This window comes from Neisseria sp. P0008.S010 (genome assembly GCF_051962715.1).
Taxonomy (GTDB): Bacteria; Pseudomonadota; Gammaproteobacteria; order Burkholderiales; family Neisseriaceae; genus Neisseria; species Neisseria elongata.
In genome coordinates this window covers 1-54,273 of record NZ_JBQCVA010000010.1, presented here as the reverse complement: position 1 = coordinate 54,273, position 54,273 = coordinate 1, and the positions used below count along the sequence as shown (strand labels likewise).

Here is a 54,273-nt window from a genome sequence, read left to right as displayed (position 1 = left end):
CGAAATCCTGCTCACCAGTATGGACAGGGACGGTACGAAGCAGGGTTTTAACCTGCCGCTGACCCGTGCCGTCAGCGAAGCGGTGGACATACCTGTTATTGCATCGGGCGGGGTGGGCTCTATACAGCATCTGATTGACGGCATTAAAGAAGGAAAAGCCGATGCCGTTTTGGCCGCCAGTATTTTCCATTTCGGCGAAATATCGATTGCAGAAGCAAAAGAAGCGATGAGTCGGGCCGGGATTGGAGTCAGGCCGTCTGAAAAATATATTTCAGACGGCCTGTAGCGGTTGCATTTGTTTTCGTGATGGTCATTGCGATAGAAACGTAGGCTGCTTTCAAAACCGGATGTCTCCGAGCGATACGGAGGCCGTCTGAAACATTTGCCGCTTCTTTTCAGCATTGCCGCACCTGGCGGAATTGAAAACCGGGTGCGGACGATGTGGAACTGAAGCGGCTTCCCACATTCGGCGCAGCTGGCGGCATGAGCAGCGCACACAGCATACGAAACCAAATACACGGTGATTGCGGATACGGGCACTTACAGCTGCGGAACGGGGCGGGGCTGTCCGTCCTTGTCGATGGCGACGTAAGTGAACAAGGCTTCGGTAACGAGGCGTTGTTCGTTCAGGCTGTCGAAGGAGGCAGAGTGAACCCAAACCTCAATGTGAATCTGCATCGAAGTGTTGCCGATTTTAATCAGTTCGCCGTAGCAGGCGACGACATCGCCGACGGAAACGGGGCGGTGGAAGACGATTTTATCGGCCGCTACGGTGGCTGCACGGCCGCAGGCGGTTTCGTAGGCAAGGATGCCGCCGGCAATATCCATTTGCGACATCAGCCAGCCGCCGAAAATATCGCCGTTGGGATTGGTATCGGCAGGCATGGCCATCGTGCGCAGCAGCAGGCGGCCTTGCGGTTCGGTGCGTTGTTCGGTGTTCATCGGTTTTCCTTTTTGTTTGGAATAGCAGCCGTTTGGTGCGGCAGGGTTCGGTTTGTTTTTTCGGGCAGCGAGGCGGCGCAGTTGCAGGCCGTGCGGAAGAGAATTGCCCGACAGCTCGAAACGCCGTGATTTTTGAGCCGGATTAGGGCAGCGGTCGCTTGGATTCAACCATCATCCTCATGCCCGATATTTGGGCCGTCTGAAATAACGGCTGCAACAAATAAAAACTTTTCAGACGGCCTGACGCCATATTTTACTCCGCAAGTGGGCAGCGGCAAAACAGGGATTCTTGATTTTCTGCTGCCAAACTCGTTTTCAGACGGCCTGTTCCGTTACAATACCGCTTTCTCATCTTCGGATTGCAGTCATGCCATCTTCCCATTTACCCCGAATCCTGATTGCCGGCGGCAGCGGCCAAGTCGGCTGCTGCCTGAAAGCGCAACTTCAAGGCTGTGCCGAATTTTCCGCGCCCGATTCCGCCGTGCTTGATATTTCCAACCGCGACAGCGTATGGCGGGCGGTGGAAGCTTTCCGCCCCGACTACATCATCAATGCCGCCGCCTATACGGCGGTCGATAAAGCCGAGGGCGATGCCGGACGGGCGTTTGCCGTTAATCGGGACGGTGCGCGCCATTTGGCCGAAGCCGCCGAAGCAGCCGGCGCGGCCATGCTGCATATTTCCACCGATTATGTGTTTGACGGTGCGGGCGGCGAGCCTTATGACGAAGCTGCCCCAACCGCGCCGCAAAACATATACGGTGCAAGCAAGTTGGCGGGAGAGCAGGCGGTGTTGGCCGCCTGTCGGCGCGCCGTGGTGATGCGGACTTCGTGGGTATTCGGCGCGCACGGGCAGAACTTCGTCAAAACCATGCTGCGGTTGGGGCGCGAACGCGACAGCTTGGGCATCGTGGCCGACCAATACGGTGCGCCGACCGCGGCCGCCGACATCGCCGCCGCACTGATTACCATCGTCCGCTGCCACACGCCCGAGCAGTTGGCGGAACGTGCGGGGATTTATCATTATTGCGGCAGCCCGTATGCAAGTTGGTTTGAGTTTGCCGAAACCATTTTTGCCGAAGCGGCGGCGCAGGGCGTGTTGGCGAAAATCCCTGCCGTGAAGCCGATTGCCACGGCGGATTATCCGACTCCGGCCAAGCGTCCGGCCGATTCGCGTTTGGACTGCGGCAAAATCCGCGCCGTGTTCGGCATCGGGCCGTGCGACTGGCATTCCGCCTTAAGCGATTTGCAGCCTTATCTTTAAAACAACGGCAGGCCGTCTGAAAGTGGTTTTTCAGACGGCCTTGTGATATAAGTCCGCTTTCTCCAACCGACAGGAAACAAAATGAGTTCACAAGATTTGAGCGGCAAAATCGCATTGGTAACCGGCGCATCGCGCGGCATAGGCGCGGCGATTGCCGACACATTGGCACAAGCGGGCGCAACCGTCATCGGCACGGCCACCAGCGACAGCGGTGCAGCCGCCATTGGCGAACGCCTGGCACAGTGGAACGGGCAGGGCAGGGCATTAAATGCCGCCGAAGCCGACGGCATCGAAAACCTGATTGCCGATATTGAAAAAGAATTCGGCAAACTCGACATTTTGGTGAACAACGCCGGCATCACCCGCGACAACCTGCTGATGCGGATGAAAGAAGAAGAGTGGGACGAAATCATGCAGGTAAACCTGAAATCCGTCTTCCGTGCCAGCAAGGCTGTATTGCGCGGTATGATGAAACAGCGTTCCGGCCGCATTATCAGCATCACGTCCGTGGTGGGCGCGATGGGCAACGCGGGGCAAGCCAACTACGCCGCCGCGAAAGCCGGCCTGATGGGTTTTGCCAAATCCATGGCGCGCGAAGTGGGCAGCCGCGGGATTACAGTGAACTGCATCGCCCCGGGCTTTATCGACACCGACATGACCCGCGCCCTGCCGGAAGAAGTCCGCAAAACCTTTGAAGCGCAAACCGCACTCGGCCGTTTTGGCGACGCACAAGACATTGCCGACGCAGTATTGTTCCTGGCTTCCGATCAAGCCAAATACATCACCGGCCAAACGCTGCACGTCAACGGCGGTATGCTGATGCCTTAACTTTTTTAAAATCAAAACGAACAGGCCGTCTGAAAAACACTTTCAGACGGCCTTTATTGCCATATATTTCCTGAGAAAGGCTGCTTTCAATACAAAACTTTACGCTAACTTATTAAATTTGAAATAAATCATCATGGATATCATGAAGCGGTCTGTTATACTGCCCTCACTTTCCACCCATCGAGAAAAAGGAGATGTTATGAGCAAATCTGATTACGAAGCCCGCAAAGCCGCCATGTTGGAAGACATCCGTGCCGTAATGGACGATGTTGAAGCCTTGTACAATAAAGGCGTCGAAGAAGGCAGCGAAGAGATTGAAGATTTGAAAACCCGCCTAAGTGACAAACTGGAAGCGGCGAAAGAAAAATTGAGCGCGTTTGAAAGCGACACTGCCGCAAGCCTGCGCCGGCATTCCGCCCGTGCGAAAAAGAAATTCCGTGAATTCGAGGATGAGGCAAGCGAGCAAATCAAACGCCGTGCCAAACAGGCCGATGAAGCAGTGCATGAAAAACCTTATTACGCCATGGGTTTCGCCGCACTGGCCGGATTGGTGGTCGGCGTATTGCTGAACCGCCGTTGATAACGGTTTGAATCAGGCCGTCTGAAAACGCCCGCATTATTCGGCGGCGGCTTTTTCAGACGGCCTCTCTGCATCAAGGAGGAAAAATGGGCATCAAACAAGAAATCGAACATACGAAAACACTGTTGAACCAAGGGGTTGACTTGCTTCTGTTGCGGCTTCAGGTCATCAATCTCGATTTGGCCGAGCAGGCGGAAAACGCCTTCCGTACCCTGTTGGCACTGCTTTTTTCCGCCGTTTTACTCTTCGTCGCCCTGTTTGCCGCCCTGTTCGGCCTCAACCGGCTGCTCGACGATGCCACCGCCGTGAAAGTATTTTTCATCGCCGCTGCCGTCTGCATCGTTGCCGTCATGCTGCTGCTTTGGCGGATATGGGCGGCCTGGCGCAGGCACAACGGCTTGTTTGCCGACAGCCTAAACGGCCTGCGGGACGACATTGCCTGCCTGCGCGGCCAACTGTCCGAAAGCGAGGCCGGTCATGAATAAGGAAAGAAAACAGGCGCGGGAACTGCTGGAATTAGAAATCAAGCTGGCACGGCTGAAAGTCACTGCCGCACAAATCCGGCAGAAAAAAACGCGGCAACAACGGAAAAAACAGCGGGTGGATTTCGTGCAACTGGCGGAAATCGCCGCTGCGGCCGCTTCTGAAGGTTGGGCGCAGAAAGCCGCCTTTTCCGCCGCGCGCGGCAAATCCCGTTGGGCTTTGATTGCCGCCTGGCTGGCTTGGCATTTTATGCGGCGTAAAGGATGAAAACGGCAGTAAAAAGCCATTTTGGGAACAGCTTAAAATTGTAGACAATTAGAATAATCTGCCTGATTGTAGACAATCAAAATTAATGTAGTGAAATGTAGCGAAAACTATTGGAATAATATTTTAAATCAGGCAAAATGCCGCCGTTGCCGCACGGCGGCATTTTCAATGTAAACGAACTCTGGAGAAAAAAGAATGACCACCCGTATCGAGCACGACTTATTGGGCGAACGCGAAATTCCAAATGATGCCTATTGGGGCATACACACCCTGCGCGCGGCAGAAAACTTCAAAATTTCCAAGCAAAAGATTTCCGATATTCCCGAATTCGTGCGCGGCATGGTAATGGTGAAAAAAGCCACCGCCCGCGCCAATGTCGAATTGGGCGTGCTTTCCGCCGAAGTTGCCGCCGCGATTGATGCCGCCTGCGACGAAGTGCTGGTGAAAGGCCGCTGCCTCGACCAATTCCCGTCGGACGTATTCCAAGGCGGAGCGGGTACATCGGTGAACATGAATACCAACGAAGTCGTGGCCAATCTGGCTTTGGAACACTTGGGCAAAGCCAAAGGCAGCTACGACATCATCGACCCTATGGATCATGTAAACGCCAGCCAGTCTACCAACGACGCTTACCCGACCGGCTTCCGTTTGGCCGTTTACAACAGCACGGTGGCCATGATGGCGCAAATGAACCGCCTGAAACAGGCCTTTGAAGCCAAAGCCGAAGAATTTAAAGACGTGTTGAAAATGGGGCGTACCCAGCTTCAAGATGCCGTGCCCATGTCGCTGGGACAAGAATTCAAAGCCTTTGCCGTCCTGCTGGAAGAAGAAAACTCCAATCTGCAACGCAATATCGATTTGCTGTTGGAAATCAACTTGGGCGCAACCGCCATCGGCACGGGCGTGAACACTCCCGAAGGCTATGCCCCGCTGGCAGTGAAAAAACTGTCTGAAATCAGCGGCCTGCCCTGCACGCTGTCGCCCAATCTGATTGAAGCCACCTCCGACTGCGGCGATTATGTCAGTGTCCATGCCGCGTTGAAACGCCTGGCCGTAAAACTTTCCAAAATCTGTAACGACTTGCGCCTGATGTCATCCGGCCCGCGTGCAGGCATCAAGGAAATCAACCTGCCCGAAATGCAGGCCGGCTCGTCCATCATGCCCGCCAAAGTCAATCCCGTGATTCCGGAAGTCGTGAATCAGGTGTGCTTCAAAGTGATCGGCAACGACACTGCCGTAACCTTTGCCGCCGAAGCCGGACAGTTGCAGCTCAATGTGATGGAACCTGTGATTGCGCAAGCAATTTTTGAAAGTATCTCGCTGCTGGGCAATGCCTGCGTGAATCTGGCCGACAAATGCGTGGACGGCATTACCGCCAACCGCGAAACCTGTGCCGCCTATGTGCTGAACTCCATCGGCATCGTCACCTACCTGAATCCGTTTATCGGCCACCACAATGGCGACAAGGTCGGCAAAATTTGTGCCCAAACCGGTAAAAACGTGCGCGAAGTGGTGTTGGAACTCGGTTTGCTGAGTGCGGAACAGCTTGACGATATTTTGTCGCCCGCCAATCTGATTAACCCGCAATATAAAGCGAAAAAAGTCGGTTAAGCTTCCAGGCATAGATAAAGGCCGTCTGAAAACCTGTTTCCGGGTTTCAGACGGCCTCTGTTTGTTGCAAAGCCGGTTGTTTTATACCGAGAACGAAGAGCCGCAGCCGCAGGTGGTTTCCGCGTTGGGGTTGCGGATGACGAATTGCGAGCCGTGCAGGCTTTCGGTGTAGTCGATTTCCGCGCCGACAAGGTATTGGTAACTCATGGGGTCGACCAGGAAGGTCAGGCCGTTTTTCAGGATTTCGAAATCGTCGTCGTTTTTGATTTCGTCGAAAGTGAAGCCGTATTGGAAGCCCGAACAGCCGCCGCCGTTCACGAAAACGCGCAGTTTCAGGTCGGGGTTGTTTTCTTCGGCAATCAGGTCGGCCACTTTGGTGCAGCAGCTGTCGGTGAAGATGATGGGTGATTCGTCTGACATGGTTCTTTCCTTGTGTGTCATGGTTTGCGCGGTATTTTCGCGCAATGCTCGAGGATAAGCAAGGTGGGGTGCAAGGTGTTGATTTCAAGCCGTGCGGCGTATGGTGTTAGTCGTGTTGCGAAATAGGTACAAGCTGTTCGCCCCAATGCAATTTCTGCCGCAGCGTTTTATAGTAGCGGTAGATGCCCGGGTGCAGTATCCGCAGGCTGTGGCGGTAGCGGCGGATACGCAGCATGTCGCCGCTTTGAATGTCGATGTAGGACTGCCCGTCGAAGTGGGCGCGCGCGTCGCCGGCTTTGGTAATCAGGATGTCGATTTCGCAGGTGTCGGGGACGGCAATGGGGCGGTTGGTCATGGATTGCGGGCAGATGGGGACGAGCGTGAAGGCGCGCAGGCTGGCTTGCAGTATCGGGCCGCCTGCCGCCAGCGCGTAAGCCGTCGAACCGGTGGGCGTGGAGACAATCAGGCCGTCCGAACGCTGGGTGTAAACGAATTCTTGGTTGATAAAGGTTTCGAATTCAATCATTTGGCCCGCGCCACCGCGCGAGATGACCACGTCGTTCAGTGCCAGCGAGTTTTTTACATGGGTGCCGTTGCGGATGAGGTCGGTTTCGAGCAGTATCCTTTCTTCCGCCTGGTGTTTGCCGGTCAGGATGCCGGCGATTTCTTTCAGCATTTCTTCGCGGGGGACTTGGGTCAGAAAGCCGAGGTGGCCTTGATTGATGCCTACGAGGGGGATGCGGTAGGGTGCGACTTTGCGGGCGGCGGAAAGGAAGGTGCCGTCGCCGCCCAAAACGATGACCAAGCCGCATTCGCGGCCGATGTTGTCTTTGTCGGTTAAGCGGCAGCGGGGGAGGTCGTCGGGATGGACTACGCCGCCTTCCACGCTTTCGCGGTCGATGAATACGTCGATTTTTTCCGCCAGCAGGAAGTCTATCAGTTCGTGCAGGCTGACTTCTATCCGGGGCGTTTGCGGGCGGGTAACGATGCCGATGCGTTTGAATTCGGTAATCATGGCGGATGGGCGTACGGTAAGGGTAACGGAACGGATTATGGCATGATTGCAGGCCGTCTGAAAGCGGCTGGCGCGGTGTTTTCAGACGGCCTTTTTTGTGTTTTTAAGGCCACAGCCATGCCCAGACGCGGCGGCCTTCGCTTTGCAGCATCAGCAATGTCCGGCAGGCGGCGGCGGTGTTCATGTATTCGATGCCTATGCCTTGCGCGGCCAGCGCGGCGTTGATTTTCGGATGGAGGAACTGTTGTGTTTTCCCCGTGCCGATTAAGATGATTTCGGGCGGGGCGTATTTTGAGAGGCCGTCTGAAAACGAATCGGCAGTCAAATCCTGCGGGCGTGCGGCGTTCGCGGGCAGACAGCGGCCTTCGATCAGGCAGACGGCTTCGGTGTGGGTTTCGCCGTTGATTTTCAGACGGCCGTCCGAACAGCCTTCGATATTCCATCCGTCTTGCGGCAGGTGTTCCTGAAACTGCATATTTTTCTTTCTGAATAAGGGTTTTTCGGGTAGGATTGCGCGTTTTTGACGGCAAGTTTAGCCATTCAGGGAACGCTTAACAAGGAGTGATGATGAAACCGGTCAATATCGGCATTTTGGGTTTGGGTACCGTGGGCAGGGGCACGGCGGAAGTGTTGCGCGCAAACGCGGCGGAAATCAGCCGCCGGCTGGGACGCGCGGTGAACGTGTTTATGGTGTCCACGCGCGACGAAGCCAAAGCCCGCGCCGCCTGCCCGCCCGAAACCCTGATTACCGCCGATCCGTTCGAAGTCGTGCGCCACCCGGAAGTGGACATCGTGGCCGAAGTGTTCGGCGGCACGGAAGCGGCCAAAGAGCTGGTGTTGGAAGCCATACGCCACGGCAAACACGTCGTTACCGCCAATAAAAAACTGCTGGCCGAGTACGGCAGCGAAGTTTTCGCGCTGGCGGAAGAAAAAAACGTGATGGTGCAGTTTGAAGCGGCGGTGGCGGGCGGCATCCCGATTATCAAAGCCCTGCGCGAAGGCTTGTCGGCCAACCGCATCCGTAGCATCGCCGGCATCATCAACGGCACCAGCAATTTCATCTTGAGCGAAATGCGCGAAAAAGGCAGCGCGTTTGCCGACGTATTGAAAGAAGCGCAGGCTTTGGGCTATGCCGAAGCCGACCCGACCTTCGATATCGAAGGCCACGACGCGGGGCATAAAATCACCATCATGAGCGCGCTGGCGTTCGGTACGCCGGTCAATTTCCAAGCCTGCTACCTCGAAGGCATCAGCGGGCTCGACAGCCGCGATATCAAATATGCCGAAGAACTCGGCTACCGCATCAAACTTCTGGGCATCACGCGCAAAACCGACAAAGGCATCGAATTGCGCGTCCATCCCACCCTGTTGCCCGAAAGCCGCCTGTTGGCCAATGTGAACGGCGTGATGAACGCCGTGCGCGTGAATGCCGACATGGTGGGCGAAACCCTGTATTACGGCGCGGGCGCGGGCGCGCTGCCGACCGCTTCCGCCGTGGTGGCCGACATCATCGACATCGCCCGCCTGCTCGGTGCGGATACGGGCAACCGCGTGCCGCATCTGGCCTTCCAGCCTTCGCAGGTTCAGGCGCAAACCATCCTGCCAATGGACGAAATTATCAGCAGCTACTACCTGCGCGTGCAGGCGCAGGACAAGCCGGGCGTACTCGGCCGCATCGCCAACCTGCTGGCGGATCAAAACGTTTCGATAGAGGCATTGATTCAAAAAGGCGTGGTGAACGGCGACACCGCCGAAATCGTCATCCTGACACATAGCACGGTCGAGAAACACGTCAAGGCTGCTATCGCCGGCATCGAAGGCATGGATACGGTAAACGGCAAAGTAACCATGATACGCATGGAGAGTTTAAATGACTGAACAGGCGCAAAGGCCGTCTGAAAACCCTTCAGACGAAGAGCAACGCCGTGAACAAACGCTCAAGTCCAAACGCAAAATCCGCACCATACGCATTTGGCTGTGGGTGATCGCCTCTCTATTCGCCGCCACCTTCTTTCTGTCGCAATGCGCCATGAGCAAACCGCGCGCCAAGGCCGCATTTGTCGAATCGTGCATCCAAAACGTGCCGTTCTCGCCCAAATGGCAGGGCGATTTGCAAACGCTGGGTTTGAAGGACGACAGCGGCAAGCTGGTGCAAAACTACTGCGTCTGCATGTGGGCGGAGCCGTTGGACAAACTCAGCCAAGAGCAGCTCGACGGCTTTGCCAAACTCGACAGTCAAAAACAGCTTGAGCTCTTGGGCGGTGCCGAAGCCTTCAATGCCCGCGACAAGCAGTGCATCGCCGGTTTGAAGGCCGCGCAGTAAGGCTTCCGGCCCGGTTGCCCGCATCTAAAAGGCCGTCTGAAAAATACCGCCGCGTATTTTCAGACGGCCTTTTAACATCCCCAAGCGCATGTTATAGTGGATTGGCTTTAAATCGGAATGAGGCGGCCAACGCCGCATCGGTTTGAAGTTTCCCGCCGTACGCGGCGCACATAAAAATCCCAACGACACCAAAGGAAGAAATCATGCAAACAATATCCCCGCTCCCCCGTCCCGAAATCGATGCCGACGGTCTGCTCGAATATTCCGTGGTTTATACCGACCGCTCGCTGAACCACATGTCGCAAAAATTTCAGACGGCCTTGCGTTACATCTCCGCCACCTTGAAAAAAGTTTACCGCGCACAGCATACCGCCGTCGTTCCCGGTACCGGGACGGCCGGCATGGAGGCGGTGGCGCGCCAGTTCGCACGCGGCAAAAAATGCCTGATTGTGCGCAACGGCTTTTTCAGCTACCGCTGGTCGCAAATCCTCGAACAGGGCGGCATCGCATCCGAAACCAAAGTGTTGGTCGCATGGCAGGAAGACCGCTTCCAAGCCCCGTTTTCGCCGGCACCGATAGAAGAAGTATGTGCCGAAATCGCCGCCTTCCGTCCCGACATCGTATTCGCCCCGCATGTCGAAACCGCCTCCGGCATCATGCTGCCCGACGGCTACATCGCCAAGCTGGCCGAAGCCGTCCACACCGTCGGCGGCCTGTTGGTGGTGGACTGCATCGCATCAGGCTGCATCTGGCTCGATATGGAAAAACTCGGCATCGACATCCTGCTTTCCGCACCGCAGAAAGGCTGGAGCGGAACGCCCTGCGGCGGCTTGGTCATGCTGAACGGAACGGCTTATCAAAAAGCGCAGGAAACCCAGTCCGACAGCTTCGCCCTCGACCTGAAAAAATGGCTGCAAATCATGGAGGCATTTGAAAACGGCGGCCATGCCTACCACGCCACGATGCCGACCGACGGCCTGCTGCGCCTGCACGACATGATGCGCGAAGCCGAAGGCATCGGTTTCGACAAATTGGCCGAAGCGCAGCGCGAATTGGGCGGCAAAATACGCGGCCTGTTGGCCGAACGGGGTTTCCCGAGTGTGGCGGCGGCAGGATTTGAAGCCCCCGGCGTCGTGGTTGCCTATACCGATAATCCCGAAATCCAAAGCGGCCGCGCCTTTATCCAGCACGGGATGCAGATTGCTTCCGGCGTGCCATTACAATGCGGCGAGCGTGCCGATTTCCAAACCTTCCGTTTGGGCCTGTTCGGTTTGGACAAGCTGCAAAACATCGAACGGACGGTGCAAAGTTTTGCCGAAGCATTGTCAAAAATAGAACGGTGATGGAAAGATCATCGCGATGCAGGGCGGCGCGGTATTCCGCCCTGTGCGGGAAACTGCCCAACGGGATATAACAGCGTTACAGTTTCCGGCCGGTTCCGCTAATAGGGAGGCCGTCTGAAAAAGCAAGTTGCAAACAGCGGGTTGCTTTTTCAGACGGCCTTTTCGTGTGATAAACGGTCGGGAAAACGGTTTCAGACGGCCTCAATCACATTTGCCGTTCGCGCCACATCAGGTAATCGCGCAGCGGGGGAACCGGCGGGTTCAGGCAGTGCGGGCAGATGCCTGTTACGTCTTCGTCTTCAAATTCTTCGATGTGCAGGGCGTTGGGGTCGAAACGCGCCTGCTGCATCACGGCCTGTGCCAGTGCCTGCTGCTGCACCACGTCGAATTCGAAGCGTTGCAGGATTTCTTCCAGCAGCTCGTTTTCCGGCCCGCTGAACGGTTGGCGGTGTGTTTCTATCATGCGGACGTAGTCGCCGTTGCTGATTTTTTGTTCGATAAGTGTAAGCATAACCGGACTTTTGAAAAAAGCCCGCATCATATCGCGAAACGGCATGGCGGGCTACGGGGCTTTACAGTTGCGGCAGTTTGGCGGCCAGGCGGCGGCTGTTTTCAATCAGACCGCAGTCTTCCTGTTGCAGGGGCAGCGCGCAATCCATCATCAAGAGGTTGTTCGGGCGGCGGGTGTGCAGGCTCATGCGGATTTTTGCCGGAGTAAAGGGCAGGTTGCGGGCGGCGGCAAAGGCGGCTGCGCGGCGGTTGGCGGTTTCCAGCATGAAGCGCAGGCTGATGTCGAGGTGGAAGACGCGCGCCTGCAAAACCAAAATCCGGGCGGCAAACCAGTCGGCCTCATCGGTAAACACGCTCGGGCTGGGACGGCTGAAATCGTGGCGCGAGGCGGCAATCATCAGGGCGGTGGTGCGGATTTGCGGCAGCATCGCCTCGGCGGCCAACGCGCCGAAATTTTCCGGCAGGCTGTCGTCGATTAAGTCGGGACGGTGGCCGTTGCCGTCTACAACCAGACAGCATCGGTTGAGTGTTTCGATATCGGCGTTGTGTTGCAAAGATTGTGCGTTTTGCATGGCAGGCTCCTGAATCTGTTTGGTTCCGCTGTTGCCGGTAAGCGGTGGTTTCGGCGGCCTGTATCGGGTAAGGGAAAAACAATAAAGCCGCCTGTTCGGTTTGGACGGGCGGCTTTTTCGCTGTTGCTCTATTTTACGCAGACGCAAAAAGATACCGCACCTTGGTGCGATACCAATAAAAATAAGCAACAGAGCGAATTTGCATGATGTTTCTCGTTAAAACGTTTAAAGAATGGGGCGGACTTTAAAACAGTTTGTTAGCCGTTGTCAATATCCTTTGTGTTAAAAAGCACCGAAATAATAGAAGATGTAGACGACAAGCAATATTAGCGGCAGAAAGAGGAGGGCGGTTTGCCGCCTGTATGCGAATTCGCCTTTCAAATGGTGGATAACCAGGGCGAACAGGACGTATTTGAACGGGAAGGCGCATTCGCAGGCCAAAGTGCGCGGCTGCGGCGAACGTGCGGATTGGCATTTGCGGCCGCGGCATTCGGTGTAACCCGGCGGCCATGTGTGGCTGGCATGGCACGAATGGATGGCGGGTGGTGTGTCTCCATCGGCGGGATACGGCAGCGTGTGGCTGCTGGCAGACGACGAAGTGCAAGTGCAGGCTGCTTTTGCAGCAATCTTGTCTGATATATTTGACATGAAAACGGCACAATGCCATACTTATGTCAGATATATCAGACATTTTTATTGAGGCTATGAACAGAGTTCGGCAGTTCCGCAAGCAGAAGCAGCTTTCGCAGCAGGCTTTGGCAGATTTGGTGGAAGTTTCGCGGCAGACGGTGAATATGATTGAAAATCAGGATTATAACCCGACCCTGTCTTTGTGTATCCGCTTGGCAAAAGCATTGGATACGGATTTGAATGCGCTGTTTTGGGAAGAGGAAGATGAACAAATTCAACCGTAAATTGTTGGACGGCATGATTGGCAAGCAGGACGAACGCGAGCGGCTGGAAACGTATGAGCGGATGGCGGTGTGCTATGCGTATTTGTATTGGGGTTCGCTGCTGGTGTGTTGGGTCAGTTGGCTGATTGGCTGGGAGACCGGCCAATATGCGCTTTTGCTTGCTCTTTTATTAGGCATTCCGATGCACGGTTGGGCGAAATTCAACGATATATCGGACGAGGTGATTCCGTATCCCCAAAAGATAACGCCTGAAACGGCCAAAGAGGTGTTGAGAAAAGCACGGAAGGCTGCATTGCTATTAGGCCTGATGGCTGCTGTGATGGCGTTTGTTGCCGGCAAACTCTATGCAAAGGATGTGCCGTTCCTTTTGATTCTGCCGTTTGCGGTATTGCTGTTTTTGGCCATTGCCGGCGGCACATACAGCAGCGCGTGCATACGGGTGAAAAAGACGTTGCGCGAACTGCGTGAAGACGAAGGGGAAGATTGATGTGCAGGCTGCTTTTTCATTGGCAGATTGAAGTATTCGGATAATGTATTGGGAGAAAAATGATGAATAAATTCAACCGTAAAATGGTGGATTCCATGCTTGGGCGGCAGGACGAGCGCGAACGGCTGGAAACGTATGAGCGGATGGCGGTGTGTTATGCGTATCTGTATTGGGGTTCGATACTGGTGGGGCTGGGCAGTTGGGTGATGGGCTGGAAAGGCGGAGAGGCGGCTTTTGGGTTGTGGTTTCTGTTGGGTTTGCCGTTATACGGTTGGGCGAAAGTCAGTTGGTCGGAATGCAACGATTTGTCGTCTACGGTCATTTCTCCATCCGAAAAAATCACGCCGGAAACGGCCAAAGGCATCTTGCGGAGAGCTTTGAAAAATTCTTTAATTTTTTCAGGCGGCTTCTGTGCCATGATTTTTGTAATAATAAAACGGAGAAGTCCCGAAGTCCCCAATCTGTTAATTTTGTTTTTTGTGGGATTGATATTTTTGTTTATGGTGGTCGGCTTTTATTGCAGCGCGGACATGAAGGTGAAAAAAACCTTGCGCGAGCCGCCGCGTGAAGATAAGGGCACAGAGGAGGATGAAGATTGATGAAACAGGTGCAGGCTGCTTTTCCAACCTAAGCAGGGCGGCGGCGAGCAAATCGGGCGTTTCCAAGCCGAACACAATGGCGTTGCCGCGTTCGCCGCGGTGATAACCTGCGGGAAAATAAGGAATGTAAGCGGCGCAGTTGAAATTCACGGTGAAATTGAAGCCGCACACGCTGTATACGTCAGCAGGGCGCGGATGTCGAATTGCGCGGCGTGAGTGGCGGCTAGCCCTTCGTCTTCGGTGATCACCAGCATCAGGCCGGAGAAGCCTTGCAGTTGCACGTTTTCCTGGAATTTAAACACGCGCGTGGGCAGGGCGGAGGCTTCCACTGTGCCACTTGCGCCGAAATACGGCACGCCGAGCAGTTGGTTAGCCGTTGTCAATATCCTTCGTGTTAAAAAGCACCGAAATAATAGAAGATGTAGATAACAAGCAATATCAGCGGCAGAAAGAGGAGGGCGGTTTGCCGCCTGTATGCGAATTCGCCCTTCAAATGGTGGGTAATCAGGGCGAACAGGACGTATTTGAACAGGAAGGCGCATTCGCAGGCCAATATGATGCCGTTGATTAAGAAGCGGGAGCTGCCGGGAGTGGCCGGAAAGAAATGGAAGTAAACGGCGGTGAAAAGCGGCAGAAGGCAGACCAGCAGCCAGCGGAAGGGAAGGGGGGATTTGGCGGTATCGGACATTTCGGATTTCGATAATGGGATGAGGTGTGTTTGGGGTGAGCCGTTTTTTTCAGACGGCCTCATCGGGTTTGGAGGCCGTCTGAAAGGTTTCGGGCGGATTTAACGGCCGTAAATTTGTGCCGCGGCCGCGCTGACGCCTTGCGACAGCGATTCCAGCATGGCTTCGTAACCGTCGCCGTGCTGCGGGGTTTCCGCGCGGAATCGGCGGCTGCCGGAGTCGGAACGGATGTAGCCTTCAACCAGCGTGCTGCCTAAGTAGCTGCCTTGGAAGGCTTCGAGGTAGATGGTTGCCGATTGTGCGGCTTTGCTTTGATGGGCGGGGACGAAATAGCGGCCGGTATCCATGCGATTGAATTCGTTGGCAAATCGCGCGGCGGCGGCCTGATCGAGCGGTTGCGCCCACAGGTGGTTGCGGGCGTAGTCGAGCCGGAAAGCGTCTGAGCGGTATGCCAGCCCGCCCCTGTTCAGCGGTTCGGCCGGAACGACGCGCAGGGCGGTTTCGGTTTTGCCGCGCGTGTGTTCGGGCATTTGGAAGGTGCTGTCGGGCAGGGTGAAATAGTTGGTTTGCGGTGTGGCGCAGGCGGCAAGCAGGAAGGCGGCCGCCAGCGGCAGAAGCAGTTTTTTCATCCGGATTTCCTTAATTTGTGTGCAATGCTGCGTGAAACGCTGGATTTGAAAAAGAAGGGCGGATTATAGCCGATTTGGCCGTTGCGGGCGGAATTGGGTCGTCCGAAGATGTTTTTTTGGTTTGTCGGGGGGCGTTTGCGACTGCTTTTTCAAGCAGGTTTTTGCGGTATTGAGAGTAAAAAGACGGAGAAGCCGGCGGCTGTCGGCAAATGTTAAGGCATTGGACGGCAGTATACAGTCCATTGGCTGTTTTTTAGGGTATGCCCATCGGTAATGATGGTTGAAAACCGGTGTTTCAGACGGCCTTTGGATGATTGCCGCTCAGGATTTGATCAGCTTGCGCAGTGAGGAATGATTATGTTTGATGTCGGCAATCAAATGGTCGTATTGGTGCATCCGCATGAGTGAGCGGGCGATCAGGTAAACAGCAAATACAATCAGGCCGATGTTGATCAGGCTGACTACGGCCAGCAGCAGCCAGACTTCGACCGGGCTGTACCATTTTGATGTGGCGATCAGTGCGCTGAAAATCGACAACGGGAGTGCCAGTACGGCGATTCCGGTCCGCATGACGGCAAGCGCGGTGCGTTTTTCGGCCAGCAGCAGTTGGACTTGGTTGATGCTGAGGATGTCGTCTTGTTGTTCGGAAACATCCATTTTATCCCCCGTTCTGTTTTCAGACGGCCTCACAGCAGGCCTCGTTCTGCGAGCGATACAGCCTGCCGCGCCGTAACGATGAAATGGTCGAGCAGCCGCACGTCCACCAGTTCCAGGGCTTGCTTCAGACGGCCTGTCCATTCGATGTCGGAAGGCGAAGGTTCGGCCGCGCCGCCGGGGTGGTTGTGCGCCACAATCAGCGAGTCGGCGTAATGGTCGAGTGCCAGTTTCACCACTTCGCGCACATACACGGTGTTTTCCGCCACTGTGCCGCGCGACAGTTCCACGCAGTTTATCAGGCGGTTTTGGCGGTTGAGCAGCAATACCAGCGAAACTTCCACCCGTTCGTGTCCCAGGTGCAGGCGCAGGAAGTCGGCGGCCGCCTTGGGGCTGTCGAACAGTGCGCCTTCCTGCAACTCTTCGGCCAGCACCCGCCGTCCGATTTCGCGCACCACGGCAAATTGGGTGAAACTGGCCTGCCCCATGCCTTTGTGCCGCACCAGTTCGCGCTCCGGCGCGTTCATCAGCCGTCCCAGGCTGCCGAATTCGTTTAAAAGGTAACGCGCCAAATCGACCGCGCTCATGCCTTTGATGCCGGTACGCAGCAGAATTGCCAGCAACTCTGCATCGCTCAAGGCCGCCGCGCCCAAGGCCGACAGCTTTTCGCGCGGCCGTTCGCCTTCCGGCCAGTGTTTGATGCTCATGCGTTTCCTTTTTGGTGTTTGGCGGTTTCAGACGGCCTTTTTCGTTTTAAGCCGTCAGTGATTCGAATACCGCGAAATAATCGGGGAAGGTTTTGCGGACGCATTGGGGATCGTTGATGGTAACGGGTACGCCCAGCAATGAAACCAGTGAGAAGCACATCGCCATGCGGTGGTCGTCGTAGGTGTCGATAACGGCGTTAGGCGTGAGTTGTGCCGGTGGGGTAATGTGTATGGCTTCGGCTTCTTCCCGCACGGCCGCGCCGACTTTCCTTAATTCGGCGGCCATGGCGGCAATGCGGTCGGTTTCTTTGACGCGCCACGAGCCGATGTTGCGCAGGGTGCAGGGCGCGCCAGCCGCCAGGGCGACGACGGCCAGCGTCATGGCGGCGTCGGGGATGTGGTTTGCGTCCAAATCGAAAGGCAGGACGGCTTGCCCTTCTGCGCGGGAAACTTCGATGAAGTCGTCGCCCCATGTTACCGATGCGCCGATTTTTTCCAGTTCGCGGGCAAAGGCGGCATCGCCCTGTATGGCGTTTTTCCCTAAGCCGGTAACGCGTATCGGTACGGCGGAAAGCAGTCCGGCGGCAAGGAAGTAGGATGCGCTGGACGCGTCGCCTTCGACATGGACCGTTTCGGGGGCGATGTAGCGGGCGGCGGGCAGCCGGAAACGCCGATAGCCGCCGTTTTCCACATTGACGCCGAATCGGCGCATCAGGTTGAGCGTGATGTCGATATAGGGTTTGGAAATCAGCTCGCCCTCCACCTGTATTTCAAATGCTTCGCCGGTCAGCGGCAAGGCCATCAGTAGCGCGGTCAGGAACTGGCTGGAAACGTTGCCTTTGACGGGTACGCTGCGGATGCCGTTGTCCTGCCGTTTGCCGATGTGTAGCGGCGGGTAGTTTTCGTTGCCGGTGTAGCGAATGTCCGCGCCGATGACGCGCAGGGCATTGACCAAATCGCCGATGGGGCGTTCGTGCATTCGCGTCACGCCGTGCAGGCGGTAATCGCCGCCCAATACGGCCAGTGCGGCGGCCAATGGACGGAAGGCGGTGCCGGCGTTGCCGAGGAATAAATCGGCTTCGCGCTGCGGGAAACGGCCGCCGCAGCCGTGTATCCGAATCAGGCCGTCTGAAAGCGGTTCGATGCCCACGCCCAAGGCAGTCAGGGCATCAAGCATACGGTCGGTGTCGTCCGATTGGAGCAGCGAGCGTATCGTGCAGCCGTTGTCGGACAAGGCGGCCAGCAGCAGGGTGCGGTTGCTGATGCTTTTCGAGCCGGGCAGGGCGATGGAGGAAGGTTTCAGACGGCGTGGTTCTAGGCGGATGGAGTCGGTCATGATTTTTATACTGGAAGATAGGGGAAAGAGTTGTTATAGTCGCTTGGCGCAACATTATACAAGGCGGGGCGTGGCAGTGGAATCCCGCATCAGGCAACGATAAATCGATAATAAACCAAGGATATGCAAACAATGACGGCAAAAATAATCGCAATAGACGGGCCTAGCGCGTCGGGAAAAGGAACGGTGGCATCACGGGTGGCGGCCGCTTTGGGCTGGGACTATCTCGACTCCGGCGCGCTCTACCGCCTGACCGCGCTGTATGCACGGCAGAAACAGACGGAATGGACGGATGAAGAAGGCGTGGCACGGCTGGCGGCGGAGTTGCCGGTCGTATTTGACGGTCAGACGGTATTGCTGGACGGTGCGGATGTTTCCCAAGAAATACGCAGCGAAGCCGTTGGCATGGGTGCATCCGCCGTGGCGCAGCTGGCTGCCGTGCGTGCGGCCTTGTTGCAACGCCAGCGCGATTTTCAGGCGGCCAAAGGATTGGTGGCCGACGGGCGGGACATGGGTTCTGTCGTCTTTCCCGACGCGGTTTTGAAGGTGTTTCTGACCGCCTCTGCGGAAATCAGGGCGCAGCGGCGTGCCAAACAGCTTGGCCTGCCTTGCAGCGGCGTCGCTTTTGATAGGATTTTGGCCGATATCGAAGCCCGCGACGCAGCCGACAGCCGCCGCACGGTCGCACCGCTGCGCCGCCTTCCCGATGCCGAATTGCTGGATACCTCGGAAATGGGTATCGACGAAGCGGTAAAAAAAGTAATTGATTGGTATGAAAAAAAACAAAGCTGATATATAATGCGCACTTTCGAGTTTCAGACGGCCTGACGGTCTACCCGAAGGCCGTCTGAAAATATGTTTGCACCACCTGTCCGGCTGGGGAGGACAGGTGTTTTTCAACCTCAAACCCCGCGTGCCCCGGCAGCGCAAGAAAGATTTAGCAAATATGGAAAATTTTGCCCAGTTGTTGGAAGAATACTCAGCAGTACAGGAAATGAACCCAGGCGAGGTTATCACCGCCGAAGTGGTGGCGATTACCGACAAGCACGTCATCGTCAATGCAGGTTTGAAATCCGAATCCCTGATCGACATCAACGAATTTAAAAACCTGCAAGGTGAAGTAGAAGTTAAAGTAGGCGATTTCGTTACTGTAACCATCGAATCCGTTGAAAACGGTTTCGGCGAAACCAAACTGTCGCGCGAAAAAGCCAAACGCGCCGCCGACTGGATCGCCTTGGAAGAAGCCATGGAAAACGGCGATATCCTGTCCGGCCTGATCAACGGCAAAGTAAAAGGCGGCCTGACCGTCATGATCAACAGCATCCGTGCTTTCCTGCCCGGTTCGCTGCTGGACGTTCGCCCGATCAAAGACACCTCCCACTTTGAAGGCAAAGAAATCGAATTCAAAGTTATCAAACTGGACAAAAAACGCAATAATGTCGTTGTTTCCCGCCGTGCCGTTTTGGAAGCAACTCTGGGTGAAGAACGCAAAGCCCTGCTGGAAAACCTGCAAGAAGGCACTGTAGTCAAAGGTATCGTGAAAAACATTACCGACTACGGCGCGTTTGTCGACTTGGGCGGCATCGACGGCCTGTTGCACATCACCGATTTGGCATGGCGCCGTGTGAAACACCCGAGCGAAGTGCTGGAAGTTGGTCAAGAAGTCGAAGCCAAAGTTTTGAAATTCGACCAAGACAAACAACGCGTTTCTTTGGGCATCAAACAATTGGGCGAAGATCCGTGGAGCGGTTTGGCCCGCCGTTACCCGCAAGGCACCCGCCTGTTCGGCAAAGTATCCAACCTGACCGACTACGGTGCGTTCGTTGAAATCGAACAAGGTATCGAAGGTTTGGTACACGTTTCCGAAATGGACTGGACAAACAAAAACGTACATCCGAGCAAAGTGGTTCAATTGGGTGACGAAGTAGAAGTCATGATTCTGGAAATCGACGAAGACCGCCGCCGTATTTCTTTGGGCATGAAACAATGTCAAGCCAATCCGTGGGAAGATTTTGACGCCAACTACAATAAAGGCGACAAAATCAAAGGTGCGGTTAAATCGATTACCGACTTCGGCGTATTTGTCGGCCTGCCGGGCAATATCGACGGTTTGGTTCACCTGTCTGACCTGTCTTGGACCGAAACGGGCGAAGAAGCCGTCCGCAAATACAAAAAAGGTGAAGAAGTCGAAACCGTCGTTTTGGCCATCGATGTGGAAAAAGAGCGCATCTCCTTGGGTATCAAACAACTGGAAGGCGATCCGTTCGGTAACTATATCAGCGTGAACGATAAAGGTTCTTTGGTTAAAGGTACTGTAAAATCCGTTGAAGCCAAAGGTGCGGTTATTGTACTGGGCGACGAAGTTGAAGGTTACCTGCCTGCTTCCGAATTTGCTGCAGACCGCGTTGAAGACCTGACAACTAAATTGAACGAAGGTGATGCCGTTGAAGCCGTTATCGTAACGGTAGACCGCAAAAACCGCAGCATCAAACTGTCAGTTAAAGCGAAAGACGCCAAAGAAAGTCGTGACGCGCTGAATTCGGTTAATGCCGCATCAACAGCCAGTGCCGGTACGACCAGCCTGGGTGATTTGTTGAAAGCCAAATTGTCTGGCGATCAAGAATAATTGCGGAACAAAATTATGACCAAATCAGAGTTGATGGTTCGTTTGGCTGAGGTTTTTGCTCAGAAAAACGGTACGCACCTGCTGGCCAAAGATGTCGAATACAGCGTGAAAATACTGGTTGATACCATGACCAGATCGCTGGCTCGAGGCCAGAGGATAGAAATCCGAGGATTTGGCAGTTTCGACTTAAACCATCGTCCCGCCCGGCAAGGGCGCAATCCGAAAACGGGTGATAAAGTGAGTGTGCCTGAGAAATACGTGCCTCACTTCAAACCCGGCAAGGAATTGCGCGAACGAGTCGATCGGGCAATGGCTGCCGAAGCCGAGTGATTGTTGTGAAAGAGTGCCGCCAAGTGCGGCACTCTTTATTTGTGTGATTTGTGTGCTTAAACGATAACTTTGTTTAACATTATGTGTAAATCCATTATAATGCCGATACTATGAGTAGAAGGCCGTCTGAAAGTTATGTCTGAAATAAATTCCAACCGTTTTGTTCCGCCCCCTTATCACAATCACAGCCCGCTGACTTGGTATCAGGCTGCTTCACAGCAGACCGCCTTTATCCGCGATGCCGCCCAAGCAAGGGCGATCGAGCATTTGGATAGATTGTGGACGGAATTGATGATGTTTAAACGCAAGAGAAACCGTTTTTTGGGTCGTAGCTTGCGTTCTCCCCAGCTGCCTAAAGGATTGTATTTCTATGGCGGTGTCGGCCGAGGTAAAAGTTTTCTTATGGATGCTTTTTATGGCTGCCTTCCTTATCGGCGGAAACGGCGGGTTCACTTTCATGCTTTTATGGCTGAAATTCACCAGCGTTTACGAGGATTGAAAAGTGAAGCCAATCCTTTGAAGGCTGTGGCTGCAGAAATTGCCAAAGAAACGCGGGTGTTGTGCTTTGATGAATTTCATGTGAGCGATATTGCGGATGCCATGATTTTGGGGAGATTATTGGAAAACTTGTTTAACGAAGGCGTAGTACTGGTGGCGACATCCAATTACGCGCCGTCGGAGTTATACCCTCAAGGACAGAACCGCAGCAGTTTCCTGCCAACCATCGCGTTGATTGAAGAGAAATTGACCATCCTGAATGTGGATGGCGGAGAGGATTACCGGCATCGTACCCTGACGGCTGCCGAGGTATTTTATATTCCCGCAAACGACGAGAATGAAAGGAAATTGGCCGATTTGTTTACTCAAGTGACGGCAGGTCAAGCAGAGAGGCCGTCTGAAATAGAAATCCACGGACGGATGCTTCGGTGTAAAAAACGGACGGATAAAGCAATTTGGTTTGATTTCCGTATGTTGTGTTTCGGGCCGCGTTCGCAGGCCGACTATCTGTATTTGTCAGAACATTACGAGATGATTTTTGTTTCCGGTATTGAAAAATTATCTCAGGCAGAGCGTGCGGAAGCGCGTCGCCTGACTTGGCTGATTGATGTTATGTATGATTATCGCGTAAAGTTTTGCGCAACCTGCGACGTACCTGTTGGTGAGATTTATGTAGAAGGGGATTTTGCGCAAGAATTTGTCCGTACGGCCAGCCGTTTAACCGAAATGCAATCTCAGGAATATTTGAACCTGTCCCATCTGACTTTAGGAAAGCCGGTTTGATGAGTATATAGTCAAACAACAAATAAGGCGGAATACGGAAAAACTTGTTACAATGCACCGGCATTGCCAATAGGTAAGGCTGTGCTGTTTGTTTGTTTTTTTATAAGGAGAATTGAATGACTATTCAACGTACTATTTCTATTATAAAACCCGATGCAGTTGGTAAAAACGTTATCGGCAAAATTTATAGTCGTTTTGAGGACAATGGTCTAAAGATTGTGGCGGCAAAAATGAAGCATCTCAGCAGGGAGGAGGCTGAGGGATTCTACGCCGTTCATAAAGAGCGTCCATTTTTTCAGGATCTGGTTAATTTTATGATTAGCGGTCCGGTGATGATTCAAGTACTTGAAGGTGAGGACGCAGTAGCAAAAAATCGCGAATTGATGGGGGCGACTAATCCTAAAGAGGCTGCCGCCGGAACTATCCGCGCTGATTTTGCCGAGTCGGTTGGAGAAAATGCCGTGCATGGTTCCGACAGCTTGGAAAATGCTGCTTTGGAGATTGCATATTTCTTTACCGAAGCTGAAATTTGTCCGCGTTAATATATAGTTAGTATAAAGGTTTTTACTGCCGCCAGAGTTGGCGGCAGTAAGGCTGTTAAAGTAAGGCCGTCTGAAAATTTGCATGGCGACGGCTTTACCTTTAACGGTTTAATGAAAAGCCTGCCGAAATACATGAAAAAAAATTTATTGGATTATGATTTAAACAGCCTGACTGCTTGGTTTGCCGAGATGGGGGAAAAACCGTTTCGCGCCAAGCAGGTCATGCGCTGGATGCACTGGGGCGGCGCGGCTGACTTTGCAGAAATGACAGATTTGGCCAAATCGTTGCGTGCCAAATTGGAAGAATGTGCCATTGTTGGGGTTCCTGCGCTAATGACTGCTCAAGAATCAAAAGATGGTACAAGAAAATGGCTGTTGGATGTCGGAACGGGTAATGGTGTAGAAACTGTATTTATCCCGGAGGCGGACCGAGGTACATTATGTATATCTTCTCAAGTAGGTTGTGCTTTGGAGTGTACGTTTTGTTCGACCGGGCGGCAAGGGTTTAACCGCAATCTGACTACTGCGGAAATTATCGGCCAATTGTGGTGGGCCAATAAAGCATTGGGAGCCACACCCAAAAACGAACGCATGATTTCGAATGTCGTTATGATGGGCATGGGTGAACCGTTAGCAAATTACGATAATGTGGTACGGGCATTGGCTGTAATGCTGGATGGTCACGGATACGGTTTGAGCCGTCGCCGAGTAACGGTTTCAACTTCAGGCATGGTGCCTCAAATGGATAGGCTCAAAGAGGATATGCCGGTGGCTCTTGCCGTATCCCTGCATGCATCCAATGATGAGGTGCGGGATCAAATTGTGCCGCTTAATAAAAAATATCCTTTGAAAGATTTGATGGCGGCTTGTCGCCGTTATTTGGTTAAGGCTCCGCGCGATTTTGTTACGTTTGAATATGTGATGCTGGACGGTATCAATGATAAGGCTGAGCATGCGCGTGAATTATTGGCTTTAGTCCGTGATGTACCCTGCAAATTTAATCTGATCCCTTTTAATCCGTTCCCTAATTCAGGTTATGAGCGTTCTTCTAGTGAAAATATACGGATTTTCCGCGATATTTTGCAGCAGGCCGGGTTGGTTGTGACTGTGCGGAAAACACGAGGTGATGATATTGATGCTGCTTGTGGCCAATTAGCCGGCCAAGTGCAAGATAAAACACGCCGCCAACAAAAATGGCATCAGCTATTGATTCAGCAATGAGGTGGAAGTTATGAAGAATTTATGGATTGCAGTTTTGCTTGCTTGTGCATTGAGTGCGTGTAAAAGTACTGAATTGAAAAGACCAAGTAAGAAGGAACGTACTGAAGAAGTATCCAGAATCAAGACGCAATTGTCCGTTGAATATATGCGTGCGGGAGATTATAGATTAGCCGTCACTACGATAGAGGAAGCTTTGCAGGCTGACCATAAGAATGAGATCGCATGGTTGATGCGTGCGCAAATTTATCAATATTTAAAGGTAAATGACAAAGCGGAAGAAAGTTTTCGAGAAGCTTTACGGCTAAAACCGGATAGTGCGGAAATTAATAATAATTATGGATGGTTTTTGTGTAACTATTTAAATAATCCTAATGCCGCAATACCTTATTTCGATCGTGCGTTAGCAGATCCTACATATCCTGCACCACAAGTTGCTTATATGAATAAGGGTATCTGCAGTGCAAAAATGGGTCAGTATTCATTGGCACAAGCATATTTGGAACGTGGTCTTGCTTCTGCTCCGACATTCATGCCGATTCGCAAGGAGTTGGCAAGAACGAAAATGTTGGCGGGGCAAATTAAAGAGGCTGATCAGTTGTTTAGACAATACCAGAGTCAAATGGAAGTATTGAGTGCTGATGATTTATTGTTAGGTTGGCAGCTTTCTCGGGCTTCAGGTAATTCACAGGCTGCATATGAATATGAAGCTCAAATTAGAGCAAATTACCCTTATTCTGAAGAATTGAAAACAATTTCAGCAGGGCACTAAAATATGAATCAAACTACTGAGAATCAGGTTATAGGACAAGATCCTGCCGTAGAATTTGGCCGGATATTAAGATTGGGGCGTGAAGAGAAAAATTTGTCTATCGGAGAGGTGGCAGAACGTTTAAAGTTATCGGCAAGACAGATTGAAGCGTTTGAGTCCGGCAATTACGAAGGCATGCCAGAAGGAGTCTTTATTAGAGGATTTTTAAGGAGTTACGGTAGATTTTTAGATTTGGATGAGCAAGCTGTTTCCATGCATTTGGACAGAATTGTGCCTCAGTCCAGTAAGGGTAGCCATAACGTTGAGCCAAATACCTCAAGTTCTTTGAATTATCAGAATCAAAAAATTGAAAAATCTTTTCCAACATGGATTTTTGGTGTTATTGCAATTGCTATAATTATTGCTGGTGTGTATATCTGGCAGGGAAAATCCAAAGAAGAAAATGCCAAGCAAACTTCGCGTAGCGAGGAAAGTGTGGGTTTGGGAGAAGTTGCTGCGCCAAACTTTGATAATGGCAATGTGTCGGTTGTACCGATGCCGGCAGGAGCTTCAGCTGCATCACAGGCTTTGTCCCAAGATAATGAGGGTTCGACTAATGCAACTGGAAATGAACTGGTTGTTAAGGTTCGTTACCGTTCTATGTTGGTCATTAAAGATAAAACCGGCAAGGAGTTGTTGAACAGTATTGTGCCGGCAAATAGCGAACACAGATTTTCAGGCCAAGAACCTTATGATGTTTGGATTGGTTATGCCAAAGGTGCTGTAGCGAGCTATGGTTCGAAAGATATCCAAGTTTCCGATCACATGATTGATAAAAAAACTGCTTCGTTTACGGCAGGAAAATAAATTCAGATGAATACACAAATACTGCGCCGTCCTACCCATCAAGTACAAATTGATCATGTCAGTGTTGGTTCGGACTCGCCCGTCATTGTCCAATCGATGACCAACACAGACACCGCAGATGCCCAAGCCACTGCTTTACAGGTAAAGGAACTCAGTGAAGCCGGTTCGGAAATGGTGCGGATTACTGTTAATAATCCAGAATCTGCTGCTAAAGTGGCTGAAATCCGTCAGCGTTTGGACGATATGGGTTGCAACACTCTGTTAATAGGAGATTTCCATTTTAACGGCGAACGCCTGTTGGCGGAATTTCCTGATTGTGCCAAAGCCCTATCAAAATACCGTATCAATCCGGGTAATGTCGGTAAGGGCTCAAAAGGTGATGAAAAATTTGCTTTTTTAATTCGTACGGCCGCTGAATATGGCAAGGCTGTGCGTATCGGTGTGAATTGGGGCTCGTTGGATCAGAGTTTGGCCAAGAGGATGATGGATGCGAATTTAGCTTCCGCCAATCCGAAAACACCGGAAGAAATCATGAAGGAAGCCCTGATTGTTTCTGCATTGGAATCAGCCCAGAAGGCAGTTGATTTGGGTTTGCCGGAAAATAAGATTATTTTGTCTTGCAAAGTCAGCGCAGTGCAGGATTTGATTCAGGTATACCGTGAATTGGCTGCCCGTTGCAGTTATCCGCTGCATTTGGGCTTGACTGAAGCAGGCATGGGTAGCAAAGGTATCGTGGCTTCAACTGCGGCATTGTCTGTGTTATTGCAAGAAGGCATCGGCGATACCATCCGTATTTCTTTAACGCCCGAACCCGGTGCTTCGCGTACGAAAGAAGTGGTTGTAGCGCAAGAAATCCTGCAAACCATGGGTCTGCGTTCGTTTACGCCCATGGTTACTGCCTGTCCGGGGTGCGGTCGTACGACCAGTACTGTATTTCAGGAGTTGGCACGTGATATTCAACAATATTTGCGTGACCAAATGGCGGTTTGGCGATTACAGTATCCCGGTGTGGAAAGTTTGAATGTGGCTGTAATGGGCTGCGTAGTAAACGGGCCGGGTGAAAGCAAACTCGCCGATATCGGCATCAGCCTGCCTGGGACGGGAGAAACGCCGATTGCACCGGTGTATGTGGACGGCGAACGCAAGGTTACGTTAAAGGGCGACAACATGGCTGCCGAATTTTTAGCCATCGTGCGCGAATATGTAGAGGTTAATTATGGCGAGGGTGGCAAAAAAAGGGACTGCCGCCGTGTTATTCCGATTCGGACAGCCTGATTTTTAGTAATGGTAGTGAAAATAAAATGAATCAAGATTTACGGGAACTTTTATTGCGTTTGTATTTGCAAAATAATCCGCAATTGAAACACCAGGTTTTTATTTATACCTATCAGGGCGTAAATGATGCCCTGCATAATCCATTTCAATTTGTCGGAGCCGATTTGCCGCCGGGGGTAAAAAAAAGCATTATTTTGCAAAATCTACCAGCGGGAGAGATGTTGCAGGCTTTCATCCTACCAATTGATGGAGGGTATGAAATCGAAAATATCGTACTGTACGGTAATAAGGCGGGGGTATTAGTGAATATTGGTTTGGATCGTAGCAAGATTGAAGAATCTGATAAATACCGCCAGTTTTTACAATTATCAAGCAGTATGCTACGCCAGTTTCAAAATTGAGGCATAGCCGAACAAATCATTTCAGACGGTCTAGGCAGTTAGAAGGCCGTCTGAAAACCGTTATATAGAGAAAGAGAATAATGGGACAGAAAATCCAAGCCGTGAAAGGCATGAATGATTTGTTGCCGCTGGAACAGAAGGATTTCAAGCTGACCAGTGCTTTCTGGCAGGCATTTGAAGATGTGGTCGGCAAATGGACGCGCCGTTTCGGCTACAGCCAAATCCGTACGCCTATTTTGGAACAAACAGGCTTGTTTGTGCGTTCAATCGGCGAAGAAACCGACGTGGTCGGTAAAGAAATGTATACCTTTTCCGATTCCAACGATACGCTCAGTTTAAGCCTGCGCCCCGAGGGAACGGCTTCCTGCCTGCGTGCGGTGGTCGAACACAATCTGCTGTACAACAGCCCGCAAAAGCTATGGTATATGGGGCCGATGTTCCGCCGCGAACGGCCGCAGAAAGGCCGTTACCGTCAGTTTCATCAGGTCGGCATAGAAGCTTTGGGGTTTGACGGGCCCGATGTCGATGCCGAAATGATTGCCATGTGTGCCGATTTGTGGCGGGAATTGGGGATTTCGGACTTCCTGACTTTGGAAATCAACAATCTGGGCAACAAGGAAGAGCGTGCCGCTCACCGCAGTGCGCTGGTTGCCTACCTCCAACAGCATGAAACCATATTGGATGAAGACAGCAAACGCCGTCTGAAAACCAATCCTTTGCGTGTTTTGGACAGCAAAAATCCCGATTTGCAGGCTGTTTGCAATCAAGCTCCGCGTTTGCTCGATTATTTGGGCGAAGAATCATTGGCGCATTACAACGGATTCAAACGGCTTTTGGATATTTTGGGCATTGCCTATGTGGAAAATCCCCGTCTGGTTCGCGGTTTGGACTATTACAATCTGACCGTGTTCGAATGGACGACCGACAAACTCGGCGCACAGGCTACCGTTTGCGGTGGCGGCCGTTATAACGGGCTGATAGGCGAGCTGGGCGGCAAAGATGCGCCTGCAATCGGTTTTGCCATGGGTATCGAACGCCTGCTGCTTCTGGTGCACGAATACGGCCGTCTGAAAACCGATGCCGCGCCCGATATATATGTTATGCAACAGGAAGAAGGTTTGGAAGCAGCCATAAACTACGCCTCCCGACTGCGTGCCGCCGGATTTAACGTATTGCAGCACTGCGGCAATCAGAGTTTGAAAAACCAGATGAAAAAGGCCGATGCCAGCGGTGCGCGTTTTGCCCTGATTGTAGGGGGGGATGAAGCGGAAAACGGCACGGCCACCGTGAAAGACCTGCAAGGGCAGTTCGGCCAGCAAACCATTGCCTCGGCCGAACTGACCGCCTTATTAACACAATGGAAGAATACATAAATGGCAGCACACTTGGATGATCAGCAAGAACTTGAGAATTTCAAATATTTTTGGCGCAGCAAGGGGCGTTGGCTGTTTGCGGTTTTATTATTGGCCTCGTTGGTTTATTTGGGCTGGGTGCTTTACCAAGGCCATATAAAGACGAAAAACGAAGAAGCCGCCACCGCCTTGGCAGGATTAGTAGAAAAAGCCAAGGCCAGCCAGGATAAACAGGCATTGCAGGCGGATTTGTCCATCCTCCAGCAAAACTATCCCGAAAGCATCTCTTCCGCGCAGGCAACCATGATGGTGGCTGCCGACCTGTTCGACCAAGGACAGTATGAAGCGGCGGAAAAGCAATTGAATTGGGTATTGCAAAACCAGCAAATCCCCTTTGTCCGTGCACTGGCTATCCAAAGGCTTGCAACCGTGCAGCTGCAGCAGAAGAAATACGACGCAGCCTTGGCTACATTGAAAATGCCGGTTGATGCAGCCTTTGAAGCCCTAATTTTGGAAACTCAGGGCGATGTGCTTTATGCGCAAGGTAAAAATAAAGAAGCGCTGGCAGTTTACGAACAAGCACTTGCCAAAACGGTACAAGACGCCCCCGGCCTCCAATTGCTGCAACTGAAGGCAGACGAATTGAGATAGGCTGACATTATTTTGAAATGACAGGCAAATTGCCCTCACAGGAAAAAGAAACCGCTTGCTTAAAGCTTTGAGGCCGTCTGAAAAAACGTCAGTCTTTTTTCAGACGGCCTGAAGTTATCCGACTGATTTCAGGCTTTATATTCCTCAGATTAAAAATTGCCGATGATGCGGATAGAACAGTCGGGCGAAGCTTGGAACAACCGTTTTTGATAAAAATACAAACGGCAGCCTGTCCCCATCACCTCCCGCCGCCGCTTTCGTCCGACGGTAAAAGGAAATAGTATTATGAAACCCACCATCGCACTGGTCGGCCGGCCGAACGTCGGCAAATCCACCTTGTTCAACCGCTTAACCCGCACCAAAGACGCATTGGTGCACGATTTGCCCGGCCTCACGCGCGACCGCCACTACGGTCACGGTCGCTTGGGCAGCAAACCCTATCTGGTTATCGATACCGGCGGTTTCGAGCCCGTCGTGGACAGCGGCATCCTGCACGAAATGGCCAAACAAACCCTGCAAGCCGTAGATGAAGCCGATGCCGTCGTCTTCCTGGTGGATGCGCGTACCGGTTTGACACCGCAAGACAAAATCATTGCCGATCGCCTGCGTCAAAGTCCGCGTCCGGTGTATTTGGCGGTCAATAAAGGCGAAGGCGGCCGCCACGATGTCCTGGCCGCCGAGTTTTACGAACTGGCGTTGGGCGAACCGAATGTGATTTCCGGCGCGCACGGCGACGGTGTGTATCACCTGATTGAGAAAGTGTTGGAACACTTCCCCGATGCCAAAGAAGAAAGCAACGAAGTCAAACATCCCGTTTTTGCCGTTATCGGTAGGCCGAACGTCGGCAAATCCACATTGGTAAACGCCATACTGGGCGAGGAGCGCGTAATTGCTTTCGATATGGCCGGCACAACGCGCGACAGTATCCATATCGATTTTGAACGCGAAGGCAAACCTTTTACCATTATCGACACCGCAGGCGTGCGTCGGCGCGGCAAGGTCGACGAAGCGGTGGAGAAGTTTTCCGTCATCAAAGCCATGCAGGCGGTGGAAGCTGCAAACGTTGCCGTTTTGGTATTGGACGCGCAACAGGACATCGCCGACCAAGACGCGACCATTGCAGGCTTCGCATTGGAAGCAGGCCGCGCACTCGTCATCGCAGTGAACAAATGGGACGGTATTTCCGAGGAACGCCGCAACGACATTAAGCGCGACATTGCCCGTAAACTCTATTTCCTTGATTTTGCGAAATTCCACTATATTTCCGCACTGAAAGAGCGCGGGATAGACGGATTGTTTGACAGCATTCAGGCGGCCTATGATGCGGCGTTTATCAAAATGCCGACGCCGAAAATCACCCGCGTATTGCAATCCGCCATCGAACGCCAGCAGCCTGCGCGCGCGGGGTTGGTCCGGCCTAAAATGCGCTATGCCCACCAAGGCGGCATGAATCCGCCCGTCATCGTCATCCACGGCAACTCTTTGCAGCACATTCCCGACAGCTATACGCGCTACCTGACGCAAACCTTCCGCAAGGCTTTTAATTTGCAAGGTACGCCGCTTCGGATTCAATACAATGTCGGCGAGAATCCCTATGAGGAAGAAACCGTCAAACCGAAAAAACAGCCGCCCCGCCGAGTGGCATTAAGTAACCGTATCGCCAAAAGGGAAGAACGGAAAGAAGACAAACAGCGGGTGAAAAAACTGAAAAAACGGCCGGTCAGCGTGAAAAAACTACAAGGCAACGATAAGAAGAAATAAATGGTAGGCCGTCTGAAAAACGTTTTTGTGTAATAAAAACAGTGTTTCAGACGGCCTTTGTTTATTTTTACAAGAAGTCCGAAAATGAAACATAACGAAAAATACCATTTATGGTTAGGCCGTTATGATTCCATTGAGGAGTATGACACATATATCGATATTGATGGCACAACCCAAACTTCGCAATTGGCAATCGATTTAGGGTTTCCATATCGGGATAAAGAGTCGGATGAAGTGTACGGGCTAACCTGCCTGCAACTTGACTTCAGATACAGCTTCCCCCTTTCCGAGCTGTTTTTCGATATGCCCGTTTTGGAAAAAGACATAGAAAGCATAGGCGATATTTACCGCCGATATTCCGACAAACCGCCCAATACCTATATATTTCTATTTAACGGCCGGCTGCAATTCCAATCGGGCGGCGTATTCGGAAAATATTTCTACATAGGTTTATTTGATGCGGATAAATCGTTTGATGCAGGTTTGCTGTAAGCACTGGAAGTGTATCTGTGCATGGCATGTCATACGGTGATGACATACCGCGCTTTTATCAAAATCAAAATCGCTGAAAACCGCATGGCGGGGTTTCAGCGATTTTTACATGGGATAACTTGAAACGGGGTAATGCGGCTTTTTTGTTGTGCGATTGGTGATTCGGCTTCCAATCATTTCGTGCGGCAGGACATCTGTAGTCCGCAGCCTTGCGGGGAGGGGGATTGATACCGCATGGCATCAGGCAGATTCAAAGCTTATGTTTCCGCCGGAGCCAGTGCCAATAGGGCATTGCGGCTGCGTTCGAGGAAGGCTTCTTTGGTTTCGCCTTCGCGCAGGCTCAGCGGGGTGCCGACATGGACTTCGCACAGCAGCGGGATGGGTAGGAATTTTCCTTTGGGCAGCACGCGGTTGATGTTGTCTATCCAGAGGGGGACGAATTCCGTACCGGGTCGGCTGTCGGCGAGGTGGTAAATGCCGGATTTAAAGGGCAGCAGGACGGTGTTGTCGTCGGTGTTGCGCGTGCCTTCGGGGAAGACGATGAGGGACGCGCCTTCGTCCAAGGCCTGTTTCATTTGTTCGGTTATTTCTTGCGGGCGGTCGCTGTGGCGCGGGATGAGGAGGGCGTTGAAGACGTTTTGGATGATGAAGCGGCGGATGCGGCCGGTCAGCCAGTAGTCTGAGCCTGCTACGGGGCGGGTGTGGATGCGCCAGCGGCGCGGCAGGGAAATCCAGACGAGCAGGAAGTCGCCGTGGCTGCCGTGGTTGGCATAATAGACTTTCTGTTGCGGGCTGAAGTCGAGTTCTATCCTGCTTTTCGGCTTGACTCCGGTGAGGAAGGATACGGAAAGGCAGAGCAGTTGGTCGGTCAGCCAGGCGAGGCTTTTTTTCAGTATGGGCATGGCGTTCGGATGGTTTTCAGACGGCCTCGCGGCGTTGGAGGACGGCGGCGAAGAAACCGTCCGTGCCGTGTGCCGCCGTGTCGAGTTTCAGATAAGTGCCGGTGTCGGGGCTGATTTTCGGGCTGCCCGGTAGGTCGGCACAGTTTAGTGCTTCAAAGTCGGGGTGTTCGCGCAGGAAACGTTCGATTTGGCCCTCGTTTTCCTGCGGCAGGATGCTGCAGGTGGCATAAACGAGGCGGCCTTGCGGTTTGACCAGTTCTGCGGCGGCATTGAGGATGCTGTGTTGCTGTTCGGCAAGTTTGGCCAGTGTTTCGGGCGACTGGCGGTATTTGAGGTCGGGATTGCGGCGCAGTGTGCCGAGGCCGGAGCAGGGCGCGTCCACCAAAACGCGGTCGGCTTTGCCTTTCAGACGGCCTAAACGCGGGTCGTGTTCGCTGCCGATGCGTTCGGGGTGGATGTTGGTGAGGCCTGCGCGCGTCATGCGCGGTTTGAGGTTGGCCAGGCGTTTTTCGGCTATATCGAAGGCGTAGATGCGGCCTTTGTTGGCCGTCATGGCGCCGACGGCGAGTGTTTTCCCGCCCGCGCCGGCGCAGAAATCGACGATGATTTCGCCGCGCTTCGCGCCGAGTAGCAGGGCGACGAGCTGGCTGCCTTCGTCTTGCACTTCGAGCGTACCGTCGAGGAAGCGGGGGTGCTTGCCGAGGGCGGATTTGTCGTGTAGGCGGATGCCCCACGGTGAGAACGGGGTTGCTTCGGCAGGGAGGCCTTCGGTTTGGAGTTCGGCCAGGATTTTGTCGCGTTTGGCTTTCAGGGCGTTGACGCGCAAATCGAGCGGGGCGGGGCAGGTGGTGCTGCGGCCGAAATTCAGGATGTCTTGGTCGGAAAAGTCGGCGCGCATGGTGTCGATCAGCCATTGCGGCAGTTCGGCGGCGGTGTTGAGGCCGTCTGAAAATTCGGTTTTGCATGCTTTGAGTGCGGCAAGGAAGGTTTTTTCTTCGTCGTCGGCCAAGCTGTCGAGCCGGCTGATGTTGAAGCCGCGTCCGAGGACGAGTGCGGCCAGTGCGGCTTTGCGCGCTTGTGCGGCAGGACGGCGCAGGACGGCGGAGATTTTTTGGTAATGACGGATGGCGGCAAAGGCGGTTTCGGCGATTTCGGCACGGTCTTGGCGGCCGAGTTTGCGCCGGTTGCGGAAGAAGGCGGAAGTAACGGCGTCGGCAGGTTGGCGGAAGGTGAGGAGTTCGGCCAAAAGGTCGGCGGTGTGGGCAAGTTGGGCTGGTGTCATGTCTGGTGGTGTCGTAGGCGGATAAAGCGGCGATTATAAGCCAATTAGTTTAGTGTAAGCGAACCGGCGTGCCGGCTGACCGGATGTGTGATGTTTTCAAACGCTTTCTGCCGTGCATTGCGGCGGAAAAGATAATGTACGCGCAGGAAAATAAGGATTTGAATGTTTTGAAAGAAGCATGGCTTCGGCTAAAGTGCGGTAAGATTGCCCGAATGTTAGGTGGCGTGTTCGGTTTGTTTGAAAACGGCGGCTTGGCGTTTGTCCTCCATGAGCGAACACGCCAGTCTGTACATCATGGAACCCTTCTGGGACAGGCAACGCTACGAAACTGCCGCCTACTGCCTAACCATGACCAGCCTGTATTTCACAGCCATGGCCAACGGCAACAGCAAAATTTTCCATTCCGAAGACCTGATACGCTGCGTTGAAATCGCCGGACTGAAAGTGGCGGAAATTTCGGACGGCATTGGACTCGGGCACAGCATTTTGCGCTGTGTAAAGGCCGTCTGAAAAAACGGCTGGGCCGGTTTCGGCTCGACGATAAACCGTCTGTCCGGCATTTTAAATTCGGCCGTCATCTTATGTTCAAAACGGTTTGCCAAGAAGAAATGGCCGTCTGAAAAGCCCAAACGGGTTTCAGACGGCCTTTTTCGATGGCGGAATTAGCGGTTCATTTCGCGTATGTCGCGCCAGCCCTTGTTGGTTTGAACCAGGGTGGTGTTTTCGTTGTAAGGCTCTTTGAGCCGTTTCCATTTGCCTTCGCTGGCCTTAATCAGTTTGTCGGCCCATTTTTCTGGTTTCAGTTCGACTTGGTAAGACACTTCGGATACGGTCAGGCCGTTGTCGGGAGTGGGGGTGGTGAACCAGTTGATTTTGCCGATTTTCTGTTTGCCCACGCAGAACAGCGGGCCGCGCTGGGTGCCGCGCACCAGTTCCACGCCTTTGTCGGTCAGCTCGTAAGTGGCGGTTTTGATGCTGCGCTCTTCCGACAGCGGCTGGGTGTCGGTTTTGAGTTTGCGGTACAGGCCTTCTTTTTCGAGGACTTCCAGTTGTTTTTCCGCTATTTGGTTGATGCGTTTGCCGTCGGCGGAGTGGTCGGAGATGAGGAGTACGGGTTCGCCGAGCATGACGTTTTGCGCCGGAATGCCGTTCGGCGTTTCGATGTCCAGCATCAGCGGCAGGCAGACATTACGGTTGTTGCCGCTTTCTTCGATTACTTTTTTAAAGTGGCTTTCGCTTGCTTCGTTGCTGCTGCCGCAGGCGGCCAGTACGAATGCGGCCGCGCCGAGTAAAACGGTTTTTTTCATGTTTTTTCCTTCGAAGGATGATGGGAAAGGGTGGAAAACAGGGGTAGCATAGTTTTTTTATCCGTATTCGGCAAGAGCCTTTGCTACAATCCTTTTTTTAACGGCAAAGGACGATGAAAATGACGGTTTTATACGGCATCCCAAATTGTGATACGGTGAAAAAGGCGCGCGTCTGGCTGCAGGAGCACGGTGTGGAGTACGAGTTTTCCGATTTTAAAAAGCAGCCGCCGACGGAAGGCGACATCCGTGCATGGCTGGCCGATGTGCCGCTCGATATGCTGCTCAACCGGCGCGGCACGACTTGGCGGAAGTTGTCGGAAGCGGAACGTGCCGCTGCCGATAGCGAAGACGGCGCGGTGCGGCTAATGTGCGCGCAGCCGAGTTTGATCAAACGCCCAGTGCTGGCGCATGGTGGGCGGTTTTACTGCGGTTTTCAGACGGCCTTATATGAAGGGTTGTTTGGCTGAGCCGGTGTAAGCGCATCCGCCGGATGGGTTCATATAACCAATCCCTCTTTGCTTACAAACAAGCATTCTTTTCTTTTTTCAGACGGCCTCAGTATAGTGGGGCGCAACCAAAAAGCAGGCCGTCTGAAAACAACAAACCTTTCCTTCGCGACGGCCGGACAGCAATCAAAGGAACACCGAAATGATCCCGATTTCTCCCGAACTGGCCGACCAACTCAAGCTCCTCAATCCGCAGCAGCTGGCTTTTTTGGCCGGATATGCCTGGGCAAAAAGCACGGGCGGCGATGCGGCCGCCGTGTCTTTCCAATCACAGGCATCCGCCGCGCAGCCCGCGCCTGCCCGCCGCGTCCGCATCCTTTCCGCTTCGCAAACCGGCAATGCCCGCAAGGTGGCCGAACAGTTGCTGGCCAAACTGGAAAGTGCGGGCGTGGATGCCGTCCTGACCGCCGCCGCCGACTACAAAACCAAACAGTTGGCGGAAGAAGACATTTTATTGTTGGTAACGTCCACCCAGGGCGAGGGCGAGCCGCCGGAAGAGGCCTTGCCGCTGCATAAATTCCTCAACGGCAAAAAAGCACCCGATTTGAGCGCGGTCAGCTTTGCCGTTTTGGGTTTGGGCGATTCGAGTTATCCGAAATTCTGCCAGGCCGGACGCGATTTCGATTTGTTGTTGGACAAACTCGGCGGTAAGCGGCTGCACGAGGTCGGCTTTTGCGATTTGGAATATCAGGAAGAAGCCGACAAGTGGACGGCCGCCGTTGCCGAAGCCGTAGCGCGTCTGGCCGCCGCACCGGCCGCCGTTCCTTCAGGCAACGGCACGGACAAAGCGGAAACGGAAGGGGGCGGAACGGTATACACGAAAGAGAAGCCGTTTGCCGCCAGCCTCGCCGTGCGGCAGAAGATTACCTCCGGCCACGCCGACAAAGATGTCGAGCACATCGAAATCGACCTGACGGGCTCCGGCATCCGCTACCATGCAGGCGACGCCTTGGGCGTATGGCCGATAAACGACGAAGCCTTGGTGGCGGAAATCCTGCAATACGCCAGTTTGGACGGAAGCGAAAACATCCGCCGCGCCGACGGCGGCGAGCGTGACATCCGGACCGCTTTGCGCGAGGATTTGGACATCACCCAAATCACGCCGCAGTTTGTCCGCGACTATGCCGCGTTGTGCGGGGCGGAGAAGTTGCAAGGCATGGCGGCAGACGCAGAGGCCTTGGCAGCCTATTTGGCCGCCACGCCGCCGGTGGGCGTGCTGGCGCAGTTTCCGCACAAAATGACGGCGCAGGAGCTGTACGGCCTGTTCAGGCCGCAAACCCCGCGCCTGTATTCGATTGCCTCGTCGCAGGACGAAGTGGGCGAGGAAGTGCATCTGACGGTCGGCGTGGTGGCGTTCGAGCATCACGGCCAAGCCTACACCGGCGCGGCCTCGGGCTGGCTGGGCGGCAGGCTGGAAGAGGACGGCGAAGTGCGCGTGTTTGTCGAACCGAACAAGCTGTTTCGCCTGCCGGAAAACGGCGATACGCCGATTATCATGATAGGCGCGGGCACAGGTGTCGCCCCGTTCCGCGCCTTTATGCAGCAGCGCGCAGCCAACGGCGACGGCGGGAAAAACTGGCTGGTGTTCGGCAACCGTAAGTTTACCGACGATTTCCTCTATCAGATCGAATGGCAGCAATTCCGCAAAGACGGCTTGCTGACCCGCGCCGATTTGGCTTGGAGCCGGCAGGGGGCGGAAAAAGTGTACGTTCAGGACAAACTGCGCCAGGCGGCCGCCGACGTTTGGGCATGGCTGCAGGACGGGGCGCACATTTATGTTTGCGGCGACGCGGCGCGGATGGCGCGCGACGTGGAAAACGCCCTGTTGGACATCATTGCGGAACAGGGCGGCATGGATCGCGACGACGCGGAAGAATATTTGAACGGCTTGCGGGAAGACAAACGTTATCAGCGTGATGTTTATTGAGCGGCGATTTGAATTGTTCAGGCCGTCTGAAAAGGCAGATATGCTTTTCAGACGGCCTGATTGTCATGGCGGACGGTTCAGCGGCAGGACAGGGATTCATTTGCCTGCAAACTCAAGGCCTTGCGTTTTTTGGCTTTTTCGTAGCGGCAGCGTTGGCGTTCGGTAGTGATTTCCAACGGCGGGACGGGAACGGGTTTGCCGTCTTCAACCGCGACCATGGTGAAGTAGCAGCTATTGGTATGGCGCACTTCGCCGGTGCGGATGTTTTGCGCTTCGACGCGGATGCCGATTTCCATAGAGGTTCTGCCCGTGTAGTTGACGCTGGCGTAGAAGGTTACCAAGTCGCCGACGTGTATCGGCTCTTTAAACAAGACCTTATCTACAGACAGGGTAACGCAGTAGTTGCCGCTGTAACGGCTGGCGCAGGAATAAGCGACTTGGTCGAGCAGGCGCAAAAGTTCGCCGCCGTAGACGTTGCCGCTGAAATTGGCGGTGTCCGGCATCATCAGCTCGGACATGATGAGTTCGTGTGCAGGGAGTTGGCGGGTTTGTTCCATCGATGTGTTCCTTTTTCGGTTTGTATATTTGGAGGGAGGCCGTCTGAAACCTGTTTTTCAGACGGCCTCCATATGCCTCGGTTTTCAGAATAAGGCGGATTTTACTGCGCAGGGGAAAGGTTTCCAACCGCATCAGCCGCCATATAGCCGATGGCTATCGGGTTGTGTCTTTGCCGTTTAAAACCCTTGCCGTTTTGTGCCTGCATCGGACATAGGAGTCATAATGCGGTATGAAAGGGAGGCCGTCTGAAAGTTTCAGACGGCCTGTTTTTTACAGCCATTTCCTGCGTGAGAAAAATACCAACAGCCCGACGATAATCGATGCCATCAAACCCAAGACCATAAAATAGCCGTAATGCCAATGCAGCTCGGGCATATTGTCGAAGTTCATGCCGTAAATGCCGGTAATGACGGTCAGCGGCATAAAGATGATGGTGATGACGGTCAGGACGCGCATTTGCTGGTTCATGCGGTTGGATTGGAAGGAAAGGTAGATGTCCATCATGCTCAACACCATATCGCGCGAGGCGTCGAGCGATTCGATAAGCTGCATGTTGTGGTCGTACACGTCGCGCAGATAGACGGTGGACTCGCCTTTGAAAATGGCGAAATCGCCGCGCACGGCAAGCTGATAGAACACGTCGCGCAAAGGCAAGAGCGTGCGGCGCAGGCGGACGGCGTCGCGCTTGAGGCGGTCGATTTTGCCGAGAATGTCGCTGTTTTCATCTTTAAACAGGGATTTGTCTATGGCCTCGACGCGGTTGTTGTACTCTTCCAAAACGATGAAATAGTCGTCCACGATGCGGTCGAGCAGGCAATAGGCGAGAAAGGCGGTGTTTTTACCGAGGATGCCGCGCGGGTTTTCGCTCATTTGGCGGCGCAGCTGGCTGAACAGCCCCAGCGGTTTTTGCTGGAACGACAACACGAAATCCTTGCCGATAATCAGATACACTTGGTCGGAATTCAGTTTGCCGGCGGCGGTGTAGTGGTAAACCTGCGCGGCGATAAACAGATAATTGCCATAGTCTTCGATTTTGGGGCGTTGTTTGCGGCTGAGGATGTCTTCGATGACCAGCTCGTGGATGCCGTAAGGTTCCAGCGTGTATTTGAGCAGCGTGGCGTCGTTGATGCCGACGAAATGCAGCCAGTTGGTCTGCCCCGCTTGCGGGCGGGCGATGTCGGGCAGTTTTTTACCCGCGAGATAATCGTGTTGGGCAAACGTATCGGCGGAATAAAGCGTCTGATGGATGGCAGAACGCGGCGCGTTGTCGGTATTGCTGCGCGGGACGGTTTGGTCTTGCGGGATTTCGGCCTGTTCGGCGGTGTTCGGCTGTTGGCTCATAGGTTTAAAGGATGATGGTTTGAACGGGGAGGCCGTCTGAAATTTGGGAAAGAGCGGTTTACGTTGTTCTCAAAAAGGTTTAAAGATTATCTTTATTCTCAACTTTTCCCGGTTTCCAGCCTGCGCAGGAAAGCGTAACGGGCTGGCATAAGCTGATGATGGCAGCTGTATATTTCTTATTTCGATTCAATATGGTATGCCTTAGTGGGAAACGAAGTTTCTGCGAAGCTAAAATGCAGTTTCTACGAAACTGAAATAAGGTTTATCCACTATAACGGTTAAAAGGCCGTCTGAAAATCAATATTTCGGAATTTTTTTCCGTTTTTATCGTTTTCAGACGGCCTTTTTATGTGCTTAATCCGTATTTGTTTGGATTAATCCAGCTTTTTAAAATGGCGGCGGCGTTCGAGTTCGCTCAGGTAACGCTTGCGCAGACGGATGGATTGCGGCGTAATTTCTACCAGCTCGTCATCGTCGATAAACTCGACCGCGCCTTCTAGCGTCAGCTTAATCGGCGTAGTCAGGCGCACGGCTTCGTCGGTGCCGCTGGCGCGGATGTTGGTGAGTTTTTTACCTTTGAGCGGGTTGACCACCAAATCGTTGTCGCGGCTGTGGATGCCGATAATCATGCCTTCGTAGATTTTGTCGTTGGGCGACACGAACATACGGCCGCGGTCTTCCAGGTTCCACAAGGCATAAGCGACGGCTTCGCCTTGCTCTTGGGAAATCAGTACGCCGTTGTGGCGGCCGGGCATATCGGGTTTCACGGGCGCGTAGTCGTCGAATACGTGGCTCATTAGGCCGACACCGCGCGTCAGGGTCATGAATTCGCCTTGGAAGCCGATTAAGCCGCGCGCGGGAATATGGTATTCGAGGCGGGTACGGCCGTTGCCGTCGCTTTCCATATTGGTCAGTTCGCCGCGGCGGCGGCCGAGTTCTTCCATTACCGCGCCTTGGTTTTCGTCGGGTACGTCCACGGTCAGGTTTTCATAAGGTTCGCATTTTTGACCGTCGATGTCGCGGTACACGACGCGCGGCTTTCCGACTGCCAGTTCAAAGCCTTCGCGGCGCATGTTTTCCAACAAAATGGTCAGGTGCAGTTCGCCGCGTCCGGATACGCGGAATACGTCGGCATCGGCGGTATCTTCCACGCGCAGGGCGACGTTGGTCAGCAATTCTTTTTGCAGGCGGTCGCGGATTTGGCGGCTGGTCACGAATTTGCCTTCGGTACCCGCCAGCGGGCTGGTGTTCACCATAAAGTCCATCGTCAGCGTCGGTTCGTCCACGCTCAACATCGGCAGACCTTTGGGATTGTCTTTGTCGGTGATGGTCACGCCGATACCGATGTCTTCAATACCGGAAATAATCACGATGTCGCCGGCTTCGGCTTCTTCAAGCGGCACGCGTTCCAAACCTTTGAAACCCAAAAGCTGGTTGATGCGGCCTTGGGCGATTTGCTGATCATGGTTCATCACTGCAACGACTTGACCGGGTTTGATACGTCCGTTCAGGATACGGCCGATGCCGAGGCGGCCGGTATAGTTGTCGTAGTCGAGTTGGGAAATTTGCAGTTGTAGCGTTTCGTCCGCGCTGCCGCTCGGTGCGGGCGTATGTTTTAAGATGGTGTCGAACAGCGGACGCATGTCGTTGCTCTCGTCGGTTTCTTCCAGTTTGGCGAAACCGGACAGGCCGGAAGCGTAGACAATCGGGAAGTCCAATTGCTCGTCGGTTGCGCCCAAGTTGTCGAAGAGTTCGAAAGTTTGGTCGATGACCCAGCTCGGACGGGCGGACGGTTTGTCGATTTTATTGATGACGACGATCGGTTTCAGCCCCAAAGCCAAGGCTTTTTTGGTAACGAAACGGGTTTGCGGCATCGGGCCTTCCTGCGCATCCACCAACAATACGACGCAGTCCACCATACCCAAAACGCGCTCCACCTCACCGCCGAAGTCGGCGTGTCCCGGAGTATCGACGATGTTGATGTGGTAGCCTTCGTAATCGATGGCGGTGTTTTTGGCGAGGATGGTAATGCCGCGTTCTTTTTCAAGGTCGTTGCTGTCCATCACGCGCTCGTCAACCTGCTGGTTGGCGCGGAATGTACCGGATTGGCGCAGCAGTTGGTCAACTAATGTGGTTTTGCCGTGGTCGACGTGGGCGATGATGGCGATATTTCGGATTTGTTTCATGATGTTAAGTTATTTGATATTAAATGCGGAAAACTGCGCATTATAGCACTTTCAGATTATTGGGGCGGCATTTTTCCCTGAATCGGTGTAAAGATAATGGCCGCAATATGGCTAATGGTTAAACTATGTAAATAGTAAAATCGATTGAGAGCGTTTATTACTATTAGAAAAAATAAAATATTATTTAAAACATATTGTTATGTAAAATGCAGGGTTGATGTATTGAATTTTACTTCCTGATAATTGTTTGTATTTTAAAAGGAAAGTTGATTTTTGTGGCGGCGGTGCTAGAATTCTCCCCAATTCGAAAGAGCGTGCCGTTTGTAAAAAACAACGGATGCGTACACTCCATTATTATTTGATATAACCCTATTATTTATTTTAGAAAAGGAAAGAAAATGAAAGGCGATAAAGCTGTCATTGATTATATGAACGAACTGTTGGCCGGTGAATTGGCTGCACGCGATCAGTATTTTATCCATTCACGCATGTATGCCGAATGGGGTTTCAACAAACTGTTTGAGCGTTTGAACCACGAAATGGCAGAGGAAACCGAACATGCGGAACAATTCATCCGCCGCATCCTGATGCTGGAAGGTACGCCGACTATGGTTCCCACCGGCCTGAATATCGGCAGCGACTTGGTTTCCATGCTGAAAGCCGACTTGAATACCGAACTTGAGGTTCGTGACGCATTGAAAAAAGGTATCAGACTGTGCGAGGAAAAACAGGATTATGTTACCCGCGACATTATGGTGAAACAGTTGTCCGATACCGAAGAAGATCATGCCCACTGGTTGGAACAGCAGTTGCGCCTGATTGAAATGATGGGATTGGAAAATTATAAACAAAGCCAACTGTAATAACGGCGGAAAGGAAATTCTATGCAAGGCGACCGTACCGTTATCCGCGAGCTGAATAAAAACCTCGGCCTGCTTTTGGTAACCATCAACCAATATTTCCTCCATGCCCGCATTCTGAAAAACTGGGGGGTGGAAGAACTTTCGGAACACTTTTACAAACAGTCGATTCGCGAAATGAAATCGGCCGATGCCCTGATTGAGCGCATCCTGATGTTGGAAGGCCTGCCCAATCTGCAGGAACTGGGCAAGCTGCTGATCGGTGAAAATACCGAAGAAATCATCAAATGCGATTTGGCCAAAGAAGAAGAAAAACACGCCGCACTGGCTGCCGCCATCGCAGCGTGCGAAGCACAGCAGGATTATGTCAGCCGTGCTTTGTTGGAAAAACAAAAAGACATCAACGAAGAGCACATCGACTGGCTGGAAACCCAGCAGGAACTGATTGCCAAAATGGGTCTGAAAAACTATATCCAACTCGGGGCGCAAGAGGACTAAAACACAAATCACTACCAAATACAGCAGTTCTCTGTTGCCGTAACGGCATACCGCAAAACGGTATGCCGTTTTTTTTTGGCGTATATGGCGCTATCCTTTATCATTTGCCACTTTGAAATATACAGTCAGGAGCATGTTATGAGCCATATATTCCTTAACAGCCAATCAATACGGGCAAACAATATTTTCTGTATCGGACGCAACTATGTCGCCCACATTGCCGAACTCGGCAACGAAACACCGGGCGAACCACTGGTTTTCCTAAAGCCTAACAGTGCCATCCTCAACAGCGGGAGTGAAATCCGCCTTCCTTCATTCAGCGGCAATGTACATTATGAGGCCGAGCTGGTTTTGCTGATCGGCAGCGATGCGGAAAGCCTTGCAGAAGGGCACGAGTTGGACATTGTAGCCGGTTATGCCGTCGGGCTGGATTTGACCGCCCGCGATATTCAGGACGAACTCAAAAGCAAGGGATGGCCGTGGACGAAGGCCAAAGGTTTCAAGGGGGCGGCCTGCCTGTCGGCATTTGTTCCTGCCGCCCATTTACCCGACCCGATGCACTGCACATTCGATTTTTATATCAACGGCGAGTTACGCCAGCACGGCGACACCGCATTGATGATTTACGACCTGCCCGTGATTTTGCGCGGTTTGGCAGAAACGTACCGCCTGCGGCAGGGGGATTTAATCTTTACCGGAACGCCCCGCGGTGTAGGCAGATTGAACCCGGGCGACCAACTGGCCTTGGACTTGGCCGGTTTGGTAAAGGCAGAATTTACCGTTTCGGTCTGACCATTCATATGCTCGGCTTTATAAAGGCCGTCTGAAAACAAGTGGTACGAGTTTTCAGACGGCCTCAAATTTCTGTTTTGACAAATCTTCACGCTTGCCCTAATATCTGCCGCTTAACATTTCTTAGCTTTAAATAACGATAGGAGAATTTATGCAAGCTACAGAATTGGCGATCAACAGTTACTACACCTTGATTGCCGCCACCATCGTTTTGCTGTTGGGTAGATTTCTGGTACAGAAAATCAAATTCCTACAGGATTTCAATATTCCCGAACCTGTGGCAGGAGGTTTGTTGGCGGCGGTGTTAATTACCGTAATACACTCGTTTACCGGATACAGCTTAAAGTTTGAAAAGCCGCTGCAAGATGCCTTTATGCTGATTTTCTTCTCATCCATCGGCTTGAGCGCAGACTTTTCCCGTTTGAAAGCGGGCGGTTTGCCGCTGGTTATTTTTACCGCTATTGTAGGGGCGTTTATTTTCGTACAGAACGTAGTCGGTGTCGGCTTGGCTAAAGTATTGGACATTCATCCCGCCATCGGCTTGATTACCGGCTCGATTACCCTGACCGGCGGACACGGTACGGCGGGTGCGTGGGGGCCGACTTTGGAAAAAGAATTCGGTATAGTCGGTGCGACAGGTTTGGGTATTGCCGCCGCCACTTTCGGTTTGGTATTCGGCGGTTTAATCGGCGGCCCAGTTGCACGCCGCCTGATTAATAAGCAGGGCCGTGCGAAAATTGTGCGCGATGGTGCGCAGGCGGATAACTATCAGTCCGACGACGCGTTCGAGAGCCATGGCAAAACCCGCCTGATTACTGCGGATTCCGCTGTTGAAACATTGGCCATGTTCGCCGCCTGTTTGGCGTTTGCCGAAGTCATCAAAGCGTATCAGATTGACGAACAATACTTCTACAAGCTGCCGAAATTTGTTTTGTGCCTGTTTGCCGGCGTGATACTGCGCAACGTACTGACCTTGGTCTTCAAACGCGATATGTTCGACCGTGCGGTAGACGTGTTCGGTAACGCTTCGTTATCCCTGTTTTTGGCCATTGCCCTGTTAGACTTGAAACTGTGGCAATTGACCGGCATGGCCGGATCGGTAACCGTTATTTTGGCGGTACAGACAGTGGTAATGATTTTGTACGCAACTTTTGTAACCTATGTTTTGATGGGTCGCGATTACGATGCCGCCGTCTTGTCCGCCGGACACTGCGGTTTCGGCTTGGGTGCAACGCCGACGGCCGTAGCCAATATGCAGTCCATTACCCAGAGTTTCGGCCCGTCGCACAAAGCCTTCCTGATTGTGCCTATGGTGGGCGCATTCTTCGTGGATATTATTAACGCCTTGATTTTGTCGGGCTTTGTCGAATTCCTAAAGAAATAATCTGTAAAGCAATGCTAAAAGCACCTGTTCCGGCTTACCCCCGGCAGGTGCTTTTGTTATGATGGCACGTCGTTGCCGAGACGTTTTCAGACGGCCTCCCCCGCACAGGAGGCCGTCTGAAAGGATAATGACGCACAGGCATTTGCAGGCTTTGCCGCATCGGCACAGTCATGCACCTATTCGGAAAGGAAACATCATGACCGTTAAACGCTACACCGCCTTATCGGCCGCCGCCGTGATTTTGCTGTTGGCCGCCTGCGGTAAAAAAGAGCAGCCGCAGCCGGAAGATTTGGCTTGCGGTGATCCCGCCGTGATTCAAAACATCCAAAACAATTTGCAGCAGGCCGTCAAAGAGCAGGCGCGGACGTTCGCCAAAAACGACACACGCGGATTTGTCGATGCGGATAAAGTCATTGCCGCCGCTGCAGAGCTGACAATCACCCTAAATAACCCGCAACAGGACAACAGCGGCACCAAGCCTTATTGCCAGGCCGATTTGTCTATCACAATCTCTCCGGATACTTTAAAAACCGCCCAAACCAACGCCCCCTTGCTTTATGGCGATAAAACGCTGGCCAAAGTAATCGGCGAGCGCACCGGCATCGGTTCGCTGACATACAAAGAAAACGGCATACTGGGCCAAACCCTCAAATACACGCCCGCCAAAGATGAAAAAGGCAGTTTTTCCATCACTTATGCCGACAACGGATTGGATAACGCCGCCAACGCATTATCTGCCGCCTTGCTGCCTTACGGTATCAAAAGCCTGCTGCTGATAGACGGCAAGGTCGTCCGTTTGGAAGACGCGCTCAAGCAAGTGAAAGAGGGCGGGAAGATTGAGGTAGTCGAAGAAACGGCATCCGAACCTGAAGCCGCCTCTTCGGCAACGGCCGACCCGATGCCCGAAGTGCTGACGCCTCCGGCCAAAAACGAAGAACCGCCCCCTCCGGGCGTGTCGGATGAAGAGTTGGAGCAGGCACACAGCGATTACCGTGCGGCAGACCGTGAAATCAACAATGTCTGGAGGGATTTGGACAGCGTGATCCAGCAAGGGCTGCGCGACGAGCAGCGCGAGTGGATCAACCGTAAAAACGCGGCCTGTCGCCGCGCGGCCGCCCAAGCCGACAGTCCGGAGCGTGCCGAATATCTGCGGCTGCAATGCGACAGCCGCCAGACCCGCGAACGCATCCAATACCTGCGCGACTACAGCGTGCAGTAAGCCTGCATAACACAGGCCGTCTGAAAATGTTTTGCTGCATCAGCGGATATTTTCAGACGGCCTTTTTATGTTTGCTGCTGTGACGGAGGCGGGTTCCGCAAGGCTTGCAGGTTTACGCTTAACTTCCTTCGTGCAGCCGTTCGGGCAATTTGCCGTCTTTGCCGAATTCGGCCAGTGTGCCGCCTATATCGAACCAAACCTGTTGGTTTGGTTCTTCGCCGTCGTGGTCGAGATGCCATGCCGCCCAAGTGTAGACGCCGTGCAGTTCATGGATTTGGCCGCCGTCTGATACATGGAGGCAGAATTCAAAGGCCGTGGCGGTGCGGTTCAGGATGATGGCATCCGGGTTGTCGGGCGAGCGTGTGCCGACGGTAAGCCAATCGGGTTCGGAAGTAACGGCAAAATCAATCAGGCGGCTGTCGGCCACTTGTTCGTGCAGGATGTTTTCGACGCTGCTGCGGATTTCTTCATAGGGTTCGGCGGCCGGCCGTTGCAGCATATGGCGGGTATCGCCGAGTGCTTGGAAGTTGTCGGTCATGGTCGTTGTTTTCAATGATTTGATCAACGCGGCAGAGGTGCGTTTGGGGGAAGCCATCTGCGGTTGTAGAAATTTTACCGGCAGGGTAGGTTTGTGTACGTAATTACTTGCTGTAGTTTCGTACCACTTTTATTTTCAGACGGCCGCCTTGTTTTGGTTTCGCAGAAACTCGGTTTTCAGACGGCCGCCTTATTTTGGTTTCGTAGAAACTCGGCTTCATGGCGGATGCCTCGTTTTCAGACGGCCTTAGGATGAAGAAGCACAGTCGGCAAATTGCGCCCAAACGGGAGCGTGGTCGCTGGGTCGTTCCAAGGCACGGGTGTCGTAATCCACCTGCACGTCTTGTAAGGCGGATACCATCGCACGGCTGGTCAGGATGTGGTCGATGCGCAGCCCTTGCTTGCGTTGGAACATCGCGCCGCGATAGTCAAACCAAGTATAAAACGCGCCTTCGGGATGGATTTGGCGCAGGCTGTCGGTCAAGCCCAAATCCAATAAATTTTGGAACCACTGTCTCTCGATGGACGAGCAGAGGATTTTTTCATGCCATTTTTCGGGCGCGTAGCAGTCGGCATCGGCGGGCGCGATGTTGAAATCGCCCAGCAGGACCAGGTTTTCATGTCGGGACAATTCGTTGCGGAGAAATTCGGTCAGAGCGGCAAACCATTGTTCTTTATAGTGGAATTTCGGGCTATCTAGGGCTTCTCCGTTGACGCAATAGACATTGACGATGCGCACGCCGTTGACGGTGGCGGCGATGACGCGGCGTTGCGGGTCGTCGGGCAGGGCGGGCAGGCCGGTGTGTACGTCCTGCGGTTCGCCGCGGCTGATGATGGCGACGCCGTTGTAGGTTTTTTGTCCGCTCCAAACGCTGTGCCAGCCCATCATTTGCAGGGCGGCGGCGGGGAATTTGTCTTGGTCGAGTTTGAGTTCCTGCAGGGCGAGGATGTCGGGCTGATGGTCGGCCAGCCAGTTTTGCACTTGCGGCAGGCGCACGTTGAGGGAATTGACGTTCCAAGTCGCGATTTTCATGTTGTGTTCCGAATGGGATGAAATGGGAAAGGCCGTCTGAAAAATCCTCCGACGGCCGGAATGGGGAATCAGCGGTCGAGGCAGAAGCCGCTCAATACTTCGAGTATGGTGCGGGCTTCTTCCGATTTCAGGCGGTATTGCAATACGCGGTGGTAACGGGTGTAGTCGATGAGGCCGGCACTGCGCAGTTTCGATAAATGGTTGGACAGCGCGGTTTGGTTGATGTCGAGTGCTTCCACCAGTTCGCCTACGTTGTGTTCGCTTTCGACCAGCAGGCAGAGAATCATCAGCCTGTGGGGGTGCGCCATCAGTTTGAGCATTTCGGCCACATGCTCGGCATTGCGCATGGGGGTGTTTTGATTGTCGGCATTTGTCGGATTCAGACGCCGCAGGTTTGTATTTATGGATTTCATGTGTGGGATTTTAATTGGGATTGGCTCTCGAAACAATCAGATTGTGCGATGAATAATTGATGTTATTGAGAAAATTTAAACATCATTGCTTGATGCGGATTGATTTTTTCCGCCGTATTGCCGCTTTTCGATGCGGGAGGGTGATTTTTGCAGGTGTCCGAAACAGGGCGGGAGGCTGCGGTGCAGGGTTTGCGGTAGGTTTGGACGGGTGTCAATCCGCTATACGGAAGGTTTTCAGCATACCTGTTCCGCCGCCTCTTTTTTCAGACGGCCTTTGGGCCAAATGTGTTTACAGCGCGCCCAAAGCCAGTCCTTGCGTGAAGCCGCGCAGGGCGAAGGAGCGGAGGTTGTCCGGTTCGAGCAGGGTCAGGCAGACCAGTTCGTCGCCTTGCGTGTGGCCGGGGTTGCGGCTGCGGAAGAAGCGCGATTCGGGGTTGTCGGCGGTTTTCTCGTTCAGCCATTCGTTTTTCAGGTGGCCTTGCGATTCGGGATAGCGGATGAGGCCGCTTTCCGGCAGGTAGTGCCGGCCGAAACGGGCGGCGGCGAGGTGGTCGATCAGGCTTTGCGTTTCGGGCGGGGTGGGATAGCGGCGGTTGGGGTAGTAGGTTTTGCTGAAGACGTTTAGGTAGCGGTAGGTACGGTCGCCTTTGACGATGAGCAACCAGTACAGGGGGAGGTCGGGTTGTCGGGCGTTGATGCGTCCGGCCAGGCAGCACCAGGCCAGCGGCAGGGTTTGTTCGCCCCAAAAACGGTGGTCGATGATGGTGTCGCCGGAAAAGAGGGCGCGGCCGCTGCGGCCGAGGTGGGTGAAGGGGATGACTTTGAGGGTGGTGAAACCGCGGGTTTCGCCGTTTTCGTCTTCCAGCAGGAGGATGTGGTCTTTTTCCAGCAGGTCGCGGCGGAAGAGTTCGGGCGAGGTGCCGCCATAATAGCGGGCGTAGAGGCCGTAGAGGCCGCCGACGGCTGCTTCGGTCAGTTCGGACGGGGGGGCGGTGCGGGTGGTCAGTTTGTTCATGGCAGTTTCCGGGTCAGGCAGATGAGCCAGATGGCAAGGAGGGAGACCAGTAATGCGGTGGCGGCCTGGTTGGCGAAGTGGGGGGCTTCCCAGCCGATAAACCATAGTCTGGCGTGGGGATGGTTTTGGTTGAAGGCGGAAATGTAGTTGGCAAACCAGGCTTCGGCGGCAAACATGGCGGCCATGATGCCGAGGTTGGCGGCGAGCAGGCGGGGTTGTTCGCGGCGGCACCACAGGCCGAGGGGCAGCAGCAGGGCGAGGCTGAACAGGTCGTGGATGATACCGTAACCGTATTTCCAAGTGTTGGTGCCGTACATGAGCAGGATTTCAATCAGTCCGCGTGCCAGCATGGGCAGCCAAAAGAGCAGGTAGGCGGTTTTCAGACGGCCTGATACGGCGGACGAGCTGAAAACCAGCGGCGGCAGGATCAGCCAGTATAAGACGGTCATGCCCAGCCACAAGGCTTTCGGCAGGGCGATGCTGCCGCCGTTTGCGGCAAAACCGTTCTGCCACAGGTAAAAACCGAGGGCGGCGGCCAAGGCGGAGAGGGAGGCCGTCTGAAAGGCGCGTTTCACAGGTGCAGTTCCTGTTCGCGCACCACGCCTGCGGGTTGCGGTTCGCCGCCTTCGGCCAGCGTTTTGCGCCAGCCGGTGATTTCGGGCATCAACAGGTCTGCCGCGCTGTTGCAGAAGCGCGCCCGTCCGCCGAAGCGGTCGATATTGTCGCGCTGCTTCTGCATCATATTGACGTCCTGCCTGATAATCAGGTGCGACAGCGGTTCGAACAGCAGGCGTATCAGGCCGTTCAGACGGCCGAATTTGTAGCTGATGACGGTGTGGACTTCGGTGGTGTTTTCATCAAGCGGCGTGCAGGACGAGGTAACGATGTAGTGTTTGCCGTCTGAAAAACGGTAGTTCACCTGCGATGTGGACGGGGCGATGAAGCGGTCGGTGTGGCTCATCCGTGTTTCGCTGTTTTGCAGCAGCCGCCACACCAGGCTTTTTTCGCGCGGCTCGTCCGCATATTCGATTTGCGCGCCGTCGGCATTGCGTCGCAACAGGGCGCGGACGGGTTTGCCGGTGGGAGCGCGGAACCACGAATCGTGTACATAAACCGCGTGCGGGCAGTCTAAAAAGTTTTCCAAACACCAATCCACGGGCGCGGCAAAACGGGTTTTCATACGGAAGGTGGTGTAACCCGCTTCGCCGAGGCAGGAAAACCGCAGCGGGGCGGGCATCGCCGGCTCGCCTATGCACAGCCAGACATAGCCGTCCTGCGCCATACAGTGCACCGCGGGCACATGCACATCGGGCGTTTCGCCGCAGCACAGCGCGGGAATCGAATCCAGCCTGCCGCCGCCGTCAAACGACCAGCCGTGATAGGCGCATTGCAAACAGCCTTTTTCGTTTACCTTGCCGATGGAAAGCGGCACGTTTCGGTGCGGGCAGCAGTCGAGCAGGGCGGCATAACGTCCTCCGCCCTGATGAAAAACGGCATAGTGGCGGCCGAACAGCCTGACTGCCTGCGGCTTTTTCCGTACCGCGCGTTCTGTGGCGGCGATGTACCAGTAATTGTGCAGGCCGTCGGCGGCCGGAGGAGTGGTCATGTGGTTTTCCTTATTGATGATTTTCCGATAGCTTCAAGCCGTCATTATCCTATTTTCAGGCCGTCTGAAAAAGGGATAAGCGGCGTTTTCGGAAAAGGGGCCGAGATCTTTGCAAAATTCCCCAAAATCCCCTAAATTCCTACCAAAACATTTAGGGGATTTCCCATGAGCACCTTCTTCCGGCAAACCGCACAAGCCATGATTGCCAAACACATCGACCGCTTCCCACTATTGAAGTTGGATCAGGTGATTGATTGGCAACCGATCGAACAGTACCTGAACCGTCAAAGAACCCGTTACCTTCGAGACCACCGCGGCCGTCCCGCCTATCCCCTGTTGTCCATGTTCAAAGCCGTCCTGCTCGGACAATGGCACAGCCTCTCCGATCCCGAACTCGAACACAGCCTCATCACCCGCATCGATTTCAACCTGTTTTGCCGCTTTGACGAGTTGAGCATCCCCGATTACAGCACCTTATGCCGCTACCGCAACTGGCTGGCGCAAGACGACACCCTGTCCGAATTGCTGGAACTGATTAACCGCCAACTGACCGAAAAAAACCTAAAAGTAGAGAAAGCATCCGCCGCCGTCATTAACGCCACCATTATTCAGACCGCCGGCAGCAAACAGCGTCAGGCCATAGAAGTCGATGAAGAAGGACAAGTCAGCGGCCAAACCACACCGAGTAAAGATAAAGATGCCCGTTGGACAAAGAAAAACGGCCTCTACAGACTCGGTTACAAACAACATACCCGTACCGATGAGGAAGGCTATATCGAGAAACTGCACATCACCCCCGCCAATACCCATGAGTGCAACCATCTGTCCCCTTTGTTGGAAGGCCTAACCGAAGGTACGACCGTCTATGCCGACAAAGGCTATGACAGTAAGGAAAACCGACAACATCTGGAAGAGCATCGGCTGCAGGACGGCATTATGCGCAAAGCCCACCGCAAACATCCGCTGACGGAAGCGCAAACCAAACGCAACCGATATTTGTCGAAAACCCGTTATGTGGTCGAACAAAGCTTCGGTACGCTGCACCGTAAATTCCGCTACGCCCGGGCAGCCTATTTTGGTCTGCTCAAAGTAAGCGCGCAAAGCCATCTGAAGGCGATGTGTTTGAACCTGTTGAAAGCGGCTAACAGGCTAAGTGTGCCTGTTGCTGCCTAAAAGGCGGCCCGGATGCCTGATTATCGGGTATCAGGGGAGGATTAAGGGGGTATTTGGGTAAAATTAGGAGTGATTGGGGGAGAAAACAGCCGAAAACCTGTTTTTGGGTTTCGGTTGTTGGAGGAAAAGAAATTTTGCAAAGGTCTCTGCCTCTTGCGTTGAAGTTTTCCAACCCCCGCCCGATACGTTTCCGATACGTTTTTTGTTATAATCATCCCGATTCCTGTTTATATATATTTCAAAATGTTCAAACGCTTCCCTTTATTTTTCCTCTGTGCCGTGCTGTTTTCGGGCTGCGCCACTCATCCCAAGCACACCCCCGCCGCCGTGGAAACCGCCGAAACGCTCGGTCTGCCCGCCAGCTCGCAGCCGCCGATTGCGCCGCAATGGTGGCGTGCGCTCAACGATGCCAAGCTCGACGGCCTGATTGACACCGCCCTTGCGCGTTCGCCCGATTTGGCGGCGGCGCAGGCGCGTTTGCGGCAGGCGCAGGCGGGGGCGGATTTGGCGGATTCGCAGCGCGGCGTAAAGATTGGATTGGGGCTGAGCGGCGCACTGCTGCACCGCGACGGCGTAAACGAGCGCGAGAAGCCCGAACTCATCAGCGATTTGGAAAAGCGGCTGCTGGGCGACCACGGCACCAATATCACTTATGAATCGCTGCAACTGCAAGGGCAATGGTCGCCCGATGTGTTCGGCAAATACAAGCACCAGCTGGAAGCTGCGCTGGGGCAGCAACGCGCCGTGGAATACGAAATCGCGCAGACGCGGCTGCTGCTGGCGCAGGGCGTGGCGACATATTACCGCCAATGGCAGTTGCTGCTGGAAACGCGGCAGCGCGTGGCGCAGCGGGCGCAGTTGAACCGCGAGCGCGAGCAGGTGGTGCGCGAACTCATCCGCGCCGGACAGGTCGCGCCGAGCAGGCTCTATGCGGTACAGCAAGGCAACAGCCGTTTTCAGGCTGCCTTGTCGGATTTGGACGGCAACATTGCCCAAGTGCGCCACGCGCTTGCCGCGCTGACAGGACAACCGGCGCAGGCGTTGGACAACTTCGCGCCCAACCCCGCCGCCAACACCCCCGCGCCGCCCGTGTCGCAGCTCACCGCCGACTTGCTCGGCAAACGCCCCGATTTGGCGGCGCAGCGCGAGGCACTGACCGCCCGCCGCCATTTAGTTGCCAGCGCGAAAACCGAGTTTTATCCGAACATTACGATTAAAGCGTTGGCAGGCTTGTCTAACGTGGAAATCGGCAACCTGCCGCATTCCTCGTCATGGATGGCGGGGCTGCTGCCCAGCGTGAGCCTGCCGATTTTCACCTCTGGCGCATTGCGGGCGAACCTGTCGCGCAAGGAAGCCGAGTTTGACGAGCAGGCGGCGCGTTACAACAAAAACGTTTACACCGCCCTGCGCGAGGCGGCAGATGCGCTGACGCAATACGAAACCGCTGCCGCAGCCGTGCGCGACCAAACCGAGATGACCGCGCTGGCCCGCAAAAACGCCGCCGCCGCGCAAAGCCGCTACCGCGCGGGGCTGGACAACAAGCTTGACTGGCTCGCCGCGCAGGACGAAACCCTGCAAAACGAAGCGCAACTGGCGCAGGCACAGGCGAAGCTATTTACCGCGTGGCTGGCGTTAAATACCGCCTTTGGCGGAGGTTTTGCGGCGGACAAATAAGGTGTAGAAATCCCTAGCGTTGTTTACAGTATTTCCAGGAGAATACTGACATGAACATGCACAAAAACACCCGCCTCACCCCACACCACCGCCAAGCCATTTGGCTGGCCTACACATAGGAGAAGGAGAGCGTCACCTCCCTGGCCCGCCGTTACCAAGTCAGCCGCGTCACCATCTATCGCGCACTTAAGGCCGCAAGGGGCAGGCTGCTCAAACCCCAAACCAGCACCAACAACCGTTTCAAACAGGCAAAGTACGGAATGAAACGTCTGGCCAAGGTAGAACGCAGCATTCAGGAAAAACTCAAAAAGCAGGCCAAACGCTACAACAAGTCCTATCCCGGCGA

Annotated in this window: 61 protein-coding genes and 3 pseudogenes (1 of these 64 only partly in view); 38 read left to right on the top strand and 26 right to left on the bottom strand. The window is 53.7% G+C overall.

Annotated features, from left to right (window positions below):
• Window positions 1-286, top strand: the 3' portion of a protein-coding gene (hisF, locus tag ACTHSL_RS04475) for an imidazole glycerol phosphate synthase subunit HisF (protein WP_440380493.1). Its footprint begins 509 nt before the window's first position; 286 of the gene's 795 nt are visible here — the last part of the coding sequence; the start codon falls outside the window, past its left edge; its stop codon occupies window positions 284-286.
• A gap of 254 nt (window positions 287-540) precedes the next feature.
• On the opposite strand, the gene yciA is transcribed toward hisF, so the two are convergent.
• Window positions 541-942 (bottom strand): acyl-CoA thioester hydrolase YciA, encoded by a 402-nt coding sequence (yciA, locus tag ACTHSL_RS04470; RefSeq protein ID WP_070455177.1) that lies wholly within the window; start codon window positions 940-942, stop codon window positions 541-543.
• A 367-nt stretch (window positions 943-1,309) separates the two neighbouring features.
• On the opposite strand from yciA, the gene rfbD reads away from it, so the two are divergent.
• The 6 genes from rfbD to aspA all read left to right on the top strand — a co-directional run bounded on the left by rfbD (window position 1,310) and on the right by aspA (window position 5,972).
• A complete protein-coding gene (gene rfbD / locus ACTHSL_RS04465) occupies window positions 1,310-2,203 on the top strand; it encodes a dTDP-4-dehydrorhamnose reductase (protein WP_440380492.1) in 894 nt (297 codons plus the stop codon).
• Window positions 2,204-2,284: 81 nt separating this feature from the next.
• The gene (gene fabG, locus ACTHSL_RS04460) at window positions 2,285-3,031 is read left to right on the top strand and encodes a 3-oxoacyl-ACP reductase FabG (RefSeq protein ID WP_440380491.1); all 747 of its coding nucleotides are present in this window, start codon (window positions 2,285-2,287) and stop codon (window positions 3,029-3,031) included.
• 199 nt (window positions 3,032-3,230) lie between these two features.
• A complete protein-coding gene (locus tag ACTHSL_RS04455) occupies window positions 3,231-3,611 on the top strand; it encodes a DUF883 family protein (protein WP_440380490.1) in 381 nt (126 codons plus the stop codon).
• Between the two features lie 86 nt (window positions 3,612-3,697).
• Window positions 3,698-4,096 carry a phage holin family protein gene (locus tag ACTHSL_RS04450; protein ID WP_440380489.1) on the top strand — a complete coding sequence of 133 codons (399 nt, stop codon included), beginning with the start codon at window positions 3,698-3,700 and terminating at the stop codon, window positions 4,094-4,096.
• Complete coding sequence (locus tag ACTHSL_RS04445; protein WP_440380488.1) at window positions 4,089-4,361, top strand: hypothetical protein; 273 nt, start codon at window positions 4,089-4,091, stop codon at window positions 4,359-4,361. The genes ACTHSL_RS04450 and ACTHSL_RS04445 overlap by 8 nt, the downstream gene beginning before the upstream one ends.
• Window positions 4,362-4,556: 195 nt before the next feature.
• A complete protein-coding gene (gene aspA, locus ACTHSL_RS04440; RefSeq protein ID WP_440380487.1) occupies window positions 4,557-5,972 on the top strand; it encodes an aspartate ammonia-lyase in 1,416 nt (471 codons plus the stop codon).
• 81 nt (window positions 5,973-6,053) lie between these two features.
• Here aspA and erpA read toward each other — a convergent pair whose 3' ends face one another.
• The 3 genes from erpA to ACTHSL_RS04425 form a co-directional block, all read right to left on the bottom strand.
• Complete coding sequence (gene erpA / locus ACTHSL_RS04435; RefSeq protein ID WP_040666364.1) at window positions 6,054-6,392, bottom strand: iron-sulfur cluster insertion protein ErpA; 339 nt, start codon at window positions 6,390-6,392, stop codon at window positions 6,054-6,056.
• 106 nt (window positions 6,393-6,498) lie between these two features.
• Complete coding sequence (locus ACTHSL_RS04430; protein WP_440380486.1) at window positions 6,499-7,407, bottom strand: NAD(+)/NADH kinase; 909 nt, start codon at window positions 7,405-7,407, stop codon at window positions 6,499-6,501.
• Window positions 7,408-7,510: 103 nt separating this feature from the next.
• Window positions 7,511-7,882: an Mth938-like domain-containing protein gene (locus ACTHSL_RS04425; protein ID WP_440380485.1), complete on the bottom strand. Its 372-nt coding sequence runs from the start codon at window positions 7,880-7,882 to the stop codon at window positions 7,511-7,513.
• A 92-nt stretch (window positions 7,883-7,974) separates the two neighbouring features.
• On the opposite strand from ACTHSL_RS04425, the gene ACTHSL_RS04420 reads away from it, so the two are divergent.
• The 3 genes from ACTHSL_RS04420 (at window position 7,975) to ACTHSL_RS04410 (ending at window position 11,073) form a co-directional block, all read left to right on the top strand.
• Window positions 7,975-9,285 carry a homoserine dehydrogenase gene (locus ACTHSL_RS04420; RefSeq protein WP_074897574.1) on the top strand — a complete coding sequence of 437 codons (1,311 nt, stop codon included), beginning with the start codon at window positions 7,975-7,977 and terminating at the stop codon, window positions 9,283-9,285.
• On the top strand, window positions 9,278-9,730 hold the full coding sequence (locus tag ACTHSL_RS04415; RefSeq protein WP_049249321.1) for a hypothetical protein: 453 nt from the start codon (window positions 9,278-9,280) through the stop codon (window positions 9,728-9,730). The genes ACTHSL_RS04420 and ACTHSL_RS04415 overlap by 8 nt, the downstream gene beginning before the upstream one ends.
• A gap of 203 nt (window positions 9,731-9,933) precedes the next feature.
• Window positions 9,934-11,073 (top strand): aminotransferase class V-fold PLP-dependent enzyme, encoded by a 1,140-nt coding sequence (locus ACTHSL_RS04410; RefSeq protein ID WP_440380484.1) that lies wholly within the window; start codon window positions 9,934-9,936, stop codon window positions 11,071-11,073.
• 205 nt (window positions 11,074-11,278) lie between these two features.
• On the opposite strand, the gene ACTHSL_RS04405 is transcribed toward ACTHSL_RS04410, so the two are convergent.
• From ACTHSL_RS04405 to ACTHSL_RS04395, 3 genes are all read right to left on the bottom strand, one after another.
• Window positions 11,279-11,584: a hypothetical protein gene (locus ACTHSL_RS04405; RefSeq protein WP_049249333.1), complete on the bottom strand. Its 306-nt coding sequence runs from the start codon at window positions 11,582-11,584 to the stop codon at window positions 11,279-11,281.
• A 61-nt stretch (window positions 11,585-11,645) separates the two neighbouring features.
• Window positions 11,646-12,155, bottom strand: coding sequence for a hypothetical protein (locus tag ACTHSL_RS04400; protein WP_440380483.1), 510 nt, complete (start codon window positions 12,153-12,155; stop codon window positions 11,646-11,648).
• Window positions 12,156-12,437: 282 nt separating this feature from the next.
• Entirely contained in the window at window positions 12,438-12,803 is a 366-nt protein-coding gene (locus tag ACTHSL_RS04395; RefSeq protein WP_440380482.1) for a hypothetical protein, read from the bottom strand.
• A 23-nt stretch (window positions 12,804-12,826) separates the two neighbouring features.
• Here ACTHSL_RS04395 and ACTHSL_RS04390 point away from each other — a divergent pair, with 23 nt between their 5' ends.
• The 3 genes from ACTHSL_RS04390 to ACTHSL_RS04380 are packed head-to-tail and all read left to right on the top strand — an operon-like array spanning window position 12,827 to window position 14,155.
• Window positions 12,827-13,069 (top strand): helix-turn-helix transcriptional regulator, encoded by a 243-nt coding sequence (locus ACTHSL_RS04390; RefSeq protein WP_440380481.1) that lies wholly within the window; start codon window positions 12,827-12,829, stop codon window positions 13,067-13,069.
• The gene (locus ACTHSL_RS04385) at window positions 13,050-13,556 is read left to right on the top strand and encodes a cytochrome B (RefSeq protein WP_440380480.1); all 507 of its coding nucleotides are present in this window, start codon (window positions 13,050-13,052) and stop codon (window positions 13,554-13,556) included. Before ACTHSL_RS04390 ends, ACTHSL_RS04385 begins: the two co-directional genes overlap by 20 nt.
• Window positions 13,557-13,615: 59 nt before the next feature.
• Entirely contained in the window at window positions 13,616-14,155 is a 540-nt protein-coding gene (locus ACTHSL_RS04380; RefSeq protein WP_440380479.1) for a cytochrome B, read from the top strand.
• Window positions 14,156-14,230: 75 nt separating this feature from the next.
• Here ACTHSL_RS04380 and ACTHSL_RS04375 read toward each other — a convergent pair.
• The 7 genes and pseudogenes from ACTHSL_RS04375 to aroA all read right to left on the bottom strand — a co-directional run.
• Window positions 14,231-14,305, bottom strand: a pseudogene (locus ACTHSL_RS04375) (hypothetical protein); the annotation flags it as partial.
• Window positions 14,302-14,538 (bottom strand): DUF711 family protein, encoded by a 237-nt coding sequence (locus ACTHSL_RS04370; RefSeq protein WP_440380478.1) that lies wholly within the window; start codon window positions 14,536-14,538, stop codon window positions 14,302-14,304. The pseudogene ACTHSL_RS04375 and the gene ACTHSL_RS04370, both read right to left, overlap by 4 nt.
• Window positions 14,539-14,549: 11 nt before the next feature.
• Window positions 14,550-14,843 carry a hypothetical protein gene (locus tag ACTHSL_RS04365; protein WP_440380477.1) on the bottom strand — a complete coding sequence of 98 codons (294 nt, stop codon included), beginning with the start codon at window positions 14,841-14,843 and terminating at the stop codon, window positions 14,550-14,552.
• 99 nt (window positions 14,844-14,942) lie between these two features.
• Window positions 14,943-15,470, bottom strand: a complete 528-nt coding sequence (locus tag ACTHSL_RS04360; RefSeq protein WP_049248714.1) for a PqiC family protein — start codon at window positions 15,468-15,470, stop codon at window positions 14,943-14,945.
• A gap of 321 nt (window positions 15,471-15,791) precedes the next feature.
• Window positions 15,792-16,127 (bottom strand): hypothetical protein, encoded by a 336-nt coding sequence (locus ACTHSL_RS04355; RefSeq protein ID WP_440380476.1) that lies wholly within the window; start codon window positions 16,125-16,127, stop codon window positions 15,792-15,794.
• A gap of 29 nt (window positions 16,128-16,156) precedes the next feature.
• Window positions 16,157-16,831, bottom strand: a complete 675-nt coding sequence (gene radC, locus ACTHSL_RS04350; RefSeq protein WP_107970557.1) for a RadC family protein — start codon at window positions 16,829-16,831, stop codon at window positions 16,157-16,159.
• A 46-nt stretch (window positions 16,832-16,877) separates the two neighbouring features.
• Entirely contained in the window at window positions 16,878-18,167 is a 1,290-nt protein-coding gene (aroA, locus tag ACTHSL_RS04345) for a 3-phosphoshikimate 1-carboxyvinyltransferase (RefSeq protein ID WP_440380475.1), read from the bottom strand.
• A gap of 132 nt (window positions 18,168-18,299) precedes the next feature.
• On the opposite strand from aroA, the gene cmk reads away from it, so the two are divergent.
• The 14 genes from cmk (at window position 18,300) to ACTHSL_RS04275 (ending at window position 31,714) form a co-directional block, all read left to right on the top strand.
• Window positions 18,300-18,959: a (d)CMP kinase gene (cmk, locus tag ACTHSL_RS04340; protein ID WP_440380474.1), complete on the top strand. Its 660-nt coding sequence runs from the start codon at window positions 18,300-18,302 to the stop codon at window positions 18,957-18,959.
• Window positions 18,960-19,080: 121 nt separating this feature from the next.
• Window positions 19,081-20,793 carry a 30S ribosomal protein S1 gene (gene rpsA / locus ACTHSL_RS04335; protein ID WP_440380497.1) on the top strand — a complete coding sequence of 571 codons (1,713 nt, stop codon included), beginning with the start codon at window positions 19,081-19,083 and terminating at the stop codon, window positions 20,791-20,793.
• Window positions 20,794-20,808: 15 nt separating this feature from the next.
• Window positions 20,809-21,123, top strand: a complete 315-nt coding sequence (locus tag ACTHSL_RS04330) for an integration host factor subunit beta (protein ID WP_003774573.1) — start codon at window positions 20,809-20,811, stop codon at window positions 21,121-21,123.
• Window positions 21,124-21,258: 135 nt separating this feature from the next.
• The gene (gene zapE, locus ACTHSL_RS04325; RefSeq protein WP_440380473.1) at window positions 21,259-22,404 is read left to right on the top strand and encodes a cell division protein ZapE; all 1,146 of its coding nucleotides are present in this window, start codon (window positions 21,259-21,261) and stop codon (window positions 22,402-22,404) included.
• A gap of 116 nt (window positions 22,405-22,520) precedes the next feature.
• Entirely contained in the window at window positions 22,521-22,946 is a 426-nt protein-coding gene (gene ndk / locus ACTHSL_RS04320; protein WP_049248719.1) for a nucleoside-diphosphate kinase, read from the top strand.
• Between the two features lie 132 nt (window positions 22,947-23,078).
• A complete protein-coding gene (gene rlmN, locus ACTHSL_RS04315) occupies window positions 23,079-24,167 on the top strand; it encodes a 23S rRNA (adenine(2503)-C(2))-methyltransferase RlmN (protein ID WP_440380496.1) in 1,089 nt (362 codons plus the stop codon).
• A gap of 10 nt (window positions 24,168-24,177) precedes the next feature.
• Window positions 24,178-24,936 (top strand): type IV pilus biogenesis/stability protein PilW, encoded by a 759-nt coding sequence (gene pilW / locus ACTHSL_RS04310; protein WP_440380472.1) that lies wholly within the window; start codon window positions 24,178-24,180, stop codon window positions 24,934-24,936.
• Between the two features lie 3 nt (window positions 24,937-24,939).
• Window positions 24,940-25,782 carry a RodZ domain-containing protein gene (locus tag ACTHSL_RS04305; RefSeq protein ID WP_440380471.1) on the top strand — a complete coding sequence of 281 codons (843 nt, stop codon included), beginning with the start codon at window positions 24,940-24,942 and terminating at the stop codon, window positions 25,780-25,782.
• Between the two features lie 6 nt (window positions 25,783-25,788).
• On the top strand, window positions 25,789-27,057 hold the full coding sequence (gene ispG / locus ACTHSL_RS04300) for a flavodoxin-dependent (E)-4-hydroxy-3-methylbut-2-enyl-diphosphate synthase (RefSeq protein WP_440380470.1): 1,269 nt from the start codon (window positions 25,789-25,791) through the stop codon (window positions 27,055-27,057).
• Between the two features lie 26 nt (window positions 27,058-27,083).
• Window positions 27,084-27,458, top strand: coding sequence for a hypothetical protein (locus ACTHSL_RS04295; protein ID WP_440380469.1), 375 nt, complete (start codon window positions 27,084-27,086; stop codon window positions 27,456-27,458).
• A gap of 80 nt (window positions 27,459-27,538) precedes the next feature.
• Window positions 27,539-28,831, top strand: a complete 1,293-nt coding sequence (gene hisS, locus ACTHSL_RS04290; protein ID WP_440380468.1) for a histidine--tRNA ligase — start codon at window positions 27,539-27,541, stop codon at window positions 28,829-28,831.
• Window positions 28,832-29,461 carry a YfgM family protein gene (locus tag ACTHSL_RS04285; protein ID WP_283120225.1) on the top strand — a complete coding sequence of 210 codons (630 nt, stop codon included), beginning with the start codon at window positions 28,832-28,834 and terminating at the stop codon, window positions 29,459-29,461.
• Between the two features lie 285 nt (window positions 29,462-29,746).
• Window positions 29,747-31,222, top strand: coding sequence for a ribosome biogenesis GTPase Der (gene der / locus ACTHSL_RS04280; RefSeq protein WP_314936151.1), 1,476 nt, complete (start codon window positions 29,747-29,749; stop codon window positions 31,220-31,222).
• 84 nt (window positions 31,223-31,306) lie between these two features.
• Entirely contained in the window at window positions 31,307-31,714 is a 408-nt protein-coding gene (locus ACTHSL_RS04275; protein ID WP_440380467.1) for a hypothetical protein, read from the top strand.
• Between the two features lie 257 nt (window positions 31,715-31,971).
• Here the strand turns inward: ACTHSL_RS04275 and ACTHSL_RS04270 are convergent, their stop codons facing one another.
• Window positions 31,972-32,616, bottom strand: coding sequence for a lysophospholipid acyltransferase family protein (locus tag ACTHSL_RS04270; RefSeq protein ID WP_440380466.1), 645 nt, complete (start codon window positions 32,614-32,616; stop codon window positions 31,972-31,974).
• A 16-nt stretch (window positions 32,617-32,632) separates the two neighbouring features.
• Complete coding sequence (locus ACTHSL_RS04265) at window positions 32,633-33,898, bottom strand: RsmB/NOP family class I SAM-dependent RNA methyltransferase (protein ID WP_440380465.1); 1,266 nt, start codon at window positions 33,896-33,898, stop codon at window positions 32,633-32,635.
• A 264-nt stretch (window positions 33,899-34,162) separates the two neighbouring features.
• On the opposite strand from ACTHSL_RS04265, the pseudogene ACTHSL_RS04260 reads away from it, so the two are divergent.
• Window positions 34,163-34,408, top strand: a pseudogene (locus ACTHSL_RS04260) (SAM-dependent methyltransferase); the annotation flags it as partial.
• A gap of 152 nt (window positions 34,409-34,560) precedes the next feature.
• On the opposite strand, the gene ACTHSL_RS04255 reads toward ACTHSL_RS04260, so the two are convergent.
• On the bottom strand, window positions 34,561-35,205 hold the full coding sequence (locus ACTHSL_RS04255) for a hypothetical protein (RefSeq protein WP_049248729.1): 645 nt from the start codon (window positions 35,203-35,205) through the stop codon (window positions 34,561-34,563).
• Window positions 35,206-35,324: 119 nt separating this feature from the next.
• On the opposite strand from ACTHSL_RS04255, the gene ACTHSL_RS04250 reads away from it, so the two are divergent.
• Both ACTHSL_RS04250 and ACTHSL_RS04245 read left to right on the top strand, forming a co-directional pair.
• A complete protein-coding gene (locus ACTHSL_RS04250; RefSeq protein WP_440380464.1) occupies window positions 35,325-35,672 on the top strand; it encodes an arsenate reductase in 348 nt (115 codons plus the stop codon).
• A 181-nt stretch (window positions 35,673-35,853) separates the two neighbouring features.
• Window positions 35,854-37,638, top strand: a complete 1,785-nt coding sequence (locus ACTHSL_RS04245) for an assimilatory sulfite reductase (NADPH) flavoprotein subunit (protein ID WP_440380463.1) — start codon at window positions 35,854-35,856, stop codon at window positions 37,636-37,638.
• A gap of 77 nt (window positions 37,639-37,715) precedes the next feature.
• On the opposite strand, the gene ACTHSL_RS04240 is transcribed toward ACTHSL_RS04245, so the two are convergent.
• The 3 genes from ACTHSL_RS04240 to typA all read right to left on the bottom strand — a co-directional run bounded on the left by ACTHSL_RS04240 (window position 37,716) and on the right by typA (window position 41,723).
• Window positions 37,716-38,195 (bottom strand): acyl-CoA thioesterase, encoded by a 480-nt coding sequence (locus tag ACTHSL_RS04240; RefSeq protein WP_440380462.1) that lies wholly within the window; start codon window positions 38,193-38,195, stop codon window positions 37,716-37,718.
• Window positions 38,196-38,466: 271 nt separating this feature from the next.
• Entirely contained in the window at window positions 38,467-39,537 is a 1,071-nt protein-coding gene (gene corA / locus ACTHSL_RS04235; protein WP_440380461.1) for a magnesium/cobalt transporter CorA, read from the bottom strand.
• A gap of 374 nt (window positions 39,538-39,911) precedes the next feature.
• A complete protein-coding gene (gene typA / locus ACTHSL_RS04230) occupies window positions 39,912-41,723 on the bottom strand; it encodes a translational GTPase TypA (protein WP_003765802.1) in 1,812 nt (603 codons plus the stop codon).
• A 398-nt stretch (window positions 41,724-42,121) separates the two neighbouring features.
• On the opposite strand from typA, the gene bfr (ACTHSL_RS04225) reads away from it, so the two are divergent.
• The 5 genes from bfr (ACTHSL_RS04225) to ACTHSL_RS04205 all read left to right on the top strand — a co-directional run bounded on the left by bfr (ACTHSL_RS04225) (window position 42,122) and on the right by ACTHSL_RS04205 (window position 46,476).
• Window positions 42,122-42,586, top strand: a complete 465-nt coding sequence (bfr, locus tag ACTHSL_RS04225) for a bacterioferritin (protein ID WP_049249018.1) — start codon at window positions 42,122-42,124, stop codon at window positions 42,584-42,586.
• Window positions 42,587-42,607: 21 nt separating this feature from the next.
• Window positions 42,608-43,081 (top strand): bacterioferritin, encoded by a 474-nt coding sequence (gene bfr, locus ACTHSL_RS04220; RefSeq protein WP_214038625.1) that lies wholly within the window; start codon window positions 42,608-42,610, stop codon window positions 43,079-43,081.
• Window positions 43,082-43,219: 138 nt separating this feature from the next.
• A complete protein-coding gene (locus ACTHSL_RS04215; protein WP_440380460.1) occupies window positions 43,220-43,873 on the top strand; it encodes a fumarylacetoacetate hydrolase family protein in 654 nt (217 codons plus the stop codon).
• A 151-nt stretch (window positions 43,874-44,024) separates the two neighbouring features.
• On the top strand, window positions 44,025-45,257 hold the full coding sequence (gltS, locus tag ACTHSL_RS04210) for a sodium/glutamate symporter (RefSeq protein ID WP_440380459.1): 1,233 nt from the start codon (window positions 44,025-44,027) through the stop codon (window positions 45,255-45,257).
• Window positions 45,258-45,453: 196 nt separating this feature from the next.
• Complete coding sequence (locus tag ACTHSL_RS04205; RefSeq protein WP_440380458.1) at window positions 45,454-46,476, top strand: lysozyme inhibitor LprI family protein; 1,023 nt, start codon at window positions 45,454-45,456, stop codon at window positions 46,474-46,476.
• A gap of 118 nt (window positions 46,477-46,594) precedes the next feature.
• On the opposite strand, the gene ACTHSL_RS04200 is transcribed toward ACTHSL_RS04205, so the two are convergent.
• From ACTHSL_RS04200 to ACTHSL_RS04175, 6 genes are all read right to left on the bottom strand, one after another.
• On the bottom strand, window positions 46,595-47,071 hold the full coding sequence (locus ACTHSL_RS04200; protein ID WP_440380457.1) for a hypothetical protein: 477 nt from the start codon (window positions 47,069-47,071) through the stop codon (window positions 46,595-46,597).
• Between the two features lie 189 nt (window positions 47,072-47,260).
• Complete coding sequence (xth, locus tag ACTHSL_RS04195; RefSeq protein ID WP_440380456.1) at window positions 47,261-48,046, bottom strand: exodeoxyribonuclease III; 786 nt, start codon at window positions 48,044-48,046, stop codon at window positions 47,261-47,263.
• Window positions 48,047-48,114: 68 nt separating this feature from the next.
• Window positions 48,115-48,393: an ArsR/SmtB family transcription factor gene (locus tag ACTHSL_RS04190; RefSeq protein ID WP_003774674.1), complete on the bottom strand. Its 279-nt coding sequence runs from the start codon at window positions 48,391-48,393 to the stop codon at window positions 48,115-48,117.
• Window positions 48,394-48,748: 355 nt separating this feature from the next.
• Complete coding sequence (locus ACTHSL_RS04185) at window positions 48,749-49,474, bottom strand: hypothetical protein (protein ID WP_440380455.1); 726 nt, start codon at window positions 49,472-49,474, stop codon at window positions 48,749-48,751.
• The gene (locus ACTHSL_RS04180; protein WP_070453720.1) at window positions 49,471-50,049 is read right to left on the bottom strand and encodes a hypothetical protein; all 579 of its coding nucleotides are present in this window, start codon (window positions 50,047-50,049) and stop codon (window positions 49,471-49,473) included. Before ACTHSL_RS04180 ends, ACTHSL_RS04185 begins: the two co-directional genes overlap by 4 nt.
• A complete protein-coding gene (locus ACTHSL_RS04175) occupies window positions 50,046-51,080 on the bottom strand; it encodes a Rieske 2Fe-2S domain-containing protein (protein ID WP_440380454.1) in 1,035 nt (344 codons plus the stop codon). The genes ACTHSL_RS04180 and ACTHSL_RS04175 overlap by 4 nt, the downstream gene beginning before the upstream one ends.
• 165 nt (window positions 51,081-51,245) lie before the next feature.
• On the opposite strand from ACTHSL_RS04175, the gene ACTHSL_RS04170 reads away from it, so the two are divergent.
• From ACTHSL_RS04170 to ACTHSL_RS04160, 3 genes and pseudogenes are all read left to right on the top strand, one after another.
• On the top strand, window positions 51,246-52,253 hold the full coding sequence (locus ACTHSL_RS04170) for an IS5 family transposase (protein ID WP_440380453.1): 1,008 nt from the start codon (window positions 51,246-51,248) through the stop codon (window positions 52,251-52,253).
• A gap of 243 nt (window positions 52,254-52,496) precedes the next feature.
• The gene (locus ACTHSL_RS04165) at window positions 52,497-53,927 is read left to right on the top strand and encodes an efflux transporter outer membrane subunit (protein ID WP_440380452.1); all 1,431 of its coding nucleotides are present in this window, start codon (window positions 52,497-52,499) and stop codon (window positions 53,925-53,927) included.
• A 50-nt stretch (window positions 53,928-53,977) separates the two neighbouring features.
• Window positions 53,978-54,273: pseudogene (locus tag ACTHSL_RS04160) on the top strand (IS481 family transposase); the annotation flags it as partial.

Bases quoted from the DNA above. Each gene is read 5' to 3' on its own strand.
- ACTHSL_RS04170 (WP_440380453.1), top strand. From the start codon at position 51,246: ATGAGCACCTTCTTCCGGCAAACCGCACAAGCCATGATTGCCAAACAC.
- ACTHSL_RS04420 (WP_074897574.1), top strand. From the start codon at position 7,975: ATGAAACCGGTCAATATCGGCATTTTGGGTTTGGGTACCGTGGGCAGG.
- ACTHSL_RS04355 (WP_440380476.1), bottom strand. From the start codon at position 16,127: ATGGATGTTTCCGAACAACAAGACGACATCCTCAGCATCAACCAAGTC.
- ACTHSL_RS04390 (WP_440380481.1), top strand. From the start codon at position 12,827: ATGTCAGATATATCAGACATTTTTATTGAGGCTATGAACAGAGTTCGG.
- ACTHSL_RS04265 (WP_440380465.1), bottom strand. From the start codon at position 33,898: ATGACACCAGCCCAACTTGCCCACACCGCCGACCTTTTGGCCGAACTC.
- ACTHSL_RS04190 (WP_003774674.1), bottom strand. From the start codon at position 48,393: ATGCGCAATGCCGAGCATGTGGCCGAAATGCTCAAACTGATGGCGCAC.
- ACTHSL_RS04200 (WP_440380457.1), bottom strand. From the start codon at position 47,071: ATGGCTTCCCCCAAACGCACCTCTGCCGCGTTGATCAAATCATTGAAA.
- ACTHSL_RS04395 (WP_440380482.1), bottom strand. From the start codon at position 12,803: ATGTCAAATATATCAGACAAGATTGCTGCAAAAGCAGCCTGCACTTGC.
- corA (WP_440380461.1), bottom strand. From the start codon at position 39,537: ATGAGCCAACAGCCGAACACCGCCGAACAGGCCGAAATCCCGCAAGAC.
- bfr (WP_214038625.1), top strand. From the start codon at position 42,608: ATGCAAGGCGACCGTACCGTTATCCGCGAGCTGAATAAAAACCTCGGC.
- ACTHSL_RS04240 (WP_440380462.1), bottom strand. From the start codon at position 38,195: ATGGAACAAACCCGCCAACTCCCTGCACACGAACTCATCATGTCCGAG.
- ACTHSL_RS04410 (WP_440380484.1), top strand. From the start codon at position 9,934: ATGCAAACAATATCCCCGCTCCCCCGTCCCGAAATCGATGCCGACGGT.
- ACTHSL_RS04385 (WP_440380480.1), top strand. From the start codon at position 13,050: ATGAACAAATTCAACCGTAAATTGTTGGACGGCATGATTGGCAAGCAG.
- ACTHSL_RS04430 (WP_440380486.1), bottom strand. From the start codon at position 7,407: ATGATTACCGAATTCAAACGCATCGGCATCGTTACCCGCCCGCAAACG.
- ACTHSL_RS04255 (WP_049248729.1), bottom strand. From the start codon at position 35,205: ATGAAAAAAACCGTTTTACTCGGCGCGGCCGCATTCGTACTGGCCGCC.
- yciA (WP_070455177.1), bottom strand. From the start codon at position 942: ATGAACACCGAACAACGCACCGAACCGCAAGGCCGCCTGCTGCTGCGC.
- ACTHSL_RS04270 (WP_440380466.1), bottom strand. From the start codon at position 32,616: ATGCCCATACTGAAAAAAAGCCTCGCCTGGCTGACCGACCAACTGCTC.
- gltS (WP_440380459.1), top strand. From the start codon at position 44,025: ATGCAAGCTACAGAATTGGCGATCAACAGTTACTACACCTTGATTGCC.
- radC (WP_107970557.1), bottom strand. From the start codon at position 16,831: ATGAGCATCAAACACTGGCCGGAAGGCGAACGGCCGCGCGAAAAGCTG.
- ACTHSL_RS04445 (WP_440380488.1), top strand. From the start codon at position 4,089: ATGAATAAGGAAAGAAAACAGGCGCGGGAACTGCTGGAATTAGAAATC.
- ACTHSL_RS04275 (WP_440380467.1), top strand. From the start codon at position 31,307: ATGAAACATAACGAAAAATACCATTTATGGTTAGGCCGTTATGATTCC.
- rfbD (WP_440380492.1), top strand. From the start codon at position 1,310: ATGCCATCTTCCCATTTACCCCGAATCCTGATTGCCGGCGGCAGCGGC.
- erpA (WP_040666364.1), bottom strand. From the start codon at position 6,392: ATGTCAGACGAATCACCCATCATCTTCACCGACAGCTGCTGCACCAAA.
- ndk (WP_049248719.1), top strand. From the start codon at position 22,521: ATGACTATTCAACGTACTATTTCTATTATAAAACCCGATGCAGTTGGT.
- ACTHSL_RS04425 (WP_440380485.1), bottom strand. From the start codon at position 7,882: ATGCAGTTTCAGGAACACCTGCCGCAAGACGGATGGAATATCGAAGGC.
- ACTHSL_RS04185 (WP_440380455.1), bottom strand. From the start codon at position 49,474: ATGAACAAACTGACCACCCGCACCGCCCCCCCGTCCGAACTGACCGAA.
- ispG (WP_440380470.1), top strand. From the start codon at position 25,789: ATGAATACACAAATACTGCGCCGTCCTACCCATCAAGTACAAATTGAT.
- xth (WP_440380456.1), bottom strand. From the start codon at position 48,046: ATGAAAATCGCGACTTGGAACGTCAATTCCCTCAACGTGCGCCTGCCG.
- ACTHSL_RS04365 (WP_440380477.1), bottom strand. From the start codon at position 14,843: ATGTCCGATACCGCCAAATCCCCCCTTCCCTTCCGCTGGCTGCTGGTC.
- ACTHSL_RS04450 (WP_440380489.1), top strand. From the start codon at position 3,698: ATGGGCATCAAACAAGAAATCGAACATACGAAAACACTGTTGAACCAA.
- typA (WP_003765802.1), bottom strand. From the start codon at position 41,723: ATGAAACAAATCCGAAATATCGCCATCATCGCCCACGTCGACCACGGC.
- ACTHSL_RS04175 (WP_440380454.1), bottom strand. From the start codon at position 51,080: ATGACCACTCCTCCGGCCGCCGACGGCCTGCACAATTACTGGTACATC.
- rlmN (WP_440380496.1), top strand. From the start codon at position 23,079: ATGAAAAAAAATTTATTGGATTATGATTTAAACAGCCTGACTGCTTGG.
- ACTHSL_RS04415 (WP_049249321.1), top strand. From the start codon at position 9,278: ATGACTGAACAGGCGCAAAGGCCGTCTGAAAACCCTTCAGACGAAGAG.
- ACTHSL_RS04330 (WP_003774573.1), top strand. From the start codon at position 20,809: ATGACCAAATCAGAGTTGATGGTTCGTTTGGCTGAGGTTTTTGCTCAG.
- ACTHSL_RS04400 (WP_440380483.1), bottom strand. From the start codon at position 12,155: ATGCAAAACGCACAATCTTTGCAACACAACGCCGATATCGAAACACTC.
- ACTHSL_RS04455 (WP_440380490.1), top strand. From the start codon at position 3,231: ATGAGCAAATCTGATTACGAAGCCCGCAAAGCCGCCATGTTGGAAGAC.
- bfr (WP_049249018.1), top strand. From the start codon at position 42,122: ATGAAAGGCGATAAAGCTGTCATTGATTATATGAACGAACTGTTGGCC.
- ACTHSL_RS04380 (WP_440380479.1), top strand. From the start codon at position 13,616: ATGATGAATAAATTCAACCGTAAAATGGTGGATTCCATGCTTGGGCGG.
- aspA (WP_440380487.1), top strand. From the start codon at position 4,557: ATGACCACCCGTATCGAGCACGACTTATTGGGCGAACGCGAAATTCCA.
- hisS (WP_440380468.1), top strand. From the start codon at position 27,539: ATGGGACAGAAAATCCAAGCCGTGAAAGGCATGAATGATTTGTTGCCG.
- ACTHSL_RS04245 (WP_440380463.1), top strand. From the start codon at position 35,854: ATGATCCCGATTTCTCCCGAACTGGCCGACCAACTCAAGCTCCTCAAT.
- ACTHSL_RS04165 (WP_440380452.1), top strand. From the start codon at position 52,497: ATGTTCAAACGCTTCCCTTTATTTTTCCTCTGTGCCGTGCTGTTTTCG.
- aroA (WP_440380475.1), bottom strand. From the start codon at position 18,167: ATGACCGACTCCATCCGCCTAGAACCACGCCGTCTGAAACCTTCCTCC.
- ACTHSL_RS04305 (WP_440380471.1), top strand. From the start codon at position 24,940: ATGAATCAAACTACTGAGAATCAGGTTATAGGACAAGATCCTGCCGTA.
- cmk (WP_440380474.1), top strand. From the start codon at position 18,300: ATGACGGCAAAAATAATCGCAATAGACGGGCCTAGCGCGTCGGGAAAA.
- ACTHSL_RS04360 (WP_049248714.1), bottom strand. From the start codon at position 15,470: ATGAAAAAACTGCTTCTGCCGCTGGCGGCCGCCTTCCTGCTTGCCGCC.
- ACTHSL_RS04295 (WP_440380469.1), top strand. From the start codon at position 27,084: ATGAATCAAGATTTACGGGAACTTTTATTGCGTTTGTATTTGCAAAAT.
- zapE (WP_440380473.1), top strand. From the start codon at position 21,259: ATGTCTGAAATAAATTCCAACCGTTTTGTTCCGCCCCCTTATCACAAT.
- ACTHSL_RS04215 (WP_440380460.1), top strand. From the start codon at position 43,220: ATGAGCCATATATTCCTTAACAGCCAATCAATACGGGCAAACAATATT.
- ACTHSL_RS04285 (WP_283120225.1), top strand. From the start codon at position 28,832: ATGGCAGCACACTTGGATGATCAGCAAGAACTTGAGAATTTCAAATAT.
- ACTHSL_RS04250 (WP_440380464.1), top strand. From the start codon at position 35,325: ATGACGGTTTTATACGGCATCCCAAATTGTGATACGGTGAAAAAGGCG.
- pilW (WP_440380472.1), top strand. From the start codon at position 24,178: ATGAAGAATTTATGGATTGCAGTTTTGCTTGCTTGTGCATTGAGTGCG.
- fabG (WP_440380491.1), top strand. From the start codon at position 2,285: ATGAGTTCACAAGATTTGAGCGGCAAAATCGCATTGGTAACCGGCGCA.
- ACTHSL_RS04205 (WP_440380458.1), top strand. From the start codon at position 45,454: ATGACCGTTAAACGCTACACCGCCTTATCGGCCGCCGCCGTGATTTTG.
- der (WP_314936151.1), top strand. From the start codon at position 29,747: ATGAAACCCACCATCGCACTGGTCGGCCGGCCGAACGTCGGCAAATCC.
- ACTHSL_RS04405 (WP_049249333.1), bottom strand. From the start codon at position 11,584: ATGCTTACACTTATCGAACAAAAAATCAGCAACGGCGACTACGTCCGC.